The organism is Eubacterium maltosivorans, from assembly GCF_002441855.2.
GTDB classification, from domain to species: domain Bacteria; phylum Bacillota; class Clostridia; order Eubacteriales; family Eubacteriaceae; genus Eubacterium; species Eubacterium maltosivorans.
In genome coordinates, this window is sequence record NZ_CP029487.1 from 3,567,004 (window position 1) to 3,624,400 (window position 57,397).

The window sequence follows — 57,397 nt, forward strand, 5'->3', positions numbered from 1 at the left end:
CCGGCTTATTTTACAGCCCTGGGGACCCAATCCTCAGCAGCTACCATTCCTGTCAATCTGGAGTGCGCTTACAAAAATAAGATCACTAAGGATGTGGCGGATTTCTGTATTCCGCTCTGTGCGACCATTCACCTTGCCGGCGACACCGTGTGTCTGGTGCTTGGGACCATGGGCATCCTGCTGGCCAGTGGAATAGCTCCGGATTTCGGGCTTTATCTGCCCTTTATTCTGATGCTTGGCGTCACCATGGTAGCGGCTCCGGGCGTTCCGGGTGGCGGCGTCATGGCAGCTCTCGGTATTATTGGCTCCATGCTTGGCTTTACCGAGAGTATGCAGTCGCTGATCATCTCTCTGCACTTTTCACAGGACAGCTTTGGCACGGCCACTAACATCATGGGCGATCAGGCCATTGCCTTTGTGGTGGATGCGGCAGATCAGAGAAGCGCTGGAAAAAAGACAGCAGCCGAAGAATAGCTTCATAACCTCCCTGCCCAGACGCGGCTGGGAGGTTTTTTGACGTTCGGCCTTGAAACAGACAGGGGAATCGGATATACTAACTAGGTTACTGAAAAATTACAAGGAGAAATGAGATGAAGGAAAAAGAAAATGTAACGGCCAGTGTCAGCAATATCTTCAAGCTGAACGGCCGTGTGCCCGTTTCAAAGGCAGTGCCCTTTGGTGTGCAGCATGTGCTGGCTATGTTCGTGGCCAATATCGCCCCGATTTTAATCGTGGCTAATGTGGCGGGGCTCAGCGAGGACCAGAAAGCCATGCTGGTGCAGAACGCCATGTTCATTGCCGGTATCGGGACGCTGGTCCAGCTGTATCCTCTCTGGAAGATTGGAGCGCGCCTGCCCATTGTTATGGGGATCAGTTTTACCTTTGTGACGATTTTAAGCTATGTGGCGGCCACCTATGGCTATCCGGCAGCCATGGGGGCTGTTCTCATCGGCGGCCTGATCGAGGGGACGCTTGGGCTTTTTGCCAAATACTGGCGCAGGATCATTTCGCCCATCGTGGCAGCCTGTGTGGTGACCTCTATCGGCTTTTCCCTGTTGATTGTGGGGGCCACCTCCTTTGGGGGCGGCAGCGGCAGCGAGACCTTCGGATCGGCCCAGAACTTGATTTTGGGCAGTGTGACATTGGTGTGCTGTCTGCTGTTTAATATTTTTGCAAAATCCTACTGGAAGCAGCTGTCTGTATTGTTTGGCCTGGTGGTGGGCTACATTCTGGCCATTTTTATGGGCGCTGTGGATTTTTCGGACATGAGCAATGTGGGTATTGTGGCTTTGCCGCAGTTCATGCCCTTTGTGCCGGAATTCAATCTTGGCGCGATCATTGCCGTAACGTTGATCTTTTTGGTCTCGGCCACAGAGACCATCGGCGATACCTCGGCCATGGCTGTTACCGGTCTGGGCCGCGACGTCACTGACCAGGAAATATCCGGCTCGCTGGCCTGCGACGGCTATATGAGCTCCATCTCCTCGCTTTTTGGCTGTATGCCCATTACCTCTTTCAGCCAGAACGTGGGTCTGATCGCCATGACCAAGGTGGTCAACCGCTTCACCATTATGACTGGCGCCTTTGTCATGATCCTGGCAGGCCTGGTGCCTGTGGTGGGTAAGCTCTTTGCCACCCTGCCCGAGGCGGTGCTGGGCGGCTGTACCATCATGATGTTTGGCACCATTGTGGTCAGCGGTATTCAGATGATCACACGCTGTGGCTTTAACCAGCGCAACACCATCATCGTGGCCCTGTCCCTGAGCGTGGGTATCGGCTTCACCCAGGTGCCGGAAATTTTCAGCATTTTTCCACAGATGGTTCAGCAGGTTTTTGCCAACAACTGTGTCGCCATCGTTTTTGTGGTCGCCGTTATTTTGAACCTGGTGCTCCCAAAGGATATGGAGCTGAAAGCCCCCGAAGCAGCAACCGAAAATACCGCAGAGTGATAAAACCCTTCCCGTCCCCAAACACGACGGGAAGGGTTTTTGCTTTACTTGGTTAAATTAGAATAGCTTGACACAATATTAATTTTGTGATAACGTTAACCATAACATAATAAAATTTTAAGGAAAGGTAAAAAAGCAAATGTCAAGTAAAGCGTTCACGGTACGGTGGGGTCTGGTGCTCCTGGTGGCAGCGTTGCTTCTGCTCTTTGGCGGCGCGAGTGTTCAGGCCGAGGAAGAGACGAGAACCATTAATCTGGAGGAGTTTCATTCCCTTTCGATTTATCCGGACGGGTACAAATATGAAGGAGAAAGCCTTCAACCTTTTACAGGAAATTATATTATTACAGGCCAAAGTCGGCGCACGGATATTTTCATTGCAGTGGGTAAAAAGGTTGAGTTCAGGGATGTCAGCTGTGGATATGTGCGTTTCGGCTCTTATTCGCCAACGCATCTTCTGCTTGCGGGTGAAAATCAGATTAATGCCGGCATGGATGTGTCAGTTGGTACAACCGTGACCATTGACTCGGTGGAAAACGGCAGCTTGACGGTAAAACCTAGTGTTTCTTATACGGATGGACAATACAATATGTTTGTTATCGCGCTGGATGGGAATCTGATTGTCAACAGCGGACGAATCAATGTGGGAACCGGTGTTGTTGCGCCCATCCAAGTGAAGTATTCGCCTAAATGGAGACATAGTGGCTCTCTCACCGTCAATGGCGGTGAAATTACAGCGTATGGGTATGCTGATCCGCGTAATAGCTTCATTGGCTGCGGGTATGGAGACGCCGGCTTTGGCAAGATCACAGTCAATGGCGGCACCATCAACGCCGGGAAGAGAGGCACCATCGGTTTATCTGAGTACTACCAGGATGATATTGAGGATTGTCATTGCGAAGACATCACCATCAACGGGGGCAGCATCGTGGGGACGATCAATACAAAGGGCCGGATCATTAACAACGCCGGCGAAGCCCTGTCGCAGCTGGCTGTCACCCTGCCCGACATCACCCAAAAGACCGCGGTCACGAGCCTGAGCGTCGGCGGTGATTCGAGCTATGGACTAAAGGACGTCACCACAACGGAAAGGGGCGAGCTGTTTTTATGGCTGCCCCAGGCACAGCTTCAGGACGATACCCGGGTAACCCTGACAACCCAGGATGGAAAAACCTACACCGGAGAGATTTATAACGGCGTCTTTGAGTGGATCCGTGACGCCTCCGAGGTGGGCTTCAGAAACCAGAGCGTTTATGAAAACGAGCCCCTGCCCAAGATGGAGCTTGACACGTCGCGGCTGCCCCAGGGCGCTACGGTCGAGTACAGCGTGAACAAAACTCCCGACGGGCCCGGCAAGTACCGCTACATCGCGGCTGTGACCCAAAACGGCCAGACCCTTAAGTACCGGGCGACCCTAACCGTCCTGCCGCTGCAGGAAATCGGCGACGTGGGATTAAAGGACAGCGAGGAGGTTTCGTTCAAGCTGACGGGTCAGAAGCCAACCCTGGATTATTCCAAGGTGCCGGCCGGCTGTAAGGTCAGCTTCAGCCCCGGCAAGGTCAAGAAAACCAACACCCCAACCCAGGTGGCGGTGACCATCAGCGGCAGAGGCTATCAGACCAAAACCCAGACCGTGACCCTGACCATGAAAAAATACAAATCCGTCATTGTGTCCATCTTTGAAGGGTTACTCAACCCGAAAAAGGCCGCGGCCGAAAACGCGGCGCTGCTGACAGCAGACGCAAGCCTGCCAATGGCCGGCGAAGGGCAGGATGAAGCGGCTAAACTGGATGACGGCAGCGAAGCCGTCACCCTGAAAATGAACATTCAGGTTCAGAGCATGGCCACCGGCGAGGGGAAAGGCGAAGAAGAGACAGAAGCCGTGATCCCCGTGCCCCAGGGTACCGTCACTATTCTGGGACAAACCTACCCGCTAGATGAAAACGGCGACCTTGACGGATGTCCCCGCGACACAGACGGCAGTTATCTGATCACCACCACCCGGGAAGCTTTGAAAGCCTGTGGTTACAAAGTGGAAGCCGTCTACACCCCAGCCGAGAACACCCCCTACGACACCGCCGCCGTGAGCGTGGACAGCGACCCGTCCAAACTCGTGCGCGACGCCATTACCCTGGACTACGACGTACTTCAGGGCGATGATGATAAAAATCTGAGCTGGAAGGACACCGTCCAGATCAAGGCTGCCGGCGGCTCCAAGACCGAGGGCGAGGCCTACACCTATCGACTGCTCCAGGGAGACGACTTCGCAACCCTGAGCCAGGACGGCCAGCTGAGCTTTACAAAGGCCGGCTACGTGGCCGTGGAAGTGAGTCTGGCGGGTAATGCAGACTATAACGGCGCCAGCAATACCATCAGCTTTTATGTGGGTAAGGCCTACCGCGAAACAGAATTTGAAGCCGCGCCTGTCACCTACGACGGCGAGCTGCACCGCATTGAGCTGAGCGGCGATCTGGAGCCCGGTACCTATGTTGAGTACATCGAAGAAAGTGAGGACACCGTTGGCGATTTCGATTATATGGCCACCGATGCCGGCGCCTATCACGCCGCTGTCTACGTGGCGGCTGACGACCGGTATGTGGGAGAAATCACCTATTCCGACTGGACGATCACACCGCGGGATATTGCCGACGTACAGATCAGCGGCGTTGCGGACCGCTACAGCGCCACTGGCAGCCCCGTCACCCCAGTGCCCGAGGAAGTCAAGGTCAGCGACGATCTCTATCTGAATCCGGACGATTATGACGTTCGCTATGAAAACAATACCGAAGCCGGCACAGCCACGCTCACCCTCACCGGGAAAGGCAATTTTACCGGCACAGTCAGCAAAACCTTTGCCATCACCGCCCAGAAAGGCGGTTCCGGAGAGTCCCAGAGCACCGGCGGCGGAAGTACCGCAGACCAGCGCAAAATTACTGGCAATACCAAAACCGGTATCGTCAGCGACCAGACCAGCGCCGCGCTGATCGGCGGCGGACTGCTGGCACTCTGTGTGGCGCTGACCGCAGTTTTATATAAGCGTAAACAATCTTAAGCATAAAACCCTTCCCGTCCCCAAACACGACGGGAAGGGTTTTTAATCTTTAACTTTTCTTTAGACTTTATAAAAGCTAACCAAAAGGGTAACGTTTATAATGAGAGTATCAAATTAAAGAGGAGACATGGAAATGTTAAAGATTGAAAATATTTCAAAAACCTACGGCGACAAAAAAATAAAGGCCGTTGACAATATTCACTTTGAGGTAAAGCCCGGTGAAATCTTTGGCTTTGTGGGCCCGAACGGCGCGGGAAAAACGACGACCATTAAAATGATCGTCACCCTTCTCAGGCCAGACAGCGGCCGGATATTGATCAACGGCGTTGACAACAGTCAGGATATCATGGGCGCTAAGCAGCAGTTCAGCTATGTCCCGGATAATCCTGAGCTCTTTGAAAAGATCAAGGGGATTGAGTATCTGAACTTCATGGCCGACGTTTATCAGGTGCCGGAGGCGGACCGGACAGTGCGCGCGGAAAAGTATCTGAAAATTTTCGAGCTCGACAAAGCAGTGGGGGATCCCATCAGCTCTTATTCCCACGGGATGAAGCAGAAAATTGCCCTGATCGGCGCTTTGATCCACGACCCAAATCTCTTTGTGCTCGATGAGCCCATGGTCGGCCTGGACCCAAAAGCCTCCTTTGAGCTGAAGAAAATTATGCGCGAGCAGTGCGACCGCGGAAAATCGGTGTTCTTTTCCACCCATGTGCTGGACGTCGCTGAAAAGCTGTGTGACCGGATCGCCATTATCAAGAAAGGACAGATCATCGCGATTGGAACAATGGACGAGATAAGGGAAAAGGTGGGGAGCAGAGAATCCTTAGAAAATATCTTCCTGGAGCTGACGGAAAAATGAAAGAAATAATCCGCTTAACCAAGCTTTTTATCAATACCAATCTGGGCCTGTCGATGATCCGCTACAACCGTAAAAACAATAAAAAGGCCTTTTTTAAACAGGTTGGGCTGCCCGCGCTGGTGCTGGTGGCCATGCTGCCGCTCTATGGCCTGTATGTGGCGTATATGGCCATGATGTACACGGGGATGGTGGCCATCGGGCAGGAATCTGTGCTGCTGCCCATGGCCTATACCATGGTCTCGGTAGTGATTATTTTCTTCGGCATTGCCTATATTATGGCAGAGTTTTATTTTTCAGGCGGCGTGGAAATGCTTTTGCCACTGCCCATTAAGCCGAGAAATATTATCATCGGCAAATTTGGCAGTATTATTTTTATGGAGGTTCTGCTGTCCGCTGTGCTGATGCTGCCTCCGGCGGTTGTTTACGGCATGGGACAGGGAATGGGAATCCTCTATTACATCATGGCGCTGATCGTCATCATTGTACTGCCAGTGCTGCCTCTGGCCCTTGAAACCCTGCTGATTATGCTGCTGATGCGCAGCAACAGCTTTAAGGGCAAGAAGGATGTTTTCCAGATCGTCGCCCTGTTTGTGGTGCTGGCCTTTTTCCTGGGACTGCAGATGTACCTGTCGCGGACAGCGGGCAGCAGCGATGACCCCATGGCTGTGGTCAACAGTATGCTCGCGGACAACGGCTATCTGTTAAAAAGCATTACCCGCCTGTATCCGGTCAGTCTGCTGGTGGCCCAGAGTCTCAACCGCATTACCCTTACCGGAATGCTCAGCCTGATAGGGCTTCTGGCCCTCACTGCTGCAGCTTTTGCGCTGATGGTTTTTGTGGGCGGGCGGATCTATGTAAAGGGGCTGCTCTCCGGCAAGGAAAGCGGCAAGGGCAAAAAAGTCCTGTCCGCCACGAAGCTGCAAAAAGCCCTGTCTCACCGCACCGCTCCGGCGCTGGCAGTGTTTAAAATGGATATGCGCCTCCTGCTGAGGACGCCGATTTACTTTTTTAACAACGTATCCATTGTGGTGGTGGTGCCCTTGGTATTTCTGATGTCCATGTTTTTCGGAAAATCCGGCGGTATGGACATTATGACCCTTGCGTCAGATTTTTATAAGGCGGCGCCCGATGCCATGAACCTGATTCTGGTCATTGTTTTCATGTTTTTCGGAAGCGTGGCCTGCACCACGGCCTCAACCTTTTCCCGGGAAGGCAAAAACATCTGGCTGACCTGTATCGTGCCCGTGCGCCCGCTGGATCAGATGATCGGGCGTGGCCTGAGCGCTCTGTGCATTCAGCTGCTGGGCATTGTGTTCACGCTCATTCTGCTGGCGTTCATCATGCCGCTGTCCCTTGGGACAGTGGTCCTTTCGCTGGTGCTAGGCACCATCGGCTCTTTTCCGCTGCTGGCCTTTGGCCTGATTGTGGATATGATGCGCCCGCTGCTCGACTGGGACAATCCGCAGAAGGCAGTCAAGAATAACATGAACGTCATGATCGCCATGATGGTGGGCTGGGTCTACATGCTTCTGGTCGTGGGAATCTCCGCCGCAACAGGTTTTTTCATCGCGCCGGTCTTCGGGTACAGCTTTTTCGCTGTCGTCTCCATTGTCATCAGCGTTCTGCTGCTGATGGTGGTTAAAAAGCATCTGGAAGAACGGATGCAGATGATGGATGTGGAATAACAACCGGCATTAAAAAAGCGCCTGGCAGATGTCAGGCGCTTTAGGCTGTCAAAAAACTTTATCATGAGAATATAAAGCGTTAAAAAGAGGGTTGTTTAAGTTGAAAGTTGAAAGTGGATAGTGGAAAGTTCAGGTGCAAATCTGCCGCCGGCAGATTTGATGCGATGCGGCCTGCGGCCGCAATTTTAATCGCCCCCGCCAGGGCGAAAGCGTTCCGACATTCTCCATTTTCAATGTTCCATTGATACCGCTTCACATTTTTGTTTTGCAGCTTGTGACCGACTTTTTTGACACGCTGAAGCGCCTGGCAGATGTCAGGCGCTTTTTGTTTAGGCTTCCCGGGCTTTTAATCTTTTCACAATGGCGGTCCGGGCGACGCCGATCATATAAAGTGAGCCGACAAACACGTTGATGCGGTCTTCTGTGCTCAGGTCAATGCTGTCCACTGCGGCTTCGATGGTGTCGTAGAAATTGACGTTTTTGCCGTACTCACGGTGAATCAGTTCAGCCATTTTATCAGCCGGCAGGGCCCGGTCGTTTTCGGGCGTGAGGGCGTGAACGTCGCCGGTGACAGGCATGAGGTATTGAAGGGCCAGGTCGATGTCCTTGTCGGCCAGCATGCCGAAATAAAGATTGATCTTATTGCCCGGGAAATAGGTTCGGATATTTTTGACAAAATACTCAATGCCATTGGGATTGTGGGCACCGTCGATCAGAATAATGGGGTTGCGGTGAAGGATCTCGAAGCGTCCGTGAAAGGTGACGTCTGCCAGCGCTGCGGTAATGGCTTCGGTGGGAATGGCGTAGCCTTTTTTTAATAAAATTTCCAAGGTATCCAGTACGGTCAGGCAGTTTAAAATCTGGTGCTCGCCAAGAAGCTTCAGCTTGAAGGTGTCCAGTCCGGCAATGCCGCCGGGCTTTTTATAGTTCAGAATCTGCCCGTCAAGGCTCTCAGAAACCCGGCAGATATCCGCAGGGTTGACGATTGTGTAAGGGGTTTTCATGGATTCGGCGTAGGCTGTGATGACATCCTCGGCTTCTTTTTCCTGAGGATAGATCACCACATCGGTGCCTTCCTTAATAATGGCAGCCTTCTCGCCGGCGATCTTGCCAATGGTGTCGCCCAGATAATCGGTGTGATCCAGGCTGATGCTCATAATGACCACTGCCTCAGGAGAGGGGATGATGTTGGTGGCGTCCAGCCGTCCGCCCATGCCCACCTCGATGACGCAGAGATCGGCGCCTTTTTCATAAAAATACTCAAAGGCCAGGGCGGTCTCGATCTCGAAGCCAGTGGGGTGCGGCTCACCCTTTGCCACCAGAGCGTCGCAGGCCGCCTGGACTTTTTTGGTTACCTGCATCAGGTCGTCGTCCGGAATGGGGACGTTGTTCAGCTGGACCCGCTCGTTAAAGGTTTCGAGGGCCGGGGAGGTGTAGAGTCCTGTGGTGTACCCGGCGGTTTTGAGAATGGTGGAGAGCATGGTGCTCACGGAGCCCTTGCCGTTTGTGCCGGCCACATGGATACATTTCAGCCTGTCCTGCGGGTTGCCCAGCTCGCCGAGCAGCAGGCCGATGCTTTCAAGGCCCAGCCGGATGCCGAACTTCCCGTTGGATTCTATAAAGTCAATGGTTTCCTGTACATTCATTTTTTTGTTTTTTCTCCTTGGTTACCGGCAGGCCTTGACCCGGTCTTCGGTAATGATGATGTCAACGCTTTTGTCGTGGGGCTCCATGGGGATCTCGTCATAAATAAAATCCTCGCGGATCAGGGCAACGGTTTTGCAGTCGGGACGGATGGTTTCAAGAAAGCGGTCATAGTAGCCGCCGCCAAAGCCCATGCGGTTGCCGGCTTCGGTAAAAGCCATGCCGGGCACGAGCACCAGGTCCAGTTTTTCGGGCGCGACCACACGGCGGCAGTCGTCCTTAACCTCCAGAATACCATAATGCCCTTCCTCCAGATCGCCCGGGAAGTCCAGGATTTCGGACAGGATAATGGTGTGATCTGAAATATTACAGATCGGCACGACCACATGCTTGCCCTCGGACAGCGCCTGCATGATCAGGCTGTGGGTATAAATTTCGGTGCCGAAGCTCACGTAGAGCATCATCCACTCGGCCTCTTTGTAAGCATCGGAATGAATGAAATTGTCAATGATCCGCGCGTCGATTTCTTTTGAGTAAATGTCAGAACGTTTCTTTAAGGTTTCCTGACGAAAAGCTTTTTTATCCATAATTTCTCCTTTGTGGTAATACCTGCATTTTCTCCCATTATATCATCTCTTTTACATGGTTGATAGAGAAAAATTTTTGCATCGCGGGGTTAAATGCGCTATACTTATCTATGAATGAGGAAAATGAAAAACGGGACTTGAAAAAGTAATGAGGGGATTGCAAAATGAAAAGAAGAAAATTATTGGCCTGTGAGACGATTAAGGATGAAGTCGAGCTCATTAAGGAAAAATGCGGCGTCGACATTGAAACAGTTTGGATGGACAATACGCTGCACGCCTATCCCGAAAACCTGAGGGACGCCCTTCAGGCAGAGATCGATAAAATCGGCGAGGACGCTGACGAGCTGCTGTTTGCCTACGGCAACTGCGGAAACGGTCTGGTGGGGCTTAAGAGCAGCTACCCGACCATGATTATTCCCAGATACGGGGACTGTATCGACATGTTTTTGTCGAACCTTGATAACCTGGAGCGGGTGCGGACCACCACCTATTTTCTGACAAGGGGCTGGCTGGACGGCAAGCAGAGCCTGGAATGGGAGATCGACTACAATTACAAGCGCTTTGGCGAAAAACGGGCCCACAAGATCATGGATATGATCTACCGGCACTATGAGTATCTGATGCTCATCGACACCGGCGCCTATGATCTGGAGGCCGCGAAGCCGAGAGTGGATAAGATCGCCGAGACCATTAAACTGGAACCGGTTGTCAAACAGGGGGACATCAGCCCCATCGAAAAACTGCTGACCGGCGACTGGGATACGGCGCATTTTTGCGTGATTCCACCGGGGCGTGAGACCACCTATCATGATTTTGACGGCGCGAGCTTACGTTTGCCTTGCTAAAATTTGGTTTTTTTGTTACAATTTAAATATATCTGTTACAATACTTTCAGATTTCGATGGTTTTTAAAGTTTTTTATAAGTAAAATGACCTATAATAAGACAGCAGAAATAAATAATTTGTAAATTTTTATGAGGGCTGTGTAATAATTTGCATCCAGGTGGGTGCAGATGAGAGGGAGAATGTTCATGGGAAAAAGAAAAAAGGAGCATCATTTTTTTTCGATGCTGAAAAGTATTTTCAGAGATACAGCTCAAAGCATTGAGCGGAATAATCTGATGAGTATCGCTTCCATTCTTTCTGTTGTCGCGGCTCTGATCATCCTGGGGATTTTTGTGATCTTCACTGTGAATCTCCAGCACATTACAGAAAATGTGGAGTCAGCCATGGAGCTGCGCGTTTTTATGAAAACAGAATATACGGAGGATCAGAAAACCTCGGTTGAGACGGCGCTTCGCGGCAACAGCCAGGTGACAGGCATCTCCTTTGAGAGTAAGGATGAGGCCCTGGAAAAATTCTCTTCAAGCCTCGATGATTATTCTGGCCTTTTAAAAGGGTATGACAGCAGCAATAACCCCATGGCCGCATCGTTTATTGTTCAGGTGCAGAATCCGGAGGATCTGGAGAGTGTTAAAAGCTACGCCGAGGGGCTGACGTCCCAGGGCGTCGATTATGTCAAATATGGTGAAGAGTACGTCAATGCGCTGGTAAGCTTCAGCAAGTTCAGCAATACGCTGTGTATTGTCATACTGGCAGTGCTTTCCGTCATTTCGATCTTCATTATTTATAACACCATCAAGCTGACCTGTTTTGCCAGAAGAAGGGAAATAGGGGTCATGAAGTATGTTGGTGCAACGGACTGGTATATCCGGCTGCCCTTTATATTGGAAGGGACCTTCCTTGGATGTCTCGGGGCGCTGGTGGCCATGCTGATCATACGCACCGGCTACTACTATGCCATCGCCTATGTCACCAACGCGGTCAATATGCCGATGAACAGCGACCTGGTATCGCCAGCGCTGATCATGGGGCCGATTTTTGTGTTCTGTCTGGTGTACGGTATTATTATCGGTGCCTTTGGCAGCCTGTTCTCAATCAGGAAATTCTTAAATGCTTAGAGAAAAATGTGTAATTGTCAGTACGAAGAAGGAGAGATGAGTAAGGTCTATGAAGAAAAAAATGTGTGGTTTTCTGGCAGGATTATTATGCTTTTTGATGATCTGCACCCCAGTTTTTGCAGAGGGAAACGACGATTTAATGGCAAAGCTCAAAGAGAGCGCCCAGAGAATTAAAGATATGTCGTCTCAGATGGAGGCGACAAAAACCAGTATGGCTGAAATTGAAAAGCAGGTTAACGAGTCCAACGCGGCCATCGACGCCATCAATGGTCAGATCGCGGATCTGGACGCCCGTATGGCAGACCGTAAGGCACAGATCGCTGTACTGCAGGAACAGCAGGATAAACAGGAAAAAGAACTGGAAGAACGCCTGCGCGTGATGTATATGTATGGGAATGACGGCTACCTTCAGGTGCTTTTCTCCTCCAACAATTTTACAGACTTTATCGCCCGGGCCGATATGATGAAAAATGTTATGCAGGCCGATAAGGATGCGGTAACTGCTCTTGAAAACACGAAGAAAGAACTGGAAGAAAAAAATGCCGGCCTGGAAGCGGATAAAGCAGCGGCAGAACAGGCCAAAGCCGTTCAAAATGAAGCGAAGGAACAGCAGAATCAGCTGTTGGCTAAAAACCAGGCGCTGATTGAGGAATATAAAGCTGGTATCGCGGCTGAACAGGCAGCGGCGGACAGCATTGCCCAGCAGATGGGCGGCGAAAAGGCGAGTGATTTTATCCAGACAGGCGAGTATTACTGGCCCATCTCACCGGATAATTCCCAGGCCTTTAATATCAGCAGCCCCTTTGCCGGACGTATCCACCCCATCACAGGTGAATGGTCCAACCATCAGGGCGTCGACGTGGCTGTGAGCTACGGCACCCCCATTCTGGCAGCTGGTGACGGTACCGTCTCCATCGCCGGGGATAACGGCGGCTACGGCAACTGCGTGGTCATCAATATGGGGACTGACGGCAGCGGCAACAAGCTGGCCACTCTGTACGGCCATATGTCTTCAATCGCTACCTCTGTGGGCGCGACGGTCTCCAAAGGCGACATCATCGGCTATGTTGGCAGCACCGGCAATTCCACTGGCCCGCACCTTCACTTTGGCTGGATGGTCAACGATAACTTTGTGGATCCATTGGCCTATTATCCGGGACAGAACTGGAACTACGTGGAATAGTTATTCTGCGTCCGGGGTCATTTCATCCAGAAGCTTTTCAGCGAGGCGTTTGTAGTTAAGGCTTTGCTGAAACAGCAGTAAACACATCAGTATTGAATCCGTCGACTCCATACCGGAGCCGGCGGTTTTTTCTTTGGCATCTTCGGCGATACGGCGCGCATCGTTCTTCAAGGCGTGCAGCTGTCCGGCCTGGCTGTCCAGGTATTTCTGGTAGACGAACTGGAGCTTTTCGTGATCCACGGACTCTCCATCCCTGAGAAAGCCAAAAAGTGTTTTGATATCCTCCATGGAGGTGACCTGCTTCAGCTGGTAGATCAGGAGCATGAGCAGCACATGGTCCACCTTGTATTTTTTCTTCTGAGCCGGGATTAAAAGCTTGTTTTTGGTATAGTTATTGATCATGGTCTTGGTCAGCAGCTTGTCCTCGGGTCTGCGCTTTGTGGAGGCCAGATGCTTTTCAAAAAGTGTGATGAGCTGGTCCATGTAAAGGTCCAGATCCGGGATATCCTGTATGGTGATCTGGCTGTCGAGCTGCAGGCTGTCAATCAGGTCAAAAATTTGTTTTTCTGTCATGGAAACCTCCTTGTTACTTCTATTTATTTTACGCCAACGCCGCCAAAAAAACAACATGAAAAACGCATTTGACATTGTATACAGGTTGTGATATATTTTAAAGAACACAATACGTAGTTTTGAAAACCACATAAGGAGTGACACGAAATGATCGAAAAATTCAGAGACCCCATGAGCGCGCTGACCCACCTCATCGGAGCCGTTTTATCCGTGATCGGCACCATCGCCATGCTGGTCCTTATCGCTGTGGAAAAAGAAGTCAACGCCCTGACGCTGACCTCGGTGCTGGCCTTTGGGCTTGGGCTTATCGCCCTTTACACCACCAGCTTTACCTATCACGCCATCCACGGCTCGCCTGAAAAAATTATGCGGATGAAAAAGACAGACCATTCCATGATCTTCTTGCTCATCGCCGGCTCCTATACGCCCTTCTGCCTTTTGTGCCTGACTGGCGTCACCCGGGTGGCGCTCATGAGTGCGATCTGGGCGGTTGCGGTGATCGGTGTGCTGATGATGGTTTTCTGGATCAATATGCCCAGATGGCTGAACACAGGCCTCTATATTTTCATGGGATGGTTTGCCCTTTTTGCCCTCAAGCCCCTCTATGACGCGCTGCCCACCGGTGGGTTTGTGTTTTTGCTGCTCGGCGGGATCATGTACACAGTGGGCGGAGTCATGTATGGCCTTAAAAAGCCCAATATATGGCCGGATTTCGGTTTTCACGAGGTATTCCATGTCTTTGTTATGCTGGGAAGTCTGTGCCATTATTACGCTGTTTTCCGCTATATTCTGATGCCGGCCTGAAGGATATTGAAAGACCTTTCGAACTGAAGGCCGAGCGCCCCAAATTTCCATAACAACGCATAACCACTAACTTTTCGGAGTAGGGTTACGGATTGAACACTTAGCAAGTATTTTATATAAACAAAGTTGAATAAAAATAAATATCATTCAAAAATGCCTAATAGAGGTTAATGTTTATGTGAGTTTTGGAGGATTACCTCCAGATGTTGGTGGCTATGCGTTGTTATGGGCTGATTTTGGGAATGATTTTTGCAGATGATGAAAAAACCGTTCTGTCGCGTTTTAGGACAGGGCGGTTTTGATATTTTAGAAAAGGTTTTCTGGAATAAATTTACTTGTTAAGGGTAAATAACTTATCGGGTTTGTGTTAAAATAATAAATGCAGTGTAAAATCTTAGGAAAATCTTCATAATTTGGATTGTATTTTCTTAACTTTTATGATGTATTATAAAGGTAAATCAAGTTTAATACAGGGGAGCTGAACACTTAATGAACAAACCAACACACCTGATATTTGGAGAAATTATCTGGAAATACCTTGACGAAAACTATGGAATCACATTGAACCGCGCTGGCTTTCTGCTTGGAAATATTGCGCCGGACCTCACTTTTAGCTTTGTCTTTCATCCCCATGAAAGGAAATATGCCTCTGAGCATCTGAGAGTTGCCATCGACGCGGCCATTAAGGCCGGTGACATTATGGACTTTGACGCCGGGTTCTTTCTGGCAGAACGCCTTGGCAGCATCTGCCACTACTGCGCGGATTTTTTCTGCGAGGCCCATACTGAGCGTTACCAGGGAAACCTGAAGGAACATATTCTGTTTGAGAAAAAGCTGTACCGCTACTGTATGCGCAACGAAAAAGAGCTGGGCGAGGCCATGCAGCAGCCCAGAAGCTTTTCCGTTTCCGGAACCGGCGACATTTTCCGGAAGATTGAGGAGATGAACGACGCCTACCTGGCCGGAAGACCCTCCTGCCGGGCTCAGGCTGAGGGCGCCCTGTCCGCCTGCCTCCAGACCGTTGGCACCATCATGACCACGCGCTACTATGCCGCCTTTAATGTGGAACCGGGCTTTTTAGTCCATTAAAAAAACCTGCGAGATGAATCGCAGGTTTTTTACTTGTTTGGATTAATTCATGGCTTCCTCGATGGCAACGGCTACCGATACGGTAGCGCCGACCATTGGATTGTTACCCATGCCGATGAGGCCCATCATTTCTACGTGGGCTGGAACGGAGGAGGAACCGGCGAACTGAGCGTCAGAGTGCATACGTCCCATGGTATCGGTCATACCGTAGGAAGCAGGGCCGGCGGCCATATTATCCGGGTGGAGGGTACGTCCTGTACCGCCGCCGGAAGCAACTGAGAAGTATTTTTTGCCCTGTTCAAGGGCTTCTTTTTTATAAGTGCCGGCAACCGGATGCTGGAAACGGGTCGGGTTGGTAGAGTTCCCAGTGATGGAAACATTCACGCCTTCGTGGTGCATGATGGCAACACCTTCCTGAACGTCGTTAGAACCATAGCAGTTAACCGCGGCGCGTTCGCCATCGGAGTAAGCGGTTTTTTCTACGATGTTCAGCGTGCCTGTCGCATAGTCATAATCGGTTTTTACATAGGTAAAACCATTGATGCGGGCGATAATCAGGGCGGCGTCTTTGCCCAGGCCGTTTAAGATAACGCGCAATGGTTTTTTACGAACCTTGTTGGCGTTTCTGGCAATCCCGATAGCACCTTCGGCAGCCGCGAAGGATTCGTGGCCAGCCAGAAAAGCAAAGCAGTCGGTTTCTTCACGTAGCAGCATTGCGCCCAGATTACCATGGCCTAAACCAACTTTACGCTGTTCAGCAACAGAACCTGGAATACAGAAAGCCTGTAAGCCCTCTCCCACAATTTCGGCCGCGTCAGCCGCTGTTTTCGCACCGCGCTTGATGGCCAGTGCAGCGCCGAGTGTATAAGCCCAGCAGGCATTTTCAAAACAGATTGGCTGAATACCCTTTACGATACCTGCAACGTCAATGCCTTTTTCATCGCAGATGGCTTTGGCTTCTTCTAAAGAGGCAATGCCGTTTGCTTTTAAGACTTCATTGATTTTGTCGATTCTTCTTTCATAACTTTCAAATAATGGCATCTCAGAACCTCCTATTCGTTTCTCGGATCGATGTACTTAGCGGCACCATCGAACTGTCCATACTGGCCGGAAGCCGCATCCATGGCTTCTTTCGGGTCCATGCCCTTTTTGATGTTTTCCATCATTTTGCCGAGCTGTACGAAAGCGTAACCGATGATTTCGTCTTTTTCGTTTAAAGCGACTTTTGTGACATAACCTTCTGCCATTTCCAGGTAACGCGGGCCTTTGGCCAGTGTACCGTACATGGTGCCAACCTGGCTTCTGAGGCCTTTGCCCAAGTCTTCAAGGCCAGCGCCGACCGGCAGACCATCTTCAGAGAAAGCAGTCTGAGTACGGCCATAAACGATCTGTAAAAACAGTTCGCGCATAGCGGTGTTGATAGCGTCGCAGACAAGGTCCGTATTCAGGGCTTCAAGAATTGTTTTACCCGGCAGGATTTCAGATGCCATGGCGGCAGAGTGCGTCATACCAGAGCAGCCGATGGTTTCAATCAGAGCTTCCTGAATAATACCGTCCTTTACATTTAAGGTTAATTTACAGGCACCCTGCTGAGGGGCGCACCAGCCTACACCATGTGTTAAACCGGAAATGTCTTTAACTTCTTTTGCCTGTACCCATCTGCCTTCTTCAGGGATTGGGGCACAGCCGTGGTTTGCATTGCTGGCTACGCAGCACATACTATTTACTTCATGAGAATATTCCATTCGCTAAACTCCCTTCGAATTTTTCCTACAGCTATTATAATATGGGCGTCTCAAAAAAAATATGGTAATTTTTTGTCATTTTGTATTTTTTGTCCCGCTGGGACAAAAATGTAGAAAATGAAAACGGCTAATAGAGTAAAATTTAGCCATTCTTAGAAAATTGAACTTTTTTTGTGAAAAGTTATCTGTAATAGACAAAAAGTTGGGTTGATGTTCGTTTAAAGGTAAGGTACAATGAATCTAAATGTAAATTTGCTAAAATTTACCCGAACATTGTGTCTGATGAGATGAAATTTTGTATAGATGAAAAGAGGTAATGGGATGGATTATATTCACAAATTTAGCATCGGTCCGGTAGAAATGGACAAAATGCTCGAAGAGTATCATCAACTGCGAAAAACCCGCCGCTACTGCGCGGCTTGTCCCAACTACAACAAATACTGGTCCTGCCCGGACTACGCCTTCGACGAGGCTCTGTTTTTAAAGGAATTTAAGTATATGTACCTGATTGCCAGAGAGTATGAAATTCCACGGGAGGACCGCCAGAAAATCTTCGGTATTCAGCCTGTGGCCGAGTACTGCAAGCAGGTTATGCAGGCCATGAAGGTTGAATCATGGAAGGATCTTCTGGATCTGGAGGCAGAATTTCCGGGCACGTTGTCCTTAATGCCGGGCAACTGCCATGTCTGCGATATTTCAGGAGAAGGCTGCGCTAAGCCAAAAGGACAGAAGTGCCGTCATCCGGAGCTCATGCGGTTCTCGCTCGAGTCCCTTGGCTTTGATGTGGACGCTATCTGTAAGTATGAGATCGGTGTGCTCCTGCTCTGGCCAAAGGAAGGCCACCTGCCGGAAAAACTGTGCGCGGTGATGGCGCTTATGAGCAATGAGAAGATTCCCATGGATGCCATCAAAGCCCATTTCCCAGACGCTAAAAAGAGCTGGCTGCGTTTTTCGGACACAGCACCTGAAGCCCGGAACGAAGTGCGCCCAAGTGTTAAACGCCAGGAAAGCTGGCTTGACAATATGAAAAAGCAGAATCAGGAAAAGGCCGAGGATCCTGCCTACAAGCCACAAAAAAGCTGGATCGGCTTTAAAAGCGAAGCTTTAGACAGCGGCGACTATGTCAAAGAGCGCCCCTGGCGGGAGGAAGAGCCAGAGGAAGCGCCCCTGGCACCTGAAGAAACCGCCGCGCTGGTCGATGAAATGATCGCGTCCAGCCCAGAGCCTGAACCCGCTGCAGAACCGGAACCCGCTGCTCCAGAGACACCGTCTCAGCCTGAGGTGTCCGCCTCTGAGGATGAGGAAGACGCCAAATACAAGTGGCTTGGCTTTAAACGGAGTGTCGAGGAAGCCGAAGAGGAATTAAAAAAGCGGCCGATTCCCAAATTTAACGTTCCTGAGGAAGAAAAGGCTGAGGAAAGCCCTGCCAAGGTAATGGAAACAGCGGAAGCGCCGGAGTGTGCGACGCCGCAGGCAGACGAACCGGAACCAGCGCCGGAGGACACAGCGCCCCAGAGCCTCCCGTCCCAAAATGCGACGGAAGCGGAGGAACCCGCAGCGGTTCAGCCCGCGCCGCAGCCCGCCCCCGAACCACAGCCGCAGCCTGCGCCGGCTCCAGAGCCTGTCGAGGAAGAAATTGAGCTTCTGGACGCCTCCAGCGTGGCCAATGTGCTCAGCGCTGCCATCGAAATCGCCAAGGATGTTGTCGGAGACGATTTTATCCCCGAGGAAACGCCAGTATTTAATGAACCGGAGCCTCAGCCTGCAGCCCAAGAGCCTATAGCCACTGAAGAGGAAGATGATTCCAAATACAAATGGCTGGGCTTTAAAGCCACGAATCTTGACGAGGACGATGGCTTTAAAAAGGGCGGCTGGAAGAAAAATTATTAAGCTGAAGGAGTGGTAGCATGAATCAGGCACTCATTCTGATCGATTATACTTATGATTTTGTCGCGCCTGACGGTAAGCTGACCGCCGGCGCGCCCGCCCAGGCCATTGATGAGAACCTGGCGGCCGCAGTCGGCGAAACCCTTGAGGGCGGCGGCATGGTCTTTGTGGTGAACGACCTACATCTGGAAAACGACGGGACACACCCCGAGACGGCGCTGTTCCCACCCCATAATCTTTTGGGAAGCCCGGGCAGAGCCGTGTATGGAAAGACAGATGAAAAGCTGCGGGGCTATCAGGCGCTTGAAAACAGGCAGGTTTTCTACATGGATAAGTTCCGCTATTCCGCCTTTGCCGGGACAGCGCTGGATATTCTGCTCAGGCAGAACCATATCAGGAAGCTGGAGCTGGCCGGTGTGTGCACAGACATTTGTGTGCTGCACACAGCCATCAGCGCCTATAATCTGGGTTATGCGGTCACTGTTCACGAAAACCGTGTGGCGAGCTTTAATGCCGAGGGCCACAAATGGGCCCTGGAGCATTTCAAGTCATCACTGGGATTTACAGTAATATAAAGGAACAAGGAGATAAGCAATGTTATATTATAAAGCAGACATCGGCGTGATCGGCGGTTCCGGTCTCTATGAGCTGTATCCGGACGTTAAAAAAATTGAGGTGGACACACCCTACGGCAAAACCTCCGACGCCATCAGCCTGGTGACTGTCGGCGACAAAAAGGTGGCCTTTATGCCAAGACACGGCAAAGACCATACCCTGAACCCCTCCGAAATTAACTACCGGGCCAACATCGACGCTTTTGCGCAGCTGGGAATCCGGGCGCTGATTTCACCCTGCTGCGTTGGCTCGCTGCGTCCGGAAATCGAACCGGGGGATTTTGTAGTCACCGACCAGTTCATCAACATGACATCAGGCCGCAAGGATACCTTTAACGAGACCCCCAATGTGGTTCACCTGAGCTCAGCCGATCCTTACGATCCCGGCCTTCGTCAGATTGCCCTTGAGGAAGCCGGAAAGCTGGGGATTAAAACCCATGACGGCGGGACCGTTGTTGTGGTCAACGGCCCCCGGTTCTCGACCCGTGCCGAAAGCCGCATGTTTGCCATGATGGGAGCGGATGTCGTCAATATGACCCAGTATCCGGAAGGATACCTGTGCATGGAAAAGGGGATTCCGGTTGTCAACATCGCCCTGATCACAGATTACGATGCCGGACTGGAGGGCCGCCCGGATATCAAGCCTGTGCAGGCCGAGGATGTGATGCGTGTGCTCGAGGATAACAACGACCGGGTGAAACAGCTGATTTTTAAGATGATTGAACGCATATAAAAAAGATACCTCCCTTAACCAAGGAAGGCCAGACGGCAGACAAAGGATGTCCGCAAGAGATAAAGCGTTAAAAAGAGGCTTTTGAAGTGGAAAGTGGATAGTGGAAAGTTGAAAGTTCAGGGGCAAATCAGCCGTTGGCCGATTTGATTGAATGCGGCCTGTGGCCGCTGTTCCAGTCGTTTTTGCGTCAGCGAAAACGTTCCATAACTTTCCACTTTCAACTTTCAATTTTTAACTCAAAGGGCTTCAAGCTTTCTCTTTGCAGCTCATGACCGACTTTGCCGACGTCCTGACCTCCCTTAACCAAGGGAGGCTTTTTCAGATAGCGAGAAAGGAAGAATGATGAAACCTGTTTATTATGAAAATGGCGCTTTAAAAATGCTTGACCAGACTCTGCTGCCAACCGAGGAGGTAACGCACAGTTACACCGACTACCGCGAGATTGCCGCCGCCATTGTGGATATGATTGTCCGCGGGGCGCCGGCCATCGGAGTGACGGCCGGATACGGCGTTTATTTTGGCGCGCTGGAATTTGAAAAGCTGCCGAAGGAGACCTTTTTAAAGGAAATGGAGACTGTCTGCCACGTGCTTCGTGCCACCCGGCCAACGGCAGTCAACCTGTTCTGGGCAGTGGACCGGATGGAGGGCGTGATCAAAAACAACTCGGAAAAAACAGTGGCAGAGATCACAGCGCTCCTGAAAACCGAAGCAGACGCCATTTGCAGTGAGGATATTAAGATGTGCCGGGATATGGGCGCTTACGGTGCAGAGCTGATCCACCGTAAGGATACCATCCTGACCCACTGCAATGCAGGAGCCCTCGCCACAGCGGATTACGGGACAGCCCTCGGCGTTGTGCGCGCCGCCTGGGAGGCAGGCAAGGAGATATCCGTCTACGCCGATGAGACAAGACCCTTTCTGCAGGGGGCCCGTCTCACCGCCTATGAGCTTCAAAAAGATGGCATTCCAGTCACACTGATCACAGACAATATGGCCGGCTGGATGATGAAGCAGGGAAAAATCGACTGTGTGGTGGTGGGGGCAGACCGCATCGCCCGAAATGGCGACGTGGCCAATAAGATTGGAACCTACAGCGTGTCCATTCTGGCAAAAGCCCATGGCATTCCTTTCTATGTGGCAGCGCCCACCTCAACCATTGATTTTAATATGTGGTCCGGCGATGATATTGTCATTGAGGAACGGGACACAAGAGAGATCAGCCATATCAAAGGACAGCAGATCGCGCCGGACGGTGTGCGCATGGAAAACCCGGCCTTTGACGTGACCCCGCATCAGAATGTCACAGCCATCATCACAGAAAAGGGCGTTGTATATCCGCCCTTTGACCTGAGCATACCCAGGCTTCAGGGTGAATAGAGGAAGCCGATGAAATACAGTATGTTTTCGTGGTTTGGCTACTTCATGCCTTTTGAGGAGCGCATTGACATGATCAAAGAAGCCGGTTTTGACGAGGTGATGATTTCCTGGGAGGACGAGTGCGAGCCCTATTATCTGGAGAAAGAAAAATTTCCGGACATTGTGCGGAGCAAGGGGCTTGGAATCACCAATATTCACGCGCCCTTTATCGGTTATAACGACATCTGGGAAAAGGAGCCTGCACAGACCAGAGCGCTTTTAGATACCTTTGTCAGTTTTGTGCGGGACTGCCGTACCTTCGAGATTCCAGCTGTGGTGGTACACACTAATGATCTGGACCTTGGCCCCTATAAATGGGAAAATGGGCTGGCTTTTTTCTCAGAGCTGGCAGAGGCCGGGGAGAAGTACAGCGTCAATATCGCCGTTGAAAATGTGTCGCGGCAGTTTTTGCTGAAGGGACTGCTGGACGCCATCCAGGCCGATCATTTTGGTATGTGTTATGACAGCTCCCATGACTATATGCTGCCCTGCGGCAGAGGTAAGATTCTTAAAACCTACAAAGACCGGATCAAGGCGCTGCATTTGTCCGACAATGACCTGCATATTGACCGGCACTGGATACCGGGCGAGGGTGAAATCCCCTTCTGTGAGGTCATGCCTGAGATCCTGAGCACCGGCGTGGATTTTATCTCCTACGAGGTTATCGCAAGCGATGCGTGGAAAAAGCGGGAGCCCCTTGAGTTCTGCCGTGCAGTTCGGAACAGTCTAGATCTGGAGAACAATAATTTCTAATTGCACAATTCGGGGATTTGTGCTAAACTTCAATTAACAACTTAATGATGCTGTTTTGTTAGAGGAAAGCGGTTGAAATCCGCTACAGCCCCCGCTACTGTAATTGCAGACAAGATCCTCATAGACCACTGTCAGGCGTATCCTGATGGGAAGGGAGGATGGAGAAGGAAGCAAGAGTCAGGACACTTGAAGCAAAGCGATATAATCACTTCGGAGGGAAGTAGAGGATTGTATATTATCATAATCCGGCCTCTCTCATGGGGTCGGTTTTCTTTGTTTTAAGCAGTTTTAAATTTATTTATGGAGGGACCAATGAAGAAGAGTGTATTGAAAAGTTTGCTGATGGCTCTGGCCTGCGCGGCGCTGTTGTTTGGCGCGGCAGGCTGTGCTCAGAATAGCCAGAAGGGTGGAGAAGCTTCCGGCGCGGTTACTGGAGAAACCGCTTACCCAATCTCCATTACCGATGATCTGGGCAATAATGTGGAAATCGAAAAGGAACCCGCAAAGATCGTGTCTCTGTCACCCGCAAACACCGAAATCCTGTTTGCCCTGGGTGTGGGAGACAAGGTGGTCGGACGGACCGATTACTGCAATTATCCCGAGGAAGCTGCCCAGGTAGCGTCGATTGGCGATTACAATAATCCCAATGTGGAAAAGATTATTTCCCTGGCCCCGGATGTCGTTCTGGCGGGTGATCTGATCAGCGATGATGTCCGCAGTCAGATTGAAGCCACCGGCGCAAAGGTTATTACTTACACACCAATGTCTGTGGACGCGGTGGAAAGCACCATCATTAATACTGGCAAGGTGGTTAACGCCAATGATAAGGCCAAGGAAATCACCGACAGCATGACGAAAAAATATGATGAGATTAAGGAAAAGGCTGCGGCAGCCAATCCGCAGAAATCAGTCTTTATCGATATTGGCGGTTATTACAGCGCCGGAGATAACTCCCTGCTGGGCAATATGCTTAAGGATATTAACGCCAAAAACATTGCCTCAGACGCCGGCACAGACTGGCCGCAGCTGAGCGTTGAACAGATTATCGCAAAGAACCCGGACGTCTATGTGTCCTTCTTTACCACACCGGACGAGATCAAAAAGGTGCCGGGCTTTGACCAGGTCAATGCTGTCAAGAACGACGCCATTGTCTATTACGAAATGCTCTCTCCGGACAGCGACCTGATCCAGCGCCCCGGACCGCGTATTGTCGATGGGCTGGAGCTGCTGGCTACAGCCGTTTATCCGGATCAGTTTAAGTAGAAAGATTTCTCCGCAGGGGGGCTTTTGCCCCCAGCGGAGGTTTTAAACAGACGGTTAAGGAAGAGGTCGGATGAAAACAAAGATGAAAAGATACGCGATGCCCTTATCCATTGTAGGGTGCCTGATCTTAATTTATTTATGCACCATCGTAGGCATTACCTCCATTCCCTTTGGCGACGCTAACAGGATTTTACTGCACGAGGTGCTGCACCTTCCTGTTAACATGGAGGGAATATCGGCCGGTAATATTGCGATTATCTGGAATGTACGGCTGCCGAGAGTCATTTTAGGCTTTCTGACAGGCGGAGCGCTGGCAGTCTGCGGCGCGGCCTATCAGGGGATTTTCAAGAACCCCATGGCAGATCCTTTTATTCTGGGGGTGTCTTCCGGTGCGGCGCTGGGCGCGTCCATTGGAATTGTCATGCACTTTTCAGCAGGTTTCCTGGGATTAAATGGGACCGCTGTTCTAGCCTTTGTAGGCGCCTTTCTGGCGATCTTTTTAGTGTATAACATTTCAAAGGTCGGGAGAAAAGTGCCGGTTGCGTCCCTGCTGCTGAGCGGGATTGCCGTGAGCCAGTCGCTGACGGCTTTTATGTCCCTGCTCATGATTTTCAATGTTCAGAGCATGAATCAGATTATGTTCTGGACCATGGGGAGTCTGAACGGTAAGGGATGGGACCAGGTAATTACTGTTTTACCTTACGTGGTCATCGGCTGTCTGATCCTGTTCACAACGGTTCGGGAGCTGGATATCATGCTTCTCGGAGAGGACGCGGCCACACAGCTTGGGGTCAATACCGACCATCTGAAGAAAAAAGTGTTGATTGTCTCATCTGTGATTACCGCGGCTGTGGTTTCCGTGACAGGGATTATCGGCTTTGTCGGACTGGTGGTGCCGCACATTGTAAGAATTTTGTCCGGCCCGAAGCATCGGATTTTGCTGCCCTTTTCACTGGTGTTTGGAGGAACCTTCCTTATTATCTGCGATACACTGGCCCGGACCGTTTCCTCACAGGAAATTCCGGTGGGAATCATCACCGCTGCTTTTGGCGGCCCCTTTTTTATTTACCTTTTGCGTAAATCGAAGAAAGGAGGTACCCGTTAGTGGAAGATGCTGTTATGTTGAAATTTGAAGGCGTTCATACCGGCTATGGCAGCAAAGAGGTGATTAAGGGCTTTACAGCAGAGATTCATAAGGGTGAGTTTGTCGGCCTTATCGGCTCGAACGGTACGGGCAAATCCACGCTGCTCAAATGCCTGTCGGGCCTTCTGCCCATTACCGGCGGCCGGATTGTGGTAAAGGGCAGGGATAACGCTGGTCTTAAGCAGCGTGAACGCTCTCAGATGGTGGCCGTCGTTCCCCAGTCCTTTGATATCGACTATGACTTTACGGTTGAGGATATTGTGCTCATGGGCAGGAACCCTTATCTGAGCTACAGGGACCGCGAGAGCGTCGAGGATTACCGGATTGTGGAGCAGGCTATGAAGATGACCAAAACCCTTGGCTTCAGAGGCCGTATGTTCAATGAGCTGAGCGGCGGTGAAAAGCAGCGTGTGATCATCGCGCGGGCCATTGCCCAGGAGCCGGACATTATTCTTTTGGATGAACCCACCTCCGCGCTGGATGTGCATCATCAGATCGAGGTTATGGAGCTGATTGACCAGCTTAATAAAAACGACCATATGACCGTTGTGGCCGTTCTGCACGATATTAATCTGGCGTCGCGCTACTGTGGGCGCCTGATCATGATCCAGGGCGGCCGAGTGGTGGCAGACGGGCCGCCAGCGGACGTGGTCATTGAGCAAAATTTGAAACAGCTTTATAATATGAAGATGCTGGTGCGTGAGAATGCGGTTTTTGAAAAACCGGAGATCGTACCCATCCGCGTGCTTGAGGGCGAGGAGGCCCGGAATCCGCTGCACATTCATGTGATCTGCGGCGGCAGCGGTGCTTCAAAGGTCATTGAGGAGCTGGACGACATGGGGCACCGGGTAACCGCTGGTGTCATCAATGAAGGCAGTGACGACTGGCTGGTCTGTAAATCGCTGAACCTCGATATTGTGGAGGAACGGCCATTTACCACCATTTCCATGGAAAAGCAGCAGGAAAATTTAAAGCTGATGCAGGATGCCGACATTGTTTTGATTGCGGACGTGCCCTTTGGACTTGGCAATGTCAATAATCTGGAAGGCCTTGAAAAGCTGGACGCGGAGATTTATCTGCACGCGAACTGCCTTCATAATGATTTTACCGAGGGCAGGCTGGAGGCCTGTCTGAATAAGATACGTGAAAAGAAAACAGTGGTCGAAATCGGAGACCACGATGCGTTTCTGGAAATGCTTCAGCAGCGCTAGAAATTGGGATACCTGGGAGATTGTGTTATGAATACTTTTATGCTGGCGGGAGTCAGCAGTAATGTTGGGAAAACAACGGTAACCATGGGGGTGATGTCTGCCCTGTGCAAAAGAAATTGCGCGGTTGTACCTTTTAAAACCGGACCAGATTACATTGATCCGATGTTCCACACCTTTGTCACTGGAAAAAAATCCACCAATCTGGACACCTGGATGGTGGATCGTGAGACCATCCGGTCCTTGTTTTATCACAAGCTGTCCGAGGATTCGGTGGCAGTGATCGAGGGTGTGATGGGACTCTATGACGGACATGGACTAAAGACCGATGTAGGCAGCAGCGCTTATCTGTCAAAGGTGGTGGACGCGCCGGTATTTTTGATCATTGACGGCCGGGGAATGTCCAAAAGCGCGGCGGCGATGGTAAAGGGCTATGTGGATTTTGACCCCGAAACCCGAATTGCCGGGGTGATCATCAATAAGATCGCTTCGGAATCCCACTATCAGCTCTTAAAGGAAATGATTGAGACCTGTACAGGGGTGCCCTGTGTGGGGTATTTTCCGAACTGTCCAGATATCGTTATGAACAGTCGGCATCTCGGTCTCATCCCGGTGGATGAGCTTCAGGGACTTCGAGAGCAGGTGGAAAAAGCAGCGGCGCTGGCGGAGGAACATATTGACCTGGACAGGATGCTGGCGCTCAGCCGCAGAGAAGCCATACCGGAGGTTCAGAAGGATCCCTTTGACGCCTTTGCGGGGCGTTATGGCGATCTGACCATAGGGTTTGCAAAGGACAAAGCGTTTAGCTTTTATTATGAGGATAATTTTAACGCGCTCAGAAAGCTGGGCGTCCGGTTGGTGCCCTTCAGCCCCCTTGAGGATCGCGAGCTGCCAAAGGGTCTGGATGCTCTGTATATCGGCGGCGGTTTTCCCGAAATGTTCGGGCGAGACCTTGAGAAGAATCAGGGATTCAGGGAAAGCATTAAGGCTGCGTTAGAAAATGGTCTTCCCTGTTTTGCAGAATGCGGCGGCCTCATGTATCTGACAGAAAGCATGGAGATGCTTGACGGGGAAAAGTATCAGGCGGCAGGCTTTTTTAAGGCGGATACGAAGATGACCAAGCGCCTTCAGCGGTTTGGCTATATCGATATTGATACCGTGATCCACGGCATGCCCATACAGATTAAGGGGCATGAGTTCCATCACAGTCTGGTGCATGAGAAGGAGCCAATCCCCACGCGTTACCAGATCACGAAGGGAGAGCGGAAATGGACCTGCGGCTTCTGTCAGGGGAATACCCTTGCCGGGTACCCGCACATTCACTTCTACAGCAACCCGCAGTTTTTGCTGGCGCTCCTTGATAAAGCCGAAGAAATCAAAAGCTTGGAGGAACAGGACAGTGAGAACAGTAACGGTTAAATCACCGGGTTCCTGCGGAGAATTTATCCAGGGAATCTACCAGGAACAGCCGTGCCTTGTATCCTGTCCCGTCGACCTCTATTCCAATATCCGTATTGTGGAAGGACCGGCGACCCGTATGCTCGACACCAAAGCCGTTCAGATGCTTGATCTGATCTTCTCAGAATACAGCATACCAAGAGAGGAAAAGCATCATATAAACATCCAGATGTCCTCAGAAATTCCCATTGAAAAGGGAATGGCCAGCAGCACCGCAGACATTGCCGGGATTGCCAGGGGCCTGAGTGCCTACTATGATCTGGGCCTCAGCGACAAAACCATCGCAGAGCTCTGCGTGTTCATCGAGCCCACCGACAATATCATGTTTGAACGGCTGAATCTTTTCAACCATGTGTGCGGCGATGTGCTGATAAATTTTGAGGCACAGCTGGAAGCGCAGATATTGATTGTGGAATTCAAGGGAGCCGTCAACACCATGAATTTTCATCGTCAGCAGGATGGCTACACACGTCAGGAGGTCGAGCGGTTTGAAACGGTACTGGACCTTTTTAAACAAGGGCTGCGGGATAAAAACCTCAGCACCATTGGACACGCCTGTACCGAGAGCGCGCGGCTCAACCAGAAGATTTTATACAAGCCCCACCTTGAAGCACTGGTGGCCCTGTCTGAGGAATTTGGCGGACATGGGGTTATTACAGGCCACAGCGGCACAGTGATCGGCGTGCTGTACAGTGAGGAGACTTTTAACTACACTGCTTTTATGCAGCGATTTCTGAACGTTGTCCCTAAGAAGGACTACGACGCGCTGTTTTTGAAGAATATTATTCCCGGAGGCTTGAAAGTCTCCATCGAAAATTAAGCCGAGGCCTTTCTTTTAGGCCACAGCCAGAGATGAAGCGGATTCACCGCACAAACAACGAAAGGAAAACTAAATGACAGCTTATATCAACAACCCGAAAGAAATTGAAAAAAGAAGTTTTGAGATTATTACCGAGGAGCTTGGCGGAAAAACCTTTCCGCCGGAGATTGCAGATATTGTGAAGCGCGTGATTCACACCACCGCTGATTTTGAGTACGCCGACCTGATTGAATTTAAAAACAACGCGGTTGAGAGCGGGCTCAAAGCCCTCGAGGCCGGTAAAAAGATCTATGCGGATACCAGCATGATCAAGGTTGCGGTTAACCGCAAAGCACTGGCAGACCATCAGCTTGAAATTGTCAACTATGTTCACGACGAGGATGTGGCAAAGGCCGCAAAGGAACGGGGCGTTACCCGTTCAACGGTGGGCATGGAAAAGGCTTTGGATGACGATACAGTCGGTATTTTTGCCATTGGCAACGCGCCGACCGCGCTCTACAAGCTCATCGAATTTATCAAGGCAGGAAAAGCAAAGCCGGATTTAATTGTGGGTGCACCCATCGGCTTTGTGGGTGCGGCAGAATCCAAGGAAGCCCTTGACGAGCTGGACGCCCTGGAGGTTCCATACATTCGTATTAACGGCAGAAAGGGCGGAAGCCCAGTGGTTGCGGCGATTTTAAACGCCATGCTTTATAAATTAGGACGGGATTGGTAAGAGGAAGAATGAAAGGTATATTTTATGGTTTGGGCGTCGGCCCTGGAGATCCGGATTTACTGACAGTAAAGGCACACAAAATTCTGCAGTCGGCAGATGTGATCATCACACCGACTAAAAAAATGGGGAAACCAAGCATCGCATATCGGATTGTGGAAAGCCACATTACGGATCACACGCGCGTGGTGGAGATGTCTTTCCCGATGATTTCCTTAAGCGCAGAGCGCGAAACGCTGGAAAAGCAGTGGAAGGAAAACGCAGATGAGATTGAAAAAATTCTGGAAGAGGGAAAAAGCGTTGTCTTTTTAACCCTTGGCGACCCAATGGTATTCAGTACCTATTCCTATGTGATGGAATACCTTCTGGAGCGGGGTGTCGAGGTGGTAACTCTTTCCGGCGTACCGTCTTTCTGCAACCTGGCTGCGCAGATCAATGTTCCGCTGACCCAGGGAGAGGAATCACTGGGCATCGTGGCAATGACACAGCCCATTGAGGAAATACGGCAGATTCTGGACGTGCACCGCAACATTGTTATTATGAAGGTGAGCGCAGACAACAAACGTCTGGCAGAGGAGCTGGAAAAACGCGGACTGGAAAATTCCTTTGTGCTGGTATCCAATATCGGTATGGAAACTCAGAGCATTATCCGCGATATTGAAGTGCTCAAGGGGGATATTCCATATCTTTCGACCCTGCTGATCAAAAAGGATTACGACATCACATTAGACTGATGAGATTAAAAAGAAAATAAGAAGATAAAAAAAGGCTTTTTTCAGTGGATAGTGGATAGTTGATAGTTACAGAAACTATCCACTGTCAATTATAAACTATCCACTAAAAAGCCTTTTTTAGCGAGGATAATATGCTGGAAAAATATATAGAAAAAGGCGGTAAGAGGCTGCGCTACGGCTATACTACGGGCTCCTGCGCCACAGCAGCGGCAAAGGGCGCGGTGTCCATGCTGTTGGGCGGTCAGAAGCTGGAGACCATCGGCATTGACACACCAAAGGGGTGGCCGCTGACCATTGAGCTGTTTGACTGTGAGATCGGTGATCACTGGGCCTCCTGCTCAGTGATCAAGGATGGCGGCGACGATCCGGATATTACAAATGGCGTTAAAATTTTTGTGAAGGTGACCGAAAAGGCTGAGCCTGGCATTACTTTTAAAGGCGGCAGAGGCGTTGGGAAGGTTACCCTGAAAGGCCTGAGCCTGCCGGTGGGGGAACCGGCCATTAATCCGGTCCCGCGGGAGATGATCACCCGCGAAATCATGAAGGTTATGAAAGAGTACCAGGCGGAGGGCGGCTATGAGGTAGAGGTCTCCATACCGGATGGAGAGGTCCTTGCCAAACGGACCTTTAACCCGAAACTTGGGATTGTCGGCGGTCTGTCCGTCGTGGGGACCTCGGGCATTGTTGAGCCCATGAGCGAGGACGCCCTGAAGGAATCCATGCGGCTGGAGCTGTCCATGCTCAAAGCAAAAGGAATCGATGAGATCATCTTTGTTCCGGGAAATTACGGCAAGGATTTTGTGGAATCACTCCATCTGAACACTGAGGTGCTTGTGAAAACCAGCAATTTTATCGGCTTTATGCTTGAGGAAGCAGAGCGGATGGGCTTTAAAAAGATTCTCTTTGTCGGGCATTTGGGCAAGCTGGTAAAAGTGGCAGGCGGCCTGTTTAACACGCACAGCGCTGTGGCAGACGGGCGGATGGAAATTCTGGCGGCCCACTGTGCGCTTCTTGGCGGCAGCCAGGCAAGCGTCGAAAAAATTATGAACAGCACCACTACTGATGAGGCCGTAGACTATCTGTTTGAGGAAAGGCTTCCAGGATATTTTGACCACCTGGCCGAAACGGTTAAAAAACGCTGCGAGGCAAAGGTTTATGATAATATCGAAATTGAGACGATTATTTTCTCAAAGGCCCACGGCCTTTTGGGTGAAAGCGCTGGAGCAAAGGATATGGTGAAAGCACTATGCACAAATTAAAAGTAGTAAGCCTTGGCCCGGGGCACCCTGATTATATTCTTCCCATTGCTAAAAAGGAAATCGCCGCGGCAGAGGTTATTTTATGTGGGGAGCGGCATCTGGAAAGCTTTGATGCCACAGGCAAGGAAGTCATGATTATCGGCAGAGGAACACCGCTGTCTGAGCTGATGCAGCGTGTGAAGGAATGTTATCCGGTCCGGAAGACAGCCATTGTCGTGTCAGGCGACTGCGGCTTTTACAGCCTTTTGACCTACACGAAGAAGAGAATTCCGTCAGAGGATATCGAAGCCATCCCGGGGATATCCTCCCTGCAGTATCTCTTTGCTAAAATCGGCATGACCTGGCAGGACGCAGAAATGATGAGCCTGCATGGCAGGAATCAGGATTTACCGGGCCGGGCCGCAACAGGGAAAAAAATTGGCATTCTGACGGATGGAGAACACAACACAGCCTACATTGCCAAAACGCTGAGGGAAAACGGTTATGGGGAAAAATTCCTCTATGTTGGGGAAGATCTCTCCTATTCAGATGAACGGATTACAAGATTAACAGTGGAGGAAGGCCTTAGCTTTAAAGAAAAGGGCATGGCCGTAGTGGTGATTGCAGATGAGTAGAGTAGCAGGCTATAAAGATGAAGATTACATCCGGGGCAAGGCCCCGATGACAAAGAGAGAGGTCCGGATTCTGACCATTTCTTTATTGGGTATCCAGGAAAAGGACATCGTGGTAGACATTGGCGCCGGCACTGGCGGCCTGACCATGGAGGCGGCTTACGCGGCAAAGAAGGGCAGAGTTTACGCTGTCGAAGCTAAGGAGGCAGCGCTGGAGCTTGAAAAGCAGAACATTGAGAAATTCGGCGCAGACAATGTGACCATCATTCCGGGAAAAGCGCCGGCAGTGCTTGAGGAAATTGAAGAAAAAGTGGATAAGGTGATTATTGGCGGTACCGGTGGACAGCTTGAGGAGATTTTTATCTGGTGCAAGGAACATCTAAACCCGGGCGGCAGACTGGTAGCCAATTTTGTCACCATGGAAAACGCATCTCTGGCAACAACCCTGATGCGCAAATACTTTACCGATGTAGACATGATCCAAGTGGGCGTCAGCCGGGGTGAGTTTATCGGCGGCCTCACCATGCTGAAAGCCTCCAACCCGATTTTTATTATTACTGGGAGTGTGGAGTGAAAATACGTTCCGGAAAGAGGGATTTTTATGAAAAAGGAGCTGGGAATTGCGTATTGCGGCTTAGCGTGTTGTATCTGCGGCGAGTTGATGGACTGTCCAGGCTGCAGAGATAGTGGATGTAAGGATAAAGAAAGCTGTAAAAATTATAGATGCTGCCTGAAAAGAGGCCTTGACGGCTGCTGGGAATGCGAATCATTCCCCTGTAAAGATAGTATGCTAAAGGATAAGCGCATAAGGGCCTTTTCGCAGTTCGTTAAAATCTACGGAAAAGAAAAACTGCTGGAATGTCTTGAGAGAAATGAGAAAGCGGGATTAGTCTATCATAAAGCCGGGAGCCTGGACGGTGACTATGACTTGCCGGAAAGCGAAGAAGGGATTATCGAGTTGATCTTGACAGGGGAAATAGAGGTGTAGCGTGAACCATCAAAGTTTTTGATGCCGCAAATCGTAGTGCTTTTGCATAAATTTTAATACATAGGAACAAAAGAATTTATGTTTACGGTGAAGCGCCAAAATGGTATGATATAGTAAAGTATACAATATAATAAAGCATAGGGCAGCTGCCGTGTGCTCAGAATAACAGAGAGGAATTGAAAATTATGGAGAATTATTTCCAGCCTGAAATCGAGTGTGCCTCACGGGAACAGATCCGGGCCTGGCAGGATGAACGTTTGGTTGAGACGGTTAAGCATGTTTATGAAAACGTCCCCTATTACAGAAATCTGATGGAAGAAAAAAATGTGACCCCAGACGATATTAAGGGTGTGGACGATTTACACAAGCTGCCGTTTTTAACAAAGGATGACCTGAGAGAGGCTTATCCTTACGGCCTTTTGGCAGAGCCGCTGGAAAACTGTGTGCGCATCCAGTCAACCAGCGGCACCACGGGGCGCCGGGTCGTCGCCTTTTATACCCAGGATGACATCGACCTGTGGGACGAATGCTGCGCCCGCGCCATTGTGGCGGCCGGAGGAACTAAGGAAGATGTGGTGCATGTTTCCTACGGCTACGGCCTGTTTACCGGAGGCCCCGGATTAAACGGCGGTTCCCACAAGGTGGGCTGTCTGACACTGCCGATGTCCTCAGGGAACACTGACCGCCAGATTCAGTTTATGCGGGATCTGGGCTCCACGATTCTCTGCTGTACGCCATCCTATGCCGCTTTCCTGGGCGAAACAGTCTGTGAAATGGGGCTTCAGGATGAAATTAAGCTGAAAGCCGGTATCTTCGGCGCGGAAGCCTGGAGCGAGGAAATGCGCCAGGATATTCAGAATAAGCTTGGCATTAAGGCCTATGATATTTACGGGCTCACCGAAATATCAGGTCCGGGCGTATCCTTTGAATGCAGCGAGCAGACAGGCATGCACATCAATGAAGACCACTTTATCGCTGAAATCATCGACCCGAATACCGGCGAGGTACTGCCGGATGGCGAGAAAGGAGAGCTTGTATTCACCAGTATTACCAAAAAAGCCTTTCCGCTGCTCCGCTACCGTACCCGCGATATCTGTGTCCTGAGCCGCGAAAAATGCTCTTGCGGAAGAACCCATGTCAAGATGACCAAGCCCATGGGCCGCAGCGACGATATGCTCATTGTAAAGGGCGTTAACGTATTCCCATCCCAGATTGAGACAGTGCTCTTAAACAAGGGATATCCGGCAAACTATCAGATCATTGTCAGCCGTGAAAACAACAGCGATAAGCTGGATGTCCAGGTTGAAATGACCCTTGAAATGTTCTCAGATAATCTGAGAGAAGTTTCTGCCAGAGAAAAAGAACTGGTGGACGCACTCAAAGCCATGCTCGGCATCTATGCTAATGTTCAGCTGGTTGCGCCGAAGTCCATTACCCGCAGCGAAGGCAAGGCAGTTCGCGTCATTGATAAACGTAATTTATATTAAACGAGGTGTAAATGATGACTATTAAACAGATTTCCGTATTTGTGGAAAACAAAGCCGGCCAGTTGTCGAAGTTTGTGGATGTGCTGTCAGAAAATGAGATTGACATGCGCGCCCTTTCCCTTGCCGAAACCAAGGATTTTGGCATTGTCCGCGTCATTGTGGACGATTCCTATAAAGCGTCGACCGTCCTCAAAGAGGCTGGCTACATCTTTAAGCTGACACCGGTACTGGCAGCAGCTGTTCCGGATGAACCGGGAGCGCTGAAAAATATTCTGAAAATTCTGGGCGACAGCAATATTAACCTGGAATACACCTATGCCTTTATCACCCGCAAAAAAGATCTGGCTTACATGATTTTCAGAGTAGAGGATAACGAAAGAGCAGTCGAGGCCCTTTCTAAAAACGGCGTCAAGCTGCTGACCCAGGAAGACCTAGAAGCGCTTTAAAACAGCGAAAATAAAAAACCGGGGCGTAACCAAAAGTTACGTCCCGGACTTTTTTTGCGCTGCTTAGGCGTCGGCCTTTCCGGTGGAGCCGAAAAGATCCATTTTTACTTTTACAATATCTTTGATGGCCTGTGTGCCAGGAGCCAGTAATTTACGAGGATCAAAACCCTTGCCTTCAAGGTCTTTGCCGGCTTCGATATATTTTCTGGTTGCTTCGGCAAATACGAGCTGGCATTCGGTGTTTACATTGATTTTTGCAACGCCTAAATCAATGGCTTTTCTGACCATTTCATCCGGAATACCGGTGCCGCCGTGGAGAACGAGAGGCATATCGCCGGTTTTTTCCTGGATTCTTGCTAAAACGTCGAAGTTTAAACCCTGCCAGTTTTCTGGGTATTTTCCGTGGATATTACCGATTCCAGCAGCTAACATGGTCACGCCTAAATCAGCGATTTTTTTACATTCTTCAGGATCAGCGAATTCACCGGTTCCAATGACGCCGTCTTCTTCACCGCCGATGGCGCCGACTTCTGCTTCCAGAGATAAGCCTTTGCCCCGGCAGATCTCAACAAGTTCTTTTGTCTTTTCGATGTTTTCATCAAAAGGAAGATGAGAACCGTCAAACATGATGGATGAGAAGCCAGCTGCGATACAGGCCTTTGCGCCTTCATAGCTGCCGTGATCTAAATGAAGGGCAACCGGAACAGAAATATTTAATTCGTCCAGCATTCCGTTAACCATATTGGTAACTGTTTTGTAGCCGCACATATATTTTCCAGCACCTTCAGAAACCCCTAAGATAACAGGTGATCTCTGTTCGTTGGCCGTCTGAAGAACCGCTTTGGTCCATTCAAGGTTATTGATGTTGAACTGTCCCACACCATAATGGCCTGCTTTTGCTTTATTAAGCATTTCTTTTGCTGATACTAACATAATAGAATGATCCTCCTAAAATTTTGAGTTTAACTAACTGTCTAAATTATATATTAAGTGCAAAAAAGTCTCAAGACCCCTACCAATTTTTCCAGTACGAAAACCCGGGTTAATCATTTGCAGATTTTACTAAAGCGGTTTCATTTTTTGAGATCAGGGAGTTTTTTCTTTAATTTCTTCAGTTTGCTCTGCGTATAAAAGCTTTAGTTTGTTTTCTGAGTACTCATAGGTTTGCCTGTAGGTGCTTTCAATGATTTTTCCCAGCAGGGCGGTGTCATTGTTTGTGACAGCTTTTGCGAGCTTGTCCATATCGCCGTATAAAAGGCGGTCGACACGGTCATAATCGTCGTTGCTGACAAAGGTTTTAAGAATAACGCCATAAGCCAGCTTAATTTTCAGATGCTCATAAATATTGTGCATGGCCGGGGACTGGATCGACGAGATCAGAATATCGGTTAAGGCTGTGGTAACGCCGCGGCTGTAGCTCTTGCTTTCCAGAAGCTCAAGGATATACTTTTTGTCTTTTTCAGTTATGGATTTAAAAGCGTCAAAGGCGATGGCTTTGCAGGAATAGCGCAGAATTTCAAGACTGCTCAGATATTCGTCAAGCTGGCCAAGAACTTCGGGAGAATGGGAGCGCTCAAAGACAATTTGGGTGCCCTTTCCATTAAAGGTTCTGGTCAGACCAAGGGAATTCAGGATAGACAAAGCTTTTCGGACAGTAACCGGCGAAACGCCGTAAACGCTGCGAAGTTCGGATTCGGACGGGAGAAAATCGCCGGCTACATTGCCAGATTTTTCGCTCTCCCACATGATGTCGCTGGCAATCCTCAGATAAAGAGGTGTCGGAGCATTGTCGATAAACCAGTTAAAGCTTTCTGCTTCGGAAGGCGCAGCCGGTGCGTTTACAATATAGGCCGCGTCAAAGCGCTGGCTGATCTCATTAAGGCCCTGGAGCAGGGAGTGATGAAAATGTTTAAAATTCTGCTTGGCAGCATGGTCGAGCAGCTCTTTGTACCACCCCTTGATGGCTTCCTCTGAAAGATCTTCATGGAGCGTGTGGCCGGTAATACTGCTGTAAATGGAATCAATCCGGACAAAATCACAGATCTGTTCAAAAAGCTCAATGACAAAAGGATTGTCTGTTCGTCTCAGGATATTCCGGATAAAGCGGCAGTGGAAGGCAAACATCTCAATCGGGTCGGAAGAGTCCAGGTTGTCGGTCATCTCGTAGAGCGTCATGTAATCCTCGCGGCTGCATTTGGAAGCGCCGTATGTGATGATGCTGGGTAAAAGAATAGAGAGCATCCGGTAAGTATCGCTGATGCCGTGCCGCCGGTTTTCAAAGCGCTTTTCATAAGCCTCACGGTGTTCCGGCAGTCGGCTGTCAAAGATTACCTGGGCATTTTTACCATGGGAGCAGAAAATAAGATTGCTGTCCTGCAATAGACGCAGGGCTTTTCGAACGGAATTACGACTGGCACCCATTTGTTTGCTGATTTTTGGTTCAGATGGCAGGGTGTCACCCAGTTTTAATTTGCCGTTGTAAATATCATCCTCAATCTTTCTGCAAATAAATAGATACAATGGAATTTCTTTTTTCAAAATACAATCTCCTTTGGGGGTATTCTTACAGTATAACATCATTTAGTAAAAGTTACATTTAAATTGAGAAAAAATTATAAAGAAATCCTCGTTTGCTTAACCTTTACCATATCGGAATTAGAGGTAAGCGTCTTAGAATGAGGTCTACCCATTTTGAAGAAAATTAAACACAGAAAAAATGTTGTTAAGGAAAGGAAAGAATAAAAATATTCTAAAATGGGTTTTTTACATTACAAATTCGGGTAAAAATAAGAAAACGAATAAAAAGGATATAATTGGTTGAATTAAAATGATAACTTCAATTGCAGATAAAAAGTTTTTAAATAAAGAGATTGCTTTGACGGGAGATTCGATTTATAATAAAGTATATATATTGGGAAAACTAAATAAAAATTGCGGCATCCGGAAAGTGCTGGCACACTTATCCGGCTTGCGCAGGTGCACAACCACCATACACAACGGCCCTGGGGGGCACGTACCGCATTACTTATTATAGGCTATTTTTGTGCTAAAAACAAGAGGACAGCCTATAAATAAGTGGGCTTATTTGTGTTAGCATTTTATAAAAGTGTCATATAACTGTGCATGGTTGGTTTTATCCTGCACAGTTTTTTATTTGGTTTTCCCTGAAATTTAGGAGAAGACAATGGAATCAAGGTTAGATCAAAAGGCAATCGGCCAGCGTATCCGGCAGCGTAGAACTTTTTTAAATATGAGCCGTGAAGATTTGGCGCGGAAAATAGGGATTACACAGACTTTTTTAACAGATATCGAGCTGGGAACCAAAGGCTTTTCCTTAAAGAGTCTTGAACGTTTCTGCGAAGCGTTAAAAATGTCTTCGGACAGCATCCTGTTCGGCAAAAGTCTGGATGAAAAGGAAAAAAACACCGCGCTGCTCGACATTCTCGAGCATTGCCCCGATGAAAAAAAGGAATACGCAGAAAGAATGATGATGCTTTTTTTAATGAGCCATGAAACATCAAACGAGTGTTGACTATAAAATGACCGGACTCTTAAGAAAGAGACCGGTTTTTTATTGCCTGTAATCCGATTACAGAAAATATGTGAATTATTTGGCGGAATCGGCAAAAAACTGCTTATTTCCCATAAAAAGGGGTAGCGCCTGAGTCGGATTGGTGATATAATTGGAAACGAAAATTGAATAAGAAAGACTAATGTAAAATCTATTTTGGATTCTTTCGTTTTTGCCTTGGTAAAGACAGAGGATAAAGGGAATCTGGTGAAAATCCAGAGCGATCCGGTCACTGTAATTCGTTAAGTCTCCTTATGATGCCACTGGAATGAAAACCGGGAAGGCAAGGAGAATATAATGCGATGAGTCAGGAAACCTACTAAATAGAGTGCTAATAATTACCTCCAGGGAAAAGGGAACTTAGTAACGTTAATTTAATTGTAGTATCCGCAGTAAACAGCGTGGATAAATAATTCTGTTGACAAACCTCTTTTTTACGGAGACGTAAGGAAGAGGTTTTTATTTGCTTTTTAATGAATGTTTGATTGAAGGAGAAGGATTGAAATGAAGTTAGTTGTAGTGGGAATCAATCATAAAGACACACCTCTGGAAATCAGGGAAAAGGGTGCTTTTATCAAGCGGACCGTAAAAGAAGGCATTGCGAGCCTTCTTGAAGAGGCGTGTATTGAAGAGGTGATCATTCTTTCTACCTGTAATCGAAGCGAAATTTATGTGGCGACCCGCGATGTGGAAGCAGCGGGCCAGGCGCTGAAAAATTTTTACATTGAGGAGAAATCCAGAGAACTCGGAAGTTATCTGTTCTGTGAAAAGGGCAGAGAGGCCATCCTTCACCTTTACCGGGTAGTGACCGGGCTAGATTCAATGATCCTGGGTGAGGATCAGATATTAGGCCAGGTAAAGGATGCCCTTGAATTGTCCCAGTCTGTTCACGGCTGTGGAAAATACTTAACCAAGGCTTTCAGAGAAGCCGTCACCTTTGCCAAGAAGGTTAAAACTGTTTATAAGATTTCTGAGACGCCGCTCTCCCTGAGCTCGACAGCGGTTAAGCACGTTAAGAGGACCTATGAGGACTATGCGGATAAAAAGGTGCTGATCATCGGATCTGGAAAGATGGGGCTTCTGGCGCTGCGTTACATGGCGGCAGAGGGGTTTAACAGCGTCTATATGACCAATCGTACCTATCATCCGGGAGATGAATACCGTGATATCTATGAGGGCGTCAATATGATACGTTATGAGGACCGCTATGAAGCCATTGAAGATATCGATGTAATTATCTCAGCCACGGCCTCTCCTCACGTTGTCTTAAAACGGGAACTCATGCCAGAGCGTAAAAAGCCTCTTATGGCCATTGACCTGGCGCTGCCAAGGGATATTGAAGAAGCCGTCTCAGAAATGGACCAGGTCGAGCTGCTGACCATTGACAATTTTAAAGATATTATTGATGAAAAAATGCATTACCGCGAAAGGGTGGCAGAAAAGATCGCCCTCGAGATCGAAGAGGAAATCGACGGACTCATGGTTTGGATTACGAAGTCTAAAGTGGACAATATGGTAGCGCATTTTAATCAGGTTTCCGGCCAGCTGGCAGATGAGACCATTGAGATTCTCAACAAGCGCTATCAGTTTGAGGGGAAAGACAGGGAATTTCTTGAAAAAATTGTCCATTCAAAATTCCGCGAGATGGTCATGCCCTCCATCAAGCAGCTGAAAACACTGGACAGCGAGGACGATATCCTGCGCTTTGAAAAAACACTGGCGTTTTTATTCTCTGGCGGTAATGTGGAGGATTCCCAATGAAAGGACCGGTTCTGCTTAATTTTACCGGAAAAAAGGCCCTTGTGATCGGCGGTGGGAAAGTAGGAATGCGGCGTGCGGAAACCCTAGCCGGGTATGGGTGTTTTGTGACCTGTGTGGACAAAAACATGAAGGTTCCTGAAAAGCCGGCTGAGAACATTCGTTATGTCAAAGCCTACTGCCGGATTGAGACAGCCCTTGACGGTATGGATCTTGTAGTGGCGGCAACAGACCAGCGCGAGCTGAATGACCAGATTCTTGAAAACTGTAAAATACGCGGTATCTGGTGCAACGTTACAGACGACCCCGAGCATTCTGATTTTATTTTTCCCTCAGTGGTGAGACGGGGAGACTTGACGATTTCGGTCTGTACTGACGGTGCAAGCCCAACGCTGACCACCCAGATAAAAAAAGAGCTGGAAGAAAAATACGACGAAAGTTACGCAGAGCGGCTCAGGCTGCTTAAACAGCTGAGGCGGCATCTGCTAAAAACAGAGTCCTCATCAGAGGAAAAAAAGAGGCAGCTCAGGGAGCTGACAGCATTAACCATTGAAGAATTGCAGAGAGAAGTGGAGAAAATATGAAAATAATCGTAGGCTCAAGAGGCAGCAAACTGGCAGTGGTCCAGACAAACTGGCTTCTTGAGGAATTAAGAAAAGCAAACCCCGAGGTCGATTTTGAGCTCAAGATCATCAAGACAAAAGGAGATAAGATTCAGCATAAAGCCCTTGATAAAATTGGGGATAAGGGCATTTTCACCAAAGAGCTGGAGGATGCTCTTTTAAGCGGTGAAATCGATATGGCTGTTCACAGCATGAAGGATATGCCCTCTGAGCTTCCTGAGGGGCTGATGCTTTCTGTGCCGCCTATGCGGGAAGACCCAAGGGATGTGCTGTTGACGCCCCATAAGATAAACGCCGTCCAAGAGCTGCCCGAAAACGCAGTTATCGGCACCGGGAGCAAGCGCCGGATTTACCAGCTGAAAAATATCCGGAAGGATTTTGAAGTGGTGGGAATCCGCGGAAATATTGATACTCGTATCCGGAAAATGCAGGAGCAGGGCCTGGATGGTATTATTCTAGCAGCGGCGGGCCTTAAACGCATCGGTGTTTATGAGAGTGAAGACTATACCTGTATTCCTCTTGACCCATGCCAGTTTGTATCGGCGCCCGCTCAGGGGATTCTGGCAGTGGAAATCCGTGAGGATAACGAAACGGTTAAGACACTCATGGAATCTGTCAGCAACCCGGTTACCAAGGCACAGATGACAGCAGAACGCCAGTTCCTGATCAGCCTGAACGGCAGCTGTCATATCCCCATCGGTGCATACTGTGATGTGGAGGATGAAAAGCTGACCCTTTACGGCATTTTTGGCAACGAGGACGGCACGATTTTATACAAAGGACAGACAGAGGGAGCCCTGGGCGAAGAAGCCGAAATGGGAGACCGCCTGGCAAAGGAACTGAGAGAAATGGTAGAGGCAGAAATGAAGCCGGGTACAGTTTACCTGGCTGGAGGCGGCTGCGGCGATAAGGGGCTGATCACCGTCAAGGCCATGGAAAAATTAAAAACCTGCGACGCAGTGGTCTATGACGCACTGGTCAATGAGGAGTTCTTGAAATGGACAAAACCGGAATGTGAAAAGATTTATGTTGGCAAAAGAGCCGCCAACCACGCGCTGCCCCAGGATGAAATCAACGCGCTGCTGATCCGGCTGGGCAAGGAAGGGAAAAGCGTTGTCCGCTTAAAGGGCGGCGATCCCTATGTCTTCGGACGCGGCGGTGAGGAAGGTGAGGAGCTCTATGACGCGGGGGTTCCCTTTGAAGTGATTCCAGGCATTACCTCGGTTATCGGCGGCCTGGCTTATGCCGGCATTCCCATTACCCACAGAGACTGCGTGTCATCCTTTCAGGTAGTTACCGGACATCTGAAATCCGAAGAATCGGAACTGGACTGGCCGGTACTGGCCAAATCCAAAGGGACCATCGTGTTTTTGATGGGCGTTAAAAATCTTGAGAAGATTACCGGCGAGCTGATGAAAAACGGCATGGATAAAAATACGCCGGCAGCGGTGGTGCACCGCGCGTCCACCCCTTATCAGAGAGTGGTGGAAGGCACGCTGGAAACCATCTACGGTATTGCCGCAGAAGCTAAGATCACAGCGCCAAGCCTGATCGTGGTCGGCGATGTGGTGACCAAGCGTGAAAAGCTGCGCTTTTTTGACAGCAAGCCCCTCTTTGGAAAAAATATTGTGGTGACCCGTTCCAGAGAGCAGAGTTCTAAAATGGTGGCGCAGATCGCTGAGCTCGGCGGCAACGCCATTGAGTACCCAACCATCAAAATTGAGCCGATTCCAGAGAATGTGGCCGCACTGGCAGAGCGCTTTGGAAGCCTTAATGCATACAGTCATATTATTTTTACCAGTACCAACGGCGTTGAGATTTTCTTTGACGCGCTCAAGGCTTCCGGCAGAGATACGAGAGCCCTCGGAAACATTCATGTAACAGCCATCGGCTCCGCCACGGCTGCACTGCTTGCCGAGCAGGGAATCACAGCGGACTTTGTACCGAAAAAATATGTCGGCGAAGAGCTGGTTGACGGCCTGATGCCGCTTTTGACAGAAGCATCGCGGGTCTTGATCCCGCGCTCCAAAAACGCGCGGATTTACGTGGTTGAGGCGCTCCGCAAGGTGTGCCCGGTGGATGAATTCCAGATTTACGAAACAGTTCGTGAGGACAATACCGACATTGACGTGGCAGAAATGCTGAAAAATAAAGAGATTGATTACATCACCTTTACAAGCTCCACAACCGTACAATACTTTGTGGAAAAAATCGGTGATGAAAATGTGGAATACACTAAAAATGCAAAATGCGTTTCGATTGGACCTGTAACCTCAGATAAAATGAGAGAACTGGGTTTAGCGGTCGATGTTCAGGCAGAGGTTTACACCATTGCCGGGATGATTGAAGCGATTCTGAATATGGAAAAATAAAGAGAGGAAGTTGATTATTATGTTACCAACCCGATTGAGAAAAAACGCAGCGGTTCGTGATTTGATCCGCGAAACAGAATTATCCATGCGCGATGTGGTTTACCCGCTGTTTGTGGTTGACGGAGAGAATATTAAGCGTGAAATCCCGTCCATGAAGGGACAGTACCACCTGTCGCTCGATATGCTGCCAAAAGAACTGGAAGAGCTCAAAGAGCTGGGCGTCCGTTACATTATTCTGTTCGGCGTGCCGGATGAAAAGGACGCGGAGGCAACACCGGCCTTTGTGGACGATGGGATTATCCAGAAAGCCATCCGTATTGTCAAGGAAAAGGACCCGGAAATGTATGTTATCACCGATGTCTGCCTCTGCGAGTACAAAAGCGACGGACATTGCTGTTTCTTCCACGATAACGGCGACATCAAGCGGGACAAATCGCTGGAAACCTTGTGCAAGGTAACCGTGAGCCATGCGAAAGCCGGCGCGGATATGGTAGCGCCTTCAGACATGATGGACGGCCATATCGAAGCCATGCGTAAAGCACTGGATGACGCAGGCTTTGAGAGCATTCCGATTATGGGCTACTCCGCCAAATTTGCGTCTACCTTCTACGGACCGTTCCGCGACGCAGCAAACTCCGCTCCGGCCTTCGGCGACCGCAGAAGCTACCAGATGGATCCGGCCAACAGCGAGGAAGCGCTGAAGGAAGTGGTGCTGGACATTGAGGAGGGCGCAGACATCGTTATGGTAAAACCCGCAATGCCATATCTGGATATTATCGCAAAGGCCAAGGAATTGTCTTATCTGCCAATGGCGGCGTACCAGGTCAGCGGCGAATACGCCATGATCCGCAATGCGGTAGACGCTGGTCTGCTGGATGAAAAGGCCATTTATGAAAGCATGCTGTGCATCAAACGTGCGGGGGCTAAAATCATCATTACCTATTTCGCAAAAGATTTAAAAGCGTTGATTGAAAAATATCAGTAAAGGACACAATAAAATGAAGCATACAAAGTCGACTGCACTTTTTGAAGAAGCGAACCGTGTTATTCCCGGCGGGGTCAACAGCCCTGTCCGCGCATTCCAGTCTGTAGGTATGCCGCCGGTTTTTATCGACCACGGAAAGGGCTCAAAGATTTACGATGTGGACGGAAATGAATACACAGATTATATCTGCTCCTGGGGGCCTCTGATTCTCGGCCATGCCGCGGATGCCTACTACGAGGGAATTGACGAAGTGCTGAGAAAGGGCAACACCTACGGCGCGCCCACAGAAATTGAGATCCGCGTGGCGGAAATGATCATTGACGCTTACCCGTCTATGGATATGGTGCGTATGGTCAACTCCGGCACTGAGGCCACCATGAGCGCTATCCGTCTTGCCAGAGGCTATACCGGACGTGAAAAATTTATCAAATTTGAAGGCTGCTACCATGGCCACAGCGATTCCCTGCTGGTAAAATCCGGCTCCGGCACTCTGACCTACGGTGTCCCCACAAGCCCTGGTGTCACTGCCGGCACAGCTAAGGATACCCTGGTAGCAACTTACAACGACCTGGATTCTGTAAAAAAGCTTTTTGATGAAAACAAAGGAGAGATTGCCTGCGTGATCGTCGAACCGGTCGCGGGCAACATGGGCGTTGTGTCGCCGCAAACCAGCTTTATGAAAGGCCTGAGAAAGCTGACCGAGGAAGAAGGCACCCTGCTGATTTTTGACGAGGTTATCACAGGGTTCAGGCTTGCCTTTGGCGGCGCGCAGGAGGTGTTGGGCATTAAGCCAGACCTCACCACACTTGGCAAAATCATCGGCGGCGGAATGCCAGTAGGCGCCTTTGGCGGACGGCGTGATATTATGGAAAAGCTCTCGCCGCTCGGCCCGGTTTATCAGGCGGGAACCCTGTCCGGAAACCCTATCGCCATGAAAATGGGCCTCAATACCCTAACTTATCTCAAGGATCATCCAGAGATTTACACCCAGCTGGAAGCCCGTGCGAAGCAGCTGGAAGCCGGCTTTAACAAAAATATTGAGGAAACCGGCGTCAAGGCTAAGATGGTGCGATTTGGCGGAATGAGCGCTCTGTTTTTCACCGATCAGGAAATCTGCGATTTTAACAGCGTGATGACCAGCGATACGGAAGCCTACGCGAAATATTTTGCCGAAATGCTGAACCGTGGCAATCTGATGCCGCCAGCGCAGTTCGAGGGAATTTTTGTCTCTGCTGCACACACCGAGGCCGATATTGAAAAGACCATTGCCGACAATCTGGCTGCGCTTAAGGCGCTTGCATAGATAATAAAAGAACAAGGAGTGCAGAATGCCCAAAAAAGCTTTATTAGTAATAAGTTTCGGGACATCTTATCGTGAAACCCGGGAAAAAACCATCGGAGCCATCGAGAGAGACTTGCAGAAAGGCTTTCCGGATTATGATTTCAGACGCGCTTTTACCTCACGGATGATTATAAAGAAACTCAGAGAGCGTGACAATGAATATGTGGACATTCCACACGAAGCCCTTGAAAAGCTGAAAAGTGAAGGCTATACCGAGGTTGTCTGCCAGACGACACACGTCATCAATGGGTACGAATACGATTTGACCATCAATGAGCTCAAAAAATTTGAAAATGATTTTGATGTGCTCACCATCGGCGCGCCGCTTCTGACAACCATCGACGATTATGAGCAGGTGGCGAGAACAGCCATCAGTGAGCTGCCGGAGATGAAAGAAGGCGAAGCCCTGCTCTATATGGGACATGGCAGTGAACATCACGCCAACGCCACCTATCCGGCCATGGATTACACTTTCAAGCATTTAGGCTATAAAAACGCCTTTATGGGAACCGTAGAGGGCTTTCCCAGTCTGAGCGACATTATTCCACAGCTTAAGGAAAAGGGATACCACAAGCTTTATCTGGCGCCCTTTATGATCGTAGCCGGCGACCATGCCATCAACGATATGGCCAGCGACGATGCAGACTCATGGAAAACACTGCTCGAAAATGAAGGCTTTGAAGTGGAATGTGTCCTGAAGGGACTCGGCCAGTTTAAGGGCATTCAGGATATGTTTTTAGAGCATGCGAAGAACGGCGTAAGCGTTAAAGAACTGCTTTAATTTAATGGAGAATTGAGAATTGACAATGGAGAATGACAAGAGCAAAATCGCGTTGCGATTTTGTTAATAATCAAACTGGCAGAGCCAGTTTGGACCCTTAATTCTCAATTTTCAATTCTGCATTCTCCATTTTGCGGATAGAAAAAATAACAAATAGATCAAATAAGAATTGGGAGTACAAATGAAAAACACAGTATACTTAATCGGGGCGGGTCCTGGAGATCCGGAGTTAATTACCTTAAAAGGCAAGCGTCTGATCGGCGAAGCGGATATTATTATCTACGCGGGTTCTCTGGTCAACAAGGAAGTGCTGGCAGGACACAAGGAAAACGCTGAAATTTACAACAGCGCCTCCATGACACTGGACGACGTGATCGAGGTGATCACCAAAGGCGTTAACGCGGGAAAAAAAGTCGTTCGTGTTCACACGGGTGATCCGGCGATCTACGGCGCGATTCGTGAACAGATGGACCGTCTGGAAGAAGAGGACATTCCTTTTGAAGTGGTGCCTGGCGTCAGCTCTTTTACCGCCTCAGCTTCTGTTCTGAAAAAAGAATTCACCCTGCCGGATGTTTCACAGACCGTTATCTGTACCCGTCTGGAAGGCCGCACTCCTGTGCCGGAAAAGGAAAAACTGGAGTCGCTGGCCGCGCATCACGCTTCCATGGCTATCTTCCTGTCTGTTCAGATGATCGACGAAGTGGCAGAACGCCTGATGACCCAGTATGAGCCTGCTACGCCCATTGCGGTCATCCAGCGCGCGACCTGGGAAGACCAGAAGGTCGTTTTGGGAACCCTTGAAACCATTGCGGATAAGGTGAAAGAAGCCGGCATTACAAAAACAGCCCAGATTCTGGTTGGAGATTTCCTGGGCGACAAATACAGTCTTTCCAAGCTGTATGATCCGTCCTTTACCCACGAATACCGCACCGCTACAAAATAGGGTATGAAACGTACAGAGAGATGGGCTGTTGTGGCTGTTTCCAGGCAGGGAGTCTGGAAAGCCCTTGAGATAAAGGAGCATATTCCTGAAAAAGCGCCGAACATCTTTACCATGGAGAAATACGCCGCTCCCGGCACACAGTTGATCCGCGGAAAAATCGGCGAATTTTTTGGAACGCTCATGGCGGATTATGATACGATTTTATGCATCATGGCCACAGGTATAGTCGTCCGAAGTATTGCGCCCCATCTCGGCCATAAGTCAAAGGACCCGGGCATTTTGGTCATGGACCCGGATGGGAAATACGTTATCAGTCTTTTATCCGGGCATCTCGGGCACGCCAATGAGAACGCAGTATATCTGGCAAAGCGCATGAACGCCCAGCCGGTTATTACCACAGGAACGGATGTGAAAGGCAGTATGGCTGTGGATGTGCTGGCTGAAAAGCTGGGCTGCACCATTGCGGACTTTACCGCAGCCAAGGATGTGACCGCCTTGATCCTGGACGATGAACCCATCGCCCTGGTTGGCGGAGAGCACTGTGATACGACTGGACTGGTACTGCCGCAGAATCTGGTTTTTTCAGAAAAGCAGGAGGCTCTCTCCGGCGATTACAGCGGCTGTGTGGTGATCTCAGCCGATGATCCGCTGAAATGGCCGTCTGGAAAGCCTGCTGTTCAGATTGTGCCCAAAAAAATTGTGATCGGTATCGGGTGCCGCAGGAATACGGAGGCAGAGCGGATTGAAGAAGCTGTGAGACAGGCGCTCGCCGCCCTTGCGCTCCATCCGTTATCGGTTAAGGCCTTTGCTACCATTGGCCTGAAAGCCGATGAGAAGGGAATTCACGCGGCCTGCAAAACCTTTGACGCAGAGCTTAAGGTGGTGCCGGATGATTTTGTGAAAATGGTGCAGAGCCGCTTCGAAGGCTCGGACTTTGTTTTTAAAACAACAGGTCTTTACGCAGTCAGTGAGCCGTGCGGCTATGTGGCGTCCGGCTTTGGCGAGTGTTTGCTGGAGAAGCAGAAGTGCGGGGGAATTACCCTGTCGATTTGGAGAGTGAAGGCATAGTAGCATTGCCGACAGCGCTTCTCTGGATTCAAGACTTTATTGAAAAGAATAGATTGTTAAATTAATTTAAAGGGAGAAATAGATTGAGTAAAAAAATTTACGTGACAGGTCTGGGGCCAGGCCTGTATGAACATATGACAGAAGCCGCGAAAAATTCTTTAAAGGACGCGGATGTGATCGTGGGTTATAAAACCTACATTGATTTGATTAAAGATTTAATCGGTGATAAAGAAGTGCTCTCCTCTGGAATGCGCAGGGAAATCGACCGCTGTCAGGATTGCCTGGATCTGGCTGAGCAGGGAAAAACCGTTACGCTGGTAAGTTCCGGCGACGCTGGTGTGTACGGGATGGCCGGCATTATGCTGGAAATTGTTGAAAAGCAGAAAAGTGACGTTGAGGTTGTGGTAGTGCCAGGAATTTCCGCCGCCAACGCGGCTGCGTCCACTCTGGGCGCGCCTTTGATGCACGACTACTGCGTCATCAGCCTCAGCGACCTGATGACTGACTGGGAAATGATTAAAAAGCGTCTGCGCTGCGCCGGCGAAGGCGATTTTATCGTGACGCTCTACAATCCAAAGAGCAAGGGCCGCCCGGACAACATCGTGGAAGCCCAGAAGATCCTGCTGGAATACAAAGCGCCGGAAACACCGGTCGGTATTGTCAGAAACGCTAAACGCGCCAATGAAAGCACTGTCATCACCACACTTGAAAAAATGTGCGATGAAGAAATCGATATGTTTTCAATGGTAGTGATTGGTAATTCCAAAACCTATATTACAGAAGATCATTTAAAAATGATTACACCACGGGGGTACCAGCTGTGATTCTGGTCCTCGGAGGAACGTATGACAGCCGAAAGCTGACAGAGGCGCTGCTCGGACAGGGCTGCGCCGTTCTTTATTCCTCCGTAACCGCTTATAATACCGGAAGCCTTCCGGAAAATCCGCGTCTGGAAATTCATACTGGCCCCCTTGAGGCAGACGGTCTGGCAGACCTGATGGCCAAAAAGCAGATCGGGCTCTGCGTGGACGCCACCCATCCTTACGCCAAGGAGGTTTCGCTCAACGCCATCGCGGCCTCAAAAAAAGCGGGGGCCGCCTATGTGCGTCTGGAAAGGCCTCGGATGATGGATGACGGGCAGCAGACTCTGGGGTTTCCAGATTATGAATCGGCAGTGGCCTACCTTTTAAAAGAGGAGGGGAATATTCTGCTGACAACAGGGAGCCGGCAGCTGGAATTTTATGATCCTCTGCCAAGAGAACGTGTCATTGTACGGGTGCTGCCAACCAGCAAGGTGCTTGAAAAATGTGAGCGTCTTGGCTACAAGCCGCAGAATATCATCGCCATGCAAGGGCCTTTCAGCTATGCGATGAACGTGGAGACCATCCGGCAATTCGGCATTCGTTTCCTGGTCACAAAGGACAGCGGCGACGTGGGCGGCGTCAGTGAAAAGCTGCGCGCTGCGGCCGATATGGGCGTGCGCGTTATTTTTATCGAACGCCCCGGGATTGAGTACCCGGTCGTCTTTAATACAGCGGAGGAAATACTCGGCTGGATAGCGGAAAATAAATAGACAGCAACTGATCAGTGTGCGTATAAAAATAAAGCTAGGAGTAAAAAATGAAAAAGGCAAAAAATATCATGTTTCAGGGGACGGGCTCATCCGTGGGAAAAAGCCTGCTGACCGCAGCAGTGTGCCGGATTCTGAACAATAAAGGTTACCGAGTAGCGCCCTATAAATCCCAAAATATGGCGCTTAATTCTTATATAACACTCGATGGCAAGGAGATGGGCAGGGCACAGGTCGTCCAGGCAGAGTGCGCCAGAATTGAGCCGCAGGTAGAGATGAACCCAGTGCTGCTGAAGCCAAACTCAGATGTGGGCTGCCAGGTTATCCTGAATGGAAAGGCTGAATTTAATATGAACGCGGTCGAGTATCATGCCCATAAGGCAAAGCTGACCGACGTAGTCATGGATGCCTACAACATGCTGGCAGAAAGCCATGATATCATCGCCATCGAAGGTGCGGGAAGCCCTGCGGAGATCAATCTTCGGGACAATGATATCGTGAATATGGGGCTGGCGGAAATGGTGGACGCGCCGGTTATCCTCATCGGCGATATTGACCGCGGCGGAGTCTTTGCTTCTATTTACGGCACGATCAAGCTGCTTGCGCCAGAGGAACAGGCAAGAATCAAAGGCTTCATCATCAATAAATTCCGCGGTGACGTCGAACTTCTGAAGCCGGGCATTGAGATGATTGAGGAAAAGGTAGGCGTCCCGTGTCTGGGCGTTATCCCTTACCAGCGCCTTGTCATTGACGATGAAGACAGTGTAACAGAGCGGTGGGACGAACAGCGCGAGGGTGTGATCACCATCGGCGTGGTACGTCTGCGTCATATTTCTAACTTTACCGACTGCACAGTCTTTGACATGTACCCCGATGTTAAGGTAGAATATTATGAGAACCAGCGGGAGCTGCACCGAGCTGATCCTGATCTCATTGTGATACCTGGCAGCAAAAATACCATTGATGACATTGTGAAGCTGCGGGAAAGCAGGCTGGAGGAAGAAATTCTAACCAAGCATGCAGCTGGTGTGCCAGTAATCGGTATCTGCGGTGGCTACCAGATTCTCGGCGATGAGATCTGTGATCCGCACTGTGTCGAGTCCACAGTAGGTTCCATCAAGGGGCTGGGGCTGTTAAATATGCGCACTGTGCTGGAGGAAGAAAAAACCACCACGCGGGTAGCAGGGCACATTGGCGCAGATTTCTTAAATATGGGGCTGAGCGGCAGCGCCATCACTGGTTATGAGATTCATATGGGTGAAACCACGCCTATTGATGATACCAAGAGCTTTTCGACACTGGAGGACGGACGCTTTGACGGCGCGGTATCCGCAGACGGTATGGTCATGGGAACCTACCTGCACGGCGTGTTTGACAACGACGCGTTCCGTGAAAAATTAATTGAAACCCTGAAAAAGAAAAAGAATATCGCGGCAGAGGGTGAAGCGGTCGATTTCAAAGCCTTCAAGGAAGAACAGTACGATCTGCTGGCCGAAACCGTTGAAAATAATCTGGATATGCAGAAATTAATGGAAATTATTGGAGTATAAGATGCTTTTAGGAATGAGCGCTGGTATTTGGTTTTGTCTGATTGTAGGAGCAGTGGTGCTTGACCGCCTGATCGGCGATCCAGCATGGATTCCCCATCCAATTGTATACATTGGAAAATTGGTTGGATTTTTAACAAAAAAATTAAATAAGGGCAAGGCCAGAAAGTTCAAGGGTCTCATTCTCTGGGTGTTGACAATCGTGATTACCGGCGCTGTTATTCTGGCAGTGCAGTACATCGCGTATCGGCTCAACATCGTCTTGTTTTATGTGGTGAATCTTTACCTTTTATCCACCACCATTGCGGCGAAATGCCTGCAGGAGGAGGTCATGAAGGTTTATGACGCCCTGCGTGACAAAGATATTCCCAAAGCCCGCACCATGGTCGGCTACCTGGTGGGGCGTGATACTCAGGAGCTCCAGGAGGGCGGTATTGTCCGCGCGACAGTGGAAACCACTGCGGAAAACACCATTGACGGGGTGCTCGCGCCGATTTTTTACATGATAATCGGCGTTGTGCTGTGGGTTTTTGTGCCCTTTATTAACCCGCTGCTGCTGGCCATGCTGTACAAAGCAGTCAACACCATGGATTCCATGGTCGGCTACGTCCAGGAGCCCTATAAGGACTTTGGCTATTTTCCAGCTAAAATTGACGATATCGCCAATTTTGTAATCGCGCGTATCGGAAGCTGGTTTATGCTCATTGGCGGCCTGTTTCTGGGATACCGGGTCAGTGAAGGTCAGCGGATTTATGCGAGAGACCGGAAGAATCATAAAAGCCCGAATTCCGGACATCCGGAATCCGTGGTGGCCGGGCTTTTGGGCGTCCAGCTGGGCGGCACCAACCTGTATTTCGGTCAGACCCTTGAGAAGCCGACCATCGGCGACGCTGGGCGGATACTGGCCTATGAGGACATTAAGGACACCATCAGTATTATGTTCTCCAGCGAGGTCGTCATGATGGTGCTGACGAGCCTGATTTTCTTTGGAATTTATATTGTTTCATAGTGAGGAAAAGAATGAATAAACATGGCGGATATCGAGGCGACAAAAAAGACGTGCTGGATTTCAGCATCAACATTAACCCGCTGGGGATGCCCGAAGGGCTGAGAAGAAGGCTGGAAGCGGCGCTGAGCGAGCTCGGCAAATACCCTGAAATTACCGGAGAGACAGCCCGGAATAAAATCGCGGCGGATATTGGCATTGCCCCGGAAAATGTGATTCTGGGAAACGGCGCCATTGAGCTGATCTATCTTTTTGCCAGAGGCGTTCATCCAGAGCGGGCGCTCATTCCGGTGCCGACCTTTAACGAGTACCGCCGGGCGCTTGATATGAATGGCTGCGATGCAGTCAGCGAGCTTTTGCTGTCGCCAGAGGATGACTTTGAGCTGAACCCTGAAAGACTCATCCGGATGGCAGAGGAATGCCGTCCGAAAGCAGTGTATCTCTGCAATCCGACCAATCCGACCGGGCGCCTTTACAGCAAAGCTTTTATCAAAGAGCTGATGGACCGGATGGATCCTGAAGTAATCTGGTTCATTGATGAGTCCTTCATTGAATTTTCAGGCATTGAAACCTGTTTGGAATACATAAACCACTCAGGCCACCGTCTTTTCCTGCTGCGTTCCCTGACCAAGTTCTTTGGGGTGCCGGGACTGCGGATCGGCTACGGCGTGGGGTCGGCAGAGCTTATCCGGGCCATGGAAGCCTACAAAGAGCCATGGACCATCAATACTCTGGCGCTGGAAGCCGCCATGTGTATCTATGATGATAAAGCCTATATGCAGAAAACGAGAGACTATATCCAGACAGAACGGCAGCGCGTTTTTGAGGCGCTGTCCGGTCTGCCTGATCTGAGCGTGTATCCGAGCGGCGCAGATTTTCATTTATACAAAGTAGAGGGAAGAACCGCACAGACACTGCAGAAGGAGCTGCTTGAGCAGCGTATCAATATCCGGACCTGCGAGGATTTCGCGGGATTGGAAACCCAGTTTTTCAGAGCGGCCATCAAGCGGCGTGAGGATAACGACCGGCTGATTGCGGCTTTAAATAATATTTTAAGGGGATAAAAGAAAATGGGAAGCTTAGTATTTGTAACCGGCGGCGCCCGAAGCGGCAAAAGCAGTTTTGCGGAAAAGGCAGTCAAGGAAGTGGGTGGCAAGGTCGCCTATATTGCCACAGCCATTGCCTTTGACGATGGCATGAAGGACCGGATACGAAGACATCAGGAACAGCGTCCGTCGGAATGGGCGACTATCGAGCGCTACAAGGATTATGAAGCCATGGCTGATGATCCGGCCTTTCAGGAAGCCGACGTGATTCTGTTTGACTGCCTGACAGTTATGATCACCAACAACATGCTGGATTACGATGTGGATTATGACCACTGCGGTATGGACACCATCGCAGAGGTCGAAGATAAGATTAGGGAACAGGTTAAGACCCTGCTTGAGGTGTGCAGGGACAAGCATTTGTTCATGGTCTCAAACGAAGTGGGGCTGGGGCTCGTGCCCTCCTATAAGCTCGGCAATTACTTCAGAGATATTTCCGGAAGAATGAACCAGTACGTGGCCTGCCGGGCCGATGAGGTCTATTTTACCGTCTCCGGTATCCCGATGAAATTGAAGTAAAAGACTCGTTTTTTTGCAATTCAGGAATTGTAATAAAACCGGGAATGCGATATAATGTTTTGAGCAAAACAGGAACAGAAGGAGAAAACGATGAGTTTATACGAAGAATGGAAAGAAGCTGCGTCAGTAGACCCTGAGGAGGATGAAAAAGCCTACAGAGAGCTGTGGAATGAATATCTGACAAAGGAAACAGCCTTTTACGAAGACATTCTGGGTAAAAAACAGGATGTGATCGATGGGACAATCAGCGAGCTGGCAGAAAAATACGACGTAACACCAATGATGATGGCAGGCTTTATGGATGGTATCAGCGAGAGCCTGAAATCGGGTCTGGATAACCTTGAAGAGCTGGAAGCCGATACCCAGGTACACCTGGAAATTGACTTTGAAAAGCTGTATTACAACATGGTGGGCGTGCCGGCTGAGTGGCTTTACGAGCTGCCACAGTGGGACGATATCCTGACAGCCCAGAAAAAACGGGAATTGATGAAAGCCTCCAAAGAGAGAAATACCGTTGTTAAAAAAGAAAAGATCGGACGTAATGAACCATGCCCATGCGGCAGCGGAAAAAAATATAAAAAATGCTGCGGCAGAAACGCCTGAGCATAAGCCCCCGGGATGTAACGAGAAGTTACTCCTGGGGATTTTTAGTTTTTTGTATAAAATTTCCTAAATGTTGCTACTCCTTTTGTTCTTTTTATGGTATACTCCTTTTGGGGGTGCTAACAATGACAATTAAGCGAAAAGGGAATATTACAAAGGAAAAGATACTCTATTATGCTAAAAAAGAGTTTTACCAAAATGGTTACAGCAAAACGCAGTTAAAATCAATTGCTGAACAGGCGGATCTCAGCCTTGGAAATCTAAACTATTATTTTAAAAAGAAAGACGATCTCGTTAAGGAGATATACAACCAGTTTTTTACCGAAGTATACCAGTTTATTAAGGATAATCATATTTATGATGCATTAAAGCAGTATTGCTTTTTTCAGTTTGTTATTTATAATATTGTGCTTACCGATGAAAATAACAAACGGTTTTACTGTGAAATTATTCAAAACAAATCAAATTATCGCGTCATGCAGGAGCTGATACGTGAAAAGTATCATGATATTTTAGATTCACTTCAGCGTTCATTGTCTCCCCTGGAGTTTGAAATTATTATTTTGACAGAGTTTGGCGCCAGACGTGAAATTTTTTTGAATTATTTTGATGGGCTTTTGCCAATGACAATCGATCAGTTGATTTATTATTTGATTAAAAACACCTGCAAAGAGCTTGACGTTCCCTTAGACGTAGTTAATGATTTAATTGAGTGCTCACATGATTTTATAGAGAAAAAGGATATTACGCAGATAAAATTTCTGATTTAAAAAATGCCTGCATGACTGCTGTGATGTTAGCGGTTATACAGGCACCCTTTTGGTTATTTACATTAACGACAGAAACAAAACAAATCCGGCGAGCAGTTCTTCTTTGGCCGTATCATCTGGTAAGAAATCAAGCATTGGCTTTAGAGCTTCTACGCCTTCAGGATATTTGGTATAATCAATTTCTTTTTTATTTTCATCCATTTTAATTCTCCTTATTGATAATTATGAATAAATTCGCTGACAGCCAGTAGATTTTCCCGGTTACAGTCGCTCGGATGTGACGTGAACTTATCGGTGCAGAGGATTAAGCCGCCGTCCCGGCCCACTTCATCAATGACTCGTTTGGCGTAATCAATACATTCCTGCTTTGTACCTCTGGAAATCAGTGAGACAGGTAATCCGCCCCACAGGCATAAATCAGGCAGCCGTTTGCGCGTCTCAAAAATATCATCCATTTCTACATAGAAGCAAAAATGCCCTTTCGGAAGTTCCTGCAAGTATTCGGAAACATGCTTAAAGGAGCCTTCGCTTAAAATGAACATTGTGCCATCATTTTCGACAACCTTATCGGCCAGCTCTTTAAATTGCGGCCAAAAGAATTTTTCGAATTGTTTAGGGTTGATCATATTTTCGCTGAGCATGATCGTAAATACGGTAAAGGCACTTGATGGAGAGTCGGTATGCTTGATACTGTCGACAAGACCCTTAACAAAGGTATTGTGATAAACCTCATTGAAGGCCAGTACTTTTTCAGGTATTTTTCTGAGGTCGCGGGATAAGCCTTTCATACCCCTTAAGAAGTTGTACAGTGACTCGAAAGCAGGGTAGATGCGGGCACCGTTGACCGGGTCGAAAAGTGGAGGAACGCCGCATTCCTCGGCCAGCCGTTTATTTGTTTTCTGCATTGCCTGATCATAAGCAAGGAACTCGCCAAGTGTGTTTTGGATTGTCTGAAGCGGCATTTCACTTTTAAAATAGGTGTACTTTCTTGGGATAATGTTTTCCCACAGTGTCTTGAGAGGATTCTCTATAAAAGGGTCATAATCGTCTTCATGAAAGTGATTCTGTTCCTCCAGCATTAAGGTGTTGTTTCCATCGTTGATCTGGTACTCAAAATTTCCCAGGCTGCGAGTCATAATAAGGGGATTTCGATCTCCGATATCGAGCATTGCATCAAATTGATAGCGTTTTTGAAAATCAATATTAGCGTTTTCAATCTTTTGCTGATCTAAGAGCGCATCGCTTAGTGTGTATCCCAGATCATAATACCGCCAAAAAGCGTCATTCGTTACAAAAGGTACTCTTTTGGGTTTTCTTTCCATCCGGACAGCATCGTCAAATAGTTTGATTCGTTCGTCTAAAGCTTTTTTTTGATCCATGTTTTCCACCTTCATTTTATATTTTATTTGAATTATACATTGATTTCCTAAAAAAATCAACACTTTTTAGGAAAAATATTTATTTTTCATATTTTTTAGTTCGTTGATCCGTTTTGAAATTATTGCAGGATTGCTGCGATGATGATATTTAAAAGATAAGCGCCTCCGACTGGGATGATATTTCTTTTAACCAGCGCGATAATATCTACATCCACCATGCTTGCTACGGTTAAAACGGCTGACCCGATTGGTGAGAGCACCCGGCCATAGCCCATGGAAAGCTGTATGGGCAGCAGGGCAATTTCCGGCATAATATGATAAGTATTAATCAGATTTAAAATGGAATCGGTAAAGGGTGCCATGCCAGCGTTGGGTGAGCCGGTAAAGATAATGATAAACATACCCAGCAGGCCGATGATGGCAAAAACAACCATTCCGTTTAGGGGTGTTTTTGAGATCAGCTCTGCCAATACGGTTAAACCGCCGATTTTTTGCAGCGCGCCGGCAAAGACAGAAGCTGCCGCTATCAATACAATCGTTACAGTGTAGCCGTCCCCCATGCCTTCAAAAAAAGTTTTTGTTGCATCCATGGAGTGAATGACGCTGTGTGACCGGATTATTTCGATGGTAGTGCAGATGAATAGAGAGATAAACACAGCAGCACAGACAGAGATCACAATGGATGAAACAACCAGTTTGCTAAAAATGATGATAAAGACAAGCGGAATCAGCGGAAAGAGTGCGTAAAACCTGGGAACGCCAATCTCGCTGGAAGGAATTTCAGCCGTTTCCT

55 protein-coding genes and 2 riboswitches (2 of these 57 running past the window's edge) are annotated in these 57,397 nt (G+C 49.2%); of the genes, 45 read left to right on the forward strand and 10 right to left on the reverse strand.

What is annotated here, in order from left to right; all coding sequences use genetic code 11:
• The 5 genes from CPZ25_RS16480 to CPZ25_RS16500 all read left to right on the forward strand — a co-directional run.
• Positions 1-474: the 3' end of a cation:dicarboxylate symporter family transporter gene (locus CPZ25_RS16480; protein ID WP_096920154.1), read on the forward strand. Its footprint begins 738 nt before the window's first position; the window shows 474 of its 1,212 coding nt (coding positions 739-1,212); its start codon lies off the left edge, out of view; its stop codon occupies positions 472-474.
• Positions 475-590: 116 nt separating this feature from the next.
• Positions 591-1,949, forward strand: coding sequence for a uracil-xanthine permease family protein (locus CPZ25_RS16485; RefSeq protein WP_096920153.1), 1,359 nt, complete (start codon positions 591-593; stop codon positions 1,947-1,949).
• A gap of 139 nt (positions 1,950-2,088) precedes the next feature.
• Positions 2,089-4,998 (forward strand): hypothetical protein, encoded by a 2,910-nt coding sequence (locus CPZ25_RS16490; protein WP_096920152.1) that lies wholly within the window; start codon positions 2,089-2,091, stop codon positions 4,996-4,998.
• 133 nt (positions 4,999-5,131) lie between these two features.
• Entirely contained in the window at positions 5,132-5,857 is a 726-nt protein-coding gene (locus CPZ25_RS16495; protein WP_074617841.1) for an ABC transporter ATP-binding protein, read from the forward strand.
• Positions 5,854-7,542, forward strand: coding sequence for a putative ABC transporter permease subunit (locus CPZ25_RS16500; RefSeq protein WP_096920151.1), 1,689 nt, complete (start codon positions 5,854-5,856; stop codon positions 7,540-7,542). Before CPZ25_RS16495 ends, CPZ25_RS16500 begins: the two co-directional genes overlap by 4 nt.
• Positions 7,543-7,871: 329 nt before the next feature.
• Here CPZ25_RS16500 and CPZ25_RS16505 read toward each other — a convergent pair whose 3' ends face one another.
• Positions 7,872-9,188 carry a bifunctional folylpolyglutamate synthase/dihydrofolate synthase gene (locus CPZ25_RS16505; protein ID WP_096920150.1) on the reverse strand — a complete coding sequence of 439 codons (1,317 nt, stop codon included), beginning with the start codon at positions 9,186-9,188 and terminating at the stop codon, positions 7,872-7,874.
• Between the two features lie 21 nt (positions 9,189-9,209).
• Positions 9,210-9,773, reverse strand: a complete 564-nt coding sequence (locus tag CPZ25_RS16510) for a 5-formyltetrahydrofolate cyclo-ligase (RefSeq protein ID WP_058695788.1) — start codon at positions 9,771-9,773, stop codon at positions 9,210-9,212.
• 164 nt (positions 9,774-9,937) lie between these two features.
• Between CPZ25_RS16510 and CPZ25_RS16515 the strand changes: the two genes are divergently transcribed.
• The 3 genes from CPZ25_RS16515 (at position 9,938) to CPZ25_RS16525 (ending at position 12,917) form a co-directional block, all read left to right on the forward strand.
• Positions 9,938-10,618 (forward strand): DUF1638 domain-containing protein, encoded by a 681-nt coding sequence (locus CPZ25_RS16515; protein WP_074618589.1) that lies wholly within the window; start codon positions 9,938-9,940, stop codon positions 10,616-10,618.
• A gap of 186 nt (positions 10,619-10,804) precedes the next feature.
• On the forward strand, positions 10,805-11,734 hold the full coding sequence (gene ftsX, locus CPZ25_RS16520) for a permease-like cell division protein FtsX (protein ID WP_242867483.1): 930 nt from the start codon (positions 10,805-10,807) through the stop codon (positions 11,732-11,734).
• 49 nt (positions 11,735-11,783) lie between these two features.
• Positions 11,784-12,917, forward strand: coding sequence for a murein hydrolase activator EnvC family protein (locus CPZ25_RS16525; RefSeq protein WP_058695785.1), 1,134 nt, complete (start codon positions 11,784-11,786; stop codon positions 12,915-12,917).
• Here the strand turns inward: CPZ25_RS16525 and CPZ25_RS16530 are convergent, their stop codons facing one another.
• Positions 12,918-13,490 carry a DUF1836 domain-containing protein gene (locus CPZ25_RS16530; RefSeq protein WP_096920149.1) on the reverse strand — a complete coding sequence of 191 codons (573 nt, stop codon included), beginning with the start codon at positions 13,488-13,490 and terminating at the stop codon, positions 12,918-12,920.
• A 147-nt stretch (positions 13,491-13,637) separates the two neighbouring features.
• Here CPZ25_RS16530 and trhA point away from each other — a divergent pair, with 147 nt between their 5' ends.
• On the forward strand, positions 13,638-14,294 hold the full coding sequence (gene trhA / locus CPZ25_RS16535; RefSeq protein ID WP_096920148.1) for a PAQR family membrane homeostasis protein TrhA: 657 nt from the start codon (positions 13,638-13,640) through the stop codon (positions 14,292-14,294).
• 489 nt (positions 14,295-14,783) lie between these two features.
• Positions 14,784-15,383, forward strand: coding sequence for a zinc dependent phospholipase C family protein (locus CPZ25_RS16540; protein ID WP_058695782.1), 600 nt, complete (start codon positions 14,784-14,786; stop codon positions 15,381-15,383).
• Between the two features lie 42 nt (positions 15,384-15,425).
• On the opposite strand, the gene CPZ25_RS16545 is transcribed toward CPZ25_RS16540, so the two are convergent.
• Together CPZ25_RS16545 and CPZ25_RS16550 are read right to left on the reverse strand one after the other, a co-directional pair.
• Complete coding sequence (locus tag CPZ25_RS16545) at positions 15,426-16,424, reverse strand: GGGtGRT protein (protein ID WP_058695781.1); 999 nt, start codon at positions 16,422-16,424, stop codon at positions 15,426-15,428.
• 11 nt (positions 16,425-16,435) lie between these two features.
• Positions 16,436-17,128, reverse strand: a complete 693-nt coding sequence (locus tag CPZ25_RS16550; RefSeq protein WP_013379082.1) for an iron-sulfur cluster assembly scaffold protein — start codon at positions 17,126-17,128, stop codon at positions 16,436-16,438.
• Positions 17,129-17,449: 321 nt separating this feature from the next.
• Here CPZ25_RS16550 and CPZ25_RS16555 point away from each other — a divergent pair, with 321 nt between their 5' ends.
• The 18 genes from CPZ25_RS16555 to CPZ25_RS16640 all read left to right on the forward strand — a co-directional run bounded on the left by CPZ25_RS16555 (position 17,450) and on the right by CPZ25_RS16640 (position 34,661).
• Entirely contained in the window at positions 17,450-19,018 is a 1,569-nt protein-coding gene (locus CPZ25_RS16555; RefSeq protein WP_167495258.1) for a DUF2284 domain-containing protein, read from the forward strand.
• Between the two features lie 17 nt (positions 19,019-19,035).
• Positions 19,036-19,590, forward strand: a complete 555-nt coding sequence (locus CPZ25_RS16560; RefSeq protein ID WP_096920146.1) for a cysteine hydrolase family protein — start codon at positions 19,036-19,038, stop codon at positions 19,588-19,590.
• A 19-nt stretch (positions 19,591-19,609) separates the two neighbouring features.
• Positions 19,610-20,362, forward strand: a complete 753-nt coding sequence (locus CPZ25_RS16565; RefSeq protein ID WP_096920145.1) for an MTAP family purine nucleoside phosphorylase — start codon at positions 19,610-19,612, stop codon at positions 20,360-20,362.
• 342 nt (positions 20,363-20,704) lie between these two features.
• Positions 20,705-21,739, forward strand: coding sequence for an S-methyl-5-thioribose-1-phosphate isomerase (gene mtnA / locus CPZ25_RS16570; RefSeq protein ID WP_058695777.1), 1,035 nt, complete (start codon positions 20,705-20,707; stop codon positions 21,737-21,739).
• A gap of 9 nt (positions 21,740-21,748) precedes the next feature.
• On the forward strand, positions 21,749-22,531 hold the full coding sequence (locus tag CPZ25_RS16575; protein WP_074617971.1) for a sugar phosphate isomerase/epimerase family protein: 783 nt from the start codon (positions 21,749-21,751) through the stop codon (positions 22,529-22,531).
• Between the two features lie 13 nt (positions 22,532-22,544).
• Positions 22,545-22,736: riboswitch (cobalamin riboswitch) on the forward strand.
• A 107-nt stretch (positions 22,737-22,843) separates the two neighbouring features.
• Positions 22,844-23,794: an ABC transporter substrate-binding protein gene (locus tag CPZ25_RS16580; protein ID WP_096920144.1), complete on the forward strand. Its 951-nt coding sequence runs from the start codon at positions 22,844-22,846 to the stop codon at positions 23,792-23,794.
• Positions 23,795-23,864: 70 nt separating this feature from the next.
• Entirely contained in the window at positions 23,865-24,899 is a 1,035-nt protein-coding gene (locus CPZ25_RS16585; protein WP_096920143.1) for a FecCD family ABC transporter permease, read from the forward strand.
• Positions 24,900-24,913: 14 nt separating this feature from the next.
• Complete coding sequence (locus tag CPZ25_RS16590; RefSeq protein WP_243129317.1) at positions 24,914-26,149, forward strand: ABC transporter ATP-binding protein; 1,236 nt, start codon at positions 24,914-24,916, stop codon at positions 26,147-26,149.
• A gap of 27 nt (positions 26,150-26,176) precedes the next feature.
• On the forward strand, positions 26,177-27,565 hold the full coding sequence (locus CPZ25_RS16595; RefSeq protein WP_096920141.1) for a cobyrinic acid a,c-diamide synthase CobB: 1,389 nt from the start codon (positions 26,177-26,179) through the stop codon (positions 27,563-27,565).
• A complete protein-coding gene (locus CPZ25_RS16600) occupies positions 27,546-28,424 on the forward strand; it encodes a GHMP family kinase ATP-binding protein (protein ID WP_096920140.1) in 879 nt (292 codons plus the stop codon). The genes CPZ25_RS16595 and CPZ25_RS16600 overlap by 20 nt, the downstream gene beginning before the upstream one ends.
• Before the next feature lie 73 nt (positions 28,425-28,497).
• Positions 28,498-29,139 carry a precorrin-8X methylmutase gene (locus CPZ25_RS16605; protein ID WP_058695770.1) on the forward strand — a complete coding sequence of 214 codons (642 nt, stop codon included), beginning with the start codon at positions 28,498-28,500 and terminating at the stop codon, positions 29,137-29,139.
• A gap of 8 nt (positions 29,140-29,147) precedes the next feature.
• Positions 29,148-29,870, forward strand: coding sequence for a precorrin-2 C(20)-methyltransferase (gene cobI, locus CPZ25_RS16610; RefSeq protein ID WP_096920139.1), 723 nt, complete (start codon positions 29,148-29,150; stop codon positions 29,868-29,870).
• Between the two features lie 131 nt (positions 29,871-30,001).
• Complete coding sequence (gene cbiD, locus CPZ25_RS16615) at positions 30,002-31,129, forward strand: cobalt-precorrin-5B (C(1))-methyltransferase CbiD (RefSeq protein ID WP_096920138.1); 1,128 nt, start codon at positions 30,002-30,004, stop codon at positions 31,127-31,129.
• Positions 31,117-31,743 carry a precorrin-6y C5,15-methyltransferase (decarboxylating) subunit CbiE gene (gene cbiE / locus CPZ25_RS16620; protein ID WP_096920137.1) on the forward strand — a complete coding sequence of 209 codons (627 nt, stop codon included), beginning with the start codon at positions 31,117-31,119 and terminating at the stop codon, positions 31,741-31,743. The genes cbiD and cbiE overlap by 13 nt, the downstream gene beginning before the upstream one ends.
• On the forward strand, positions 31,736-32,314 hold the full coding sequence (gene cbiT / locus CPZ25_RS16625) for a precorrin-6Y C5,15-methyltransferase (decarboxylating) subunit CbiT (RefSeq protein ID WP_096920136.1): 579 nt from the start codon (positions 31,736-31,738) through the stop codon (positions 32,312-32,314). The genes cbiE and cbiT overlap by 8 nt, the downstream gene beginning before the upstream one ends.
• Positions 32,315-32,341: 27 nt before the next feature.
• Positions 32,342-32,728 (forward strand): DUF3795 domain-containing protein, encoded by a 387-nt coding sequence (locus CPZ25_RS16630; protein ID WP_058695765.1) that lies wholly within the window; start codon positions 32,342-32,344, stop codon positions 32,726-32,728.
• 185 nt (positions 32,729-32,913) lie between these two features.
• Positions 32,914-34,215 (forward strand): phenylacetate--CoA ligase family protein, encoded by a 1,302-nt coding sequence (locus CPZ25_RS16635; RefSeq protein ID WP_058695764.1) that lies wholly within the window; start codon positions 32,914-32,916, stop codon positions 34,213-34,215.
• A gap of 11 nt (positions 34,216-34,226) precedes the next feature.
• Entirely contained in the window at positions 34,227-34,661 is a 435-nt protein-coding gene (locus CPZ25_RS16640; RefSeq protein WP_317985601.1) for an ACT domain-containing protein, read from the forward strand.
• Positions 34,662-34,724: 63 nt separating this feature from the next.
• Here the strand turns inward: CPZ25_RS16640 and fba are convergent, their stop codons facing one another.
• Both fba and CPZ25_RS16650 read right to left on the reverse strand, forming a co-directional pair.
• The gene (gene fba / locus CPZ25_RS16645; RefSeq protein ID WP_058695763.1) at positions 34,725-35,594 is read right to left on the reverse strand and encodes a class II fructose-1,6-bisphosphate aldolase; all 870 of its coding nucleotides are present in this window, start codon (positions 35,592-35,594) and stop codon (positions 34,725-34,727) included.
• 153 nt (positions 35,595-35,747) lie between these two features.
• Complete coding sequence (locus tag CPZ25_RS16650) at positions 35,748-37,199, reverse strand: GntR family transcriptional regulator (protein WP_167495259.1); 1,452 nt, start codon at positions 37,197-37,199, stop codon at positions 35,748-35,750.
• 646 nt (positions 37,200-37,845) lie between these two features.
• Here CPZ25_RS16650 and CPZ25_RS16655 point away from each other — a divergent pair.
• From CPZ25_RS16655 to CPZ25_RS16735, 17 genes are all read left to right on the forward strand, one after another.
• Complete coding sequence (locus tag CPZ25_RS16655; RefSeq protein ID WP_058695761.1) at positions 37,846-38,193, forward strand: helix-turn-helix domain-containing protein; 348 nt, start codon at positions 37,846-37,848, stop codon at positions 38,191-38,193.
• A gap of 194 nt (positions 38,194-38,387) precedes the next feature.
• Positions 38,388-38,570: riboswitch (cobalamin riboswitch) on the forward strand.
• 166 nt (positions 38,571-38,736) lie between these two features.
• Positions 38,737-39,993 (forward strand): glutamyl-tRNA reductase, encoded by a 1,257-nt coding sequence (gene hemA, locus CPZ25_RS16660; protein WP_058695760.1) that lies wholly within the window; start codon positions 38,737-38,739, stop codon positions 39,991-39,993.
• Positions 39,990-40,574, forward strand: coding sequence for a precorrin-2 dehydrogenase/sirohydrochlorin ferrochelatase family protein (locus CPZ25_RS16665; RefSeq protein WP_096920134.1), 585 nt, complete (start codon positions 39,990-39,992; stop codon positions 40,572-40,574). Before hemA ends, CPZ25_RS16665 begins: the two co-directional genes overlap by 4 nt.
• Positions 40,571-42,985, forward strand: a complete 2,415-nt coding sequence (gene hemC, locus CPZ25_RS16670) for a hydroxymethylbilane synthase (RefSeq protein ID WP_096920133.1) — start codon at positions 40,571-40,573, stop codon at positions 42,983-42,985. Before CPZ25_RS16665 ends, hemC begins: the two co-directional genes overlap by 4 nt.
• Positions 42,986-43,004: 19 nt before the next feature.
• A complete protein-coding gene (hemB, locus tag CPZ25_RS16675; RefSeq protein WP_058695758.1) occupies positions 43,005-43,970 on the forward strand; it encodes a porphobilinogen synthase in 966 nt (321 codons plus the stop codon).
• A gap of 13 nt (positions 43,971-43,983) precedes the next feature.
• On the forward strand, positions 43,984-45,273 hold the full coding sequence (gene hemL / locus CPZ25_RS16680) for a glutamate-1-semialdehyde 2,1-aminomutase (protein WP_096920337.1): 1,290 nt from the start codon (positions 43,984-43,986) through the stop codon (positions 45,271-45,273).
• Between the two features lie 25 nt (positions 45,274-45,298).
• Complete coding sequence (locus CPZ25_RS16685; protein WP_074617979.1) at positions 45,299-46,093, forward strand: sirohydrochlorin cobaltochelatase; 795 nt, start codon at positions 45,299-45,301, stop codon at positions 46,091-46,093.
• Between the two features lie 181 nt (positions 46,094-46,274).
• Positions 46,275-47,036, forward strand: coding sequence for a precorrin-4 C(11)-methyltransferase (cobM, locus tag CPZ25_RS16690; RefSeq protein ID WP_074617980.1), 762 nt, complete (start codon positions 46,275-46,277; stop codon positions 47,034-47,036).
• Positions 47,037-47,039: 3 nt separating this feature from the next.
• Positions 47,040-48,104 carry a cobalt-precorrin 5A hydrolase gene (locus tag CPZ25_RS16695; RefSeq protein WP_243129318.1) on the forward strand — a complete coding sequence of 355 codons (1,065 nt, stop codon included), beginning with the start codon at positions 47,040-47,042 and terminating at the stop codon, positions 48,102-48,104.
• Positions 48,105-48,187: 83 nt separating this feature from the next.
• On the forward strand, positions 48,188-48,928 hold the full coding sequence (gene cobJ / locus CPZ25_RS16700) for a precorrin-3B C(17)-methyltransferase (protein ID WP_074617982.1): 741 nt from the start codon (positions 48,188-48,190) through the stop codon (positions 48,926-48,928).
• On the forward strand, positions 48,925-49,677 hold the full coding sequence (cobK, locus tag CPZ25_RS16705; RefSeq protein ID WP_074617983.1) for a precorrin-6A reductase: 753 nt from the start codon (positions 48,925-48,927) through the stop codon (positions 49,675-49,677). The genes cobJ and cobK overlap by 4 nt, the downstream gene beginning before the upstream one ends.
• A 47-nt stretch (positions 49,678-49,724) precedes the next feature.
• The gene (locus tag CPZ25_RS16710) at positions 49,725-51,224 is read left to right on the forward strand and encodes a cobyric acid synthase (protein WP_074617984.1); all 1,500 of its coding nucleotides are present in this window, start codon (positions 49,725-49,727) and stop codon (positions 51,222-51,224) included.
• Between the two features lies 1 nt (position 51,225).
• A complete protein-coding gene (cbiB, locus tag CPZ25_RS16715) occupies positions 51,226-52,230 on the forward strand; it encodes an adenosylcobinamide-phosphate synthase CbiB (protein WP_083337161.1) in 1,005 nt (334 codons plus the stop codon).
• 11 nt (positions 52,231-52,241) lie between these two features.
• On the forward strand, positions 52,242-53,291 hold the full coding sequence (locus CPZ25_RS16720) for a pyridoxal phosphate-dependent aminotransferase (protein WP_096920131.1): 1,050 nt from the start codon (positions 52,242-52,244) through the stop codon (positions 53,289-53,291).
• A gap of 6 nt (positions 53,292-53,297) precedes the next feature.
• On the forward strand, positions 53,298-53,852 hold the full coding sequence (gene cobU, locus CPZ25_RS16725) for a bifunctional adenosylcobinamide kinase/adenosylcobinamide-phosphate guanylyltransferase (RefSeq protein WP_074617986.1): 555 nt from the start codon (positions 53,298-53,300) through the stop codon (positions 53,850-53,852).
• Positions 53,853-53,942: 90 nt separating this feature from the next.
• Positions 53,943-54,455: an SEC-C metal-binding domain-containing protein gene (locus CPZ25_RS16730; RefSeq protein WP_096920130.1), complete on the forward strand. Its 513-nt coding sequence runs from the start codon at positions 53,943-53,945 to the stop codon at positions 54,453-54,455.
• 125 nt (positions 54,456-54,580) lie between these two features.
• On the forward strand, positions 54,581-55,225 hold the full coding sequence (locus tag CPZ25_RS16735; RefSeq protein WP_058695746.1) for a TetR/AcrR family transcriptional regulator: 645 nt from the start codon (positions 54,581-54,583) through the stop codon (positions 55,223-55,225).
• Between the two features lie 57 nt (positions 55,226-55,282).
• Here the strand turns inward: CPZ25_RS16735 and CPZ25_RS20570 are convergent, their stop codons facing one another.
• The 3 genes from CPZ25_RS20570 to dcuC form a co-directional block, all read right to left on the reverse strand.
• Complete coding sequence (locus tag CPZ25_RS20570; protein WP_167495260.1) at positions 55,283-55,426, reverse strand: hypothetical protein; 144 nt, start codon at positions 55,424-55,426, stop codon at positions 55,283-55,285.
• A gap of 11 nt (positions 55,427-55,437) precedes the next feature.
• Positions 55,438-56,604, reverse strand: coding sequence for a uroporphyrinogen decarboxylase/cobalamine-independent methonine synthase family protein (locus CPZ25_RS16740; protein WP_096920336.1), 1,167 nt, complete (start codon positions 56,602-56,604; stop codon positions 55,438-55,440).
• Positions 56,605-56,723: 119 nt separating this feature from the next.
• Positions 56,724-57,397, reverse strand: partial view of a C4-dicarboxylate transporter DcuC gene (gene dcuC, locus CPZ25_RS16745; RefSeq protein ID WP_074617987.1) — the 3' portion only. 700 nt of this gene lie beyond the right edge of the window; only the last 674 of its 1,374 coding nucleotides appear in the window; the start codon falls outside the window, past its right edge; the stop codon is at positions 56,724-56,726.

What these genes read in the sequence shown, in the direction of transcription:
- CPZ25_RS16485 (WP_096920153.1), top strand. Translation starts at nt 591, where the DNA reads ATGAAGGAAAAAGAAAATGTAACGGCCAGTGTCAGCAATATCTTCAAG.
- CPZ25_RS16490 (WP_096920152.1), top strand. Translation starts at nt 2,089, where the DNA reads ATGTCAAGTAAAGCGTTCACGGTACGGTGGGGTCTGGTGCTCCTGGTG.
- CPZ25_RS16495 (WP_074617841.1), top strand. Translation starts at nt 5,132, where the DNA reads ATGTTAAAGATTGAAAATATTTCAAAAACCTACGGCGACAAAAAAATA.
- CPZ25_RS16500 (WP_096920151.1), top strand. Translation starts at nt 5,854, where the DNA reads ATGAAAGAAATAATCCGCTTAACCAAGCTTTTTATCAATACCAATCTG.
- CPZ25_RS16505 (WP_096920150.1), bottom strand. Translation starts at nt 9,188, where the DNA reads ATGAATGTACAGGAAACCATTGACTTTATAGAATCCAACGGGAAGTTC.
- CPZ25_RS16510 (WP_058695788.1), bottom strand. Translation starts at nt 9,773, where the DNA reads ATGGATAAAAAAGCTTTTCGTCAGGAAACCTTAAAGAAACGTTCTGAC.
- CPZ25_RS16515 (WP_074618589.1), top strand. Translation starts at nt 9,938, where the DNA reads ATGAAAAGAAGAAAATTATTGGCCTGTGAGACGATTAAGGATGAAGTC.
- ftsX (WP_242867483.1), top strand. Translation starts at nt 10,805, where the DNA reads ATGGGAAAAAGAAAAAAGGAGCATCATTTTTTTTCGATGCTGAAAAGT.
- CPZ25_RS16525 (WP_058695785.1), top strand. Translation starts at nt 11,784, where the DNA reads ATGAAGAAAAAAATGTGTGGTTTTCTGGCAGGATTATTATGCTTTTTG.
- CPZ25_RS16530 (WP_096920149.1), bottom strand. Translation starts at nt 13,490, where the DNA reads ATGACAGAAAAACAAATTTTTGACCTGATTGACAGCCTGCAGCTCGAC.
- trhA (WP_096920148.1), top strand. Translation starts at nt 13,638, where the DNA reads ATGATCGAAAAATTCAGAGACCCCATGAGCGCGCTGACCCACCTCATC.
- CPZ25_RS16540 (WP_058695782.1), top strand. Translation starts at nt 14,784, where the DNA reads ATGAACAAACCAACACACCTGATATTTGGAGAAATTATCTGGAAATAC.
- CPZ25_RS16545 (WP_058695781.1), bottom strand. Translation starts at nt 16,424, where the DNA reads ATGCCATTATTTGAAAGTTATGAAAGAAGAATCGACAAAATCAATGAA.
- CPZ25_RS16550 (WP_013379082.1), bottom strand. Translation starts at nt 17,128, where the DNA reads ATGGAATATTCTCATGAAGTAAATAGTATGTGCTGCGTAGCCAGCAAT.
- CPZ25_RS16555 (WP_167495258.1), top strand. Translation starts at nt 17,450, where the DNA reads ATGGATTATATTCACAAATTTAGCATCGGTCCGGTAGAAATGGACAAA.
- CPZ25_RS16560 (WP_096920146.1), top strand. Translation starts at nt 19,036, where the DNA reads ATGAATCAGGCACTCATTCTGATCGATTATACTTATGATTTTGTCGCG.
- CPZ25_RS16565 (WP_096920145.1), top strand. Translation starts at nt 19,610, where the DNA reads ATGTTATATTATAAAGCAGACATCGGCGTGATCGGCGGTTCCGGTCTC.
- mtnA (WP_058695777.1), top strand. Translation starts at nt 20,705, where the DNA reads ATGAAACCTGTTTATTATGAAAATGGCGCTTTAAAAATGCTTGACCAG.
- CPZ25_RS16575 (WP_074617971.1), top strand. Translation starts at nt 21,749, where the DNA reads ATGAAATACAGTATGTTTTCGTGGTTTGGCTACTTCATGCCTTTTGAG.
- CPZ25_RS16580 (WP_096920144.1), top strand. Translation starts at nt 22,844, where the DNA reads ATGAAGAAGAGTGTATTGAAAAGTTTGCTGATGGCTCTGGCCTGCGCG.
- CPZ25_RS16585 (WP_096920143.1), top strand. Translation starts at nt 23,865, where the DNA reads ATGAAAACAAAGATGAAAAGATACGCGATGCCCTTATCCATTGTAGGG.
- CPZ25_RS16590 (WP_243129317.1), top strand. Translation starts at nt 24,914, where the DNA reads ATGTTGAAATTTGAAGGCGTTCATACCGGCTATGGCAGCAAAGAGGTG.
- CPZ25_RS16595 (WP_096920141.1), top strand. Translation starts at nt 26,177, where the DNA reads ATGAATACTTTTATGCTGGCGGGAGTCAGCAGTAATGTTGGGAAAACA.
- CPZ25_RS16605 (WP_058695770.1), top strand. Translation starts at nt 28,498, where the DNA reads ATGACAGCTTATATCAACAACCCGAAAGAAATTGAAAAAAGAAGTTTT.
- cobI (WP_096920139.1), top strand. Translation starts at nt 29,148, where the DNA reads ATGAAAGGTATATTTTATGGTTTGGGCGTCGGCCCTGGAGATCCGGAT.
- cbiD (WP_096920138.1), top strand. Translation starts at nt 30,002, where the DNA reads ATGCTGGAAAAATATATAGAAAAAGGCGGTAAGAGGCTGCGCTACGGC.
- cbiE (WP_096920137.1), top strand. Translation starts at nt 31,117, where the DNA reads ATGCACAAATTAAAAGTAGTAAGCCTTGGCCCGGGGCACCCTGATTAT.
- cbiT (WP_096920136.1), top strand. Translation starts at nt 31,736, where the DNA reads ATGAGTAGAGTAGCAGGCTATAAAGATGAAGATTACATCCGGGGCAAG.
- CPZ25_RS16630 (WP_058695765.1), top strand. Translation starts at nt 32,342, where the DNA reads ATGAAAAAGGAGCTGGGAATTGCGTATTGCGGCTTAGCGTGTTGTATC.
- CPZ25_RS16635 (WP_058695764.1), top strand. Translation starts at nt 32,914, where the DNA reads ATGGAGAATTATTTCCAGCCTGAAATCGAGTGTGCCTCACGGGAACAG.
- CPZ25_RS16640 (WP_317985601.1), top strand. Translation starts at nt 34,227, where the DNA reads ATGATGACTATTAAACAGATTTCCGTATTTGTGGAAAACAAAGCCGGC.
- fba (WP_058695763.1), bottom strand. Translation starts at nt 35,594, where the DNA reads ATGTTAGTATCAGCAAAAGAAATGCTTAATAAAGCAAAAGCAGGCCAT.
- CPZ25_RS16655 (WP_058695761.1), top strand. Translation starts at nt 37,846, where the DNA reads ATGGAATCAAGGTTAGATCAAAAGGCAATCGGCCAGCGTATCCGGCAG.
- hemA (WP_058695760.1), top strand. Translation starts at nt 38,737, where the DNA reads ATGAAGTTAGTTGTAGTGGGAATCAATCATAAAGACACACCTCTGGAA.
- CPZ25_RS16665 (WP_096920134.1), top strand. Translation starts at nt 39,990, where the DNA reads ATGAAAGGACCGGTTCTGCTTAATTTTACCGGAAAAAAGGCCCTTGTG.
- hemC (WP_096920133.1), top strand. Translation starts at nt 40,571, where the DNA reads ATGAAAATAATCGTAGGCTCAAGAGGCAGCAAACTGGCAGTGGTCCAG.
- hemB (WP_058695758.1), top strand. Translation starts at nt 43,005, where the DNA reads ATGTTACCAACCCGATTGAGAAAAAACGCAGCGGTTCGTGATTTGATC.
- hemL (WP_096920337.1), top strand. Translation starts at nt 43,984, where the DNA reads ATGAAGCATACAAAGTCGACTGCACTTTTTGAAGAAGCGAACCGTGTT.
- CPZ25_RS16685 (WP_074617979.1), top strand. Translation starts at nt 45,299, where the DNA reads ATGCCCAAAAAAGCTTTATTAGTAATAAGTTTCGGGACATCTTATCGT.
- cobM (WP_074617980.1), top strand. Translation starts at nt 46,275, where the DNA reads ATGAAAAACACAGTATACTTAATCGGGGCGGGTCCTGGAGATCCGGAG.
- CPZ25_RS16695 (WP_243129318.1), top strand. Translation starts at nt 47,040, where the DNA reads ATGAAACGTACAGAGAGATGGGCTGTTGTGGCTGTTTCCAGGCAGGGA.
- CPZ25_RS16710 (WP_074617984.1), top strand. Translation starts at nt 49,725, where the DNA reads ATGAAAAAGGCAAAAAATATCATGTTTCAGGGGACGGGCTCATCCGTG.
- cbiB (WP_083337161.1), top strand. Translation starts at nt 51,226, where the DNA reads ATGCTTTTAGGAATGAGCGCTGGTATTTGGTTTTGTCTGATTGTAGGA.
- CPZ25_RS16720 (WP_096920131.1), top strand. Translation starts at nt 52,242, where the DNA reads ATGAATAAACATGGCGGATATCGAGGCGACAAAAAAGACGTGCTGGAT.
- cobU (WP_074617986.1), top strand. Translation starts at nt 53,298, where the DNA reads ATGGGAAGCTTAGTATTTGTAACCGGCGGCGCCCGAAGCGGCAAAAGC.
- CPZ25_RS16730 (WP_096920130.1), top strand. Translation starts at nt 53,943, where the DNA reads ATGAGTTTATACGAAGAATGGAAAGAAGCTGCGTCAGTAGACCCTGAG.
- CPZ25_RS16735 (WP_058695746.1), top strand. Translation starts at nt 54,581, where the DNA reads ATGACAATTAAGCGAAAAGGGAATATTACAAAGGAAAAGATACTCTAT.
- CPZ25_RS20570 (WP_167495260.1), bottom strand. Translation starts at nt 55,426, where the DNA reads ATGGATGAAAATAAAAAAGAAATTGATTATACCAAATATCCTGAAGGC.
- CPZ25_RS16740 (WP_096920336.1), bottom strand. Translation starts at nt 56,604, where the DNA reads ATGGATCAAAAAAAAGCTTTAGACGAACGAATCAAACTATTTGACGAT.